Below are 41793 nucleotides of genomic sequence, written 5' to 3' on the forward strand. Positions count from 1 at the left end.
GACCCAATGCAAACCCCCATACCCCCAATTTCCAAAAGGGCTCTGAGACATCGTTGGCATAGAGCATGCATGATACGGTCAATCTCGCTCATCTGCCCCCACGTCTGCCTACGTCATAGGGGCGCGCCCACTCAACTCTTGCTATTCGAGCAACACTAAGACATAAATTAGGTAACTCTCTTTTCAAACAAATAGCAACAAGAGAGGGTCATGTTAGTCTAAACGGCGAACAGGGAACGCAGTCAATGTCGGTACCCAAAAATACCACCTTGACTCTATCGGTAGTTGAGTTAACGGACTCATCTTCTTTCCCGGACGATAATTACGACACGGCTTTCGGCTACGAAGTAGGCGGAAGTGGTGGTGACACCGGGAGCGGAACCAACACACTCACCAGCAGCACTTCCGTTACATTTGGATCAAATGATACTATATCATTCATTGATGCAAACGGAAATTCACATTCATTTACATATAGCAATATACTTACGTCATCATCAAATAATGGCGTCATGATTGTCCATGAATCAGGCACGCAGACTTGGTGGGTACTGGCAACTACATCTAGCAATATATCAAATGGGGATTATTTTACGCACAACGCCGACAATAATTCGGTCGCAAATGACACTACGTCATGGTCATATTCATCTTCAACCGATTTCGATACTTCTTACACATTTGAAACATCCAACGGATCCAACGTATCCCTGTGTTTTCTGTCCGGCAGTCTGATTGCCTTAAATAATGGCCAAAAGCGGGTCGAAGACGTAGTTACGGGTGATGAGATCGTAACCTACGTCGAGGGTGTAGCTACATCCCAACGTGTCACTTGGACTGGTCAGGCACATTGCATGGTCCGCCCGAATTTGCCCGATGACCAGGCTGGGTATCCGGTTCGCGTTCTCAAGGACGCTATTGCGGATGGTGTTCCTTTCAAGGACATGCTGATCACAGCGGAACACTGCCTGTTCTTTGACGGAAAGTTCACCCCGGCCCGTATGCTGGTGAATGGTCGCTCGATCTTCTTCGACAGGTCGATCACGTCTTACGACTACTACCACATCGAAACCGAAGAACACTCGGTCATCATGGCGGACGGCATGCTCACCGAGAGCTATCTCGACACCGGCAACCGACGTGCTTTTCGGACAAACGACGCTGTCATACGAGGTCTGTTCTCCTCGTCCAAAGATTGGAAAACCGACGCGGCAGCTCCGTTGGATACGTCACGAGAGACCGTCGAACCTTTATTTCGCCAGATCGAGGCCCGTTCGGCCCAGGTCGATGGCGCTCGCCAGACCGAAGTTCGTCCCCTGACCGATGACAGCAACCTCCACCTGGTCACGGAGACAGGCGCTGTCATTCGCCCGACGCGCGAGAGCAGCGGGCGTGTGATGTTCAGGCTTCCGCCCGATATCCAGTCCGTCCGGATCGTTTCCAGCGTCAGCCGTCCCTGTGACGTGGTCGGCCCCTTCGTCGATGACCGCCGGACCCTCGGCGTGCTGGTCGGTGAAGTCACCCTGTTCGAAAGCGACACCACGCGCACGCTGACCACCCACCTCCACAGCGACAGCCTCCCGGGCTGGAACACTGTCGAGGGCGGCACCATGCGCTGGACCGCAGGCAATGCCCTGCTCCCGCTCGGCCAGCGCTCCCCAGGCAGCCTCGCCATGATGGCCATCGAGGTCAAAGTCGCAGGGCCCTACCTGTTCAACGACACCCTCCCAGAACAGCAGACCAGACACGCCTGACCCCCTGCCCTGGATATCCAGGGCAGGGACCGTGAGCCTCAAGACCTCTTAATTCATTAAACTGAAAGTGCTGTCGTGGTTCACAGGCTCGCCGATGGAGGGTGGGCCTGTCGGCGATGTGTTTTTGCTGTCTGAGAGCCAGCTGGAACGGATTGAGCCATCTTCCCTCTGACACACCGAATACCACGCATGGATGACCGGCGTGTTCTGAAAGGGGTTGTTTATATGACCCGCAGCGGCTTTCAGTGGGAAGACATTCCGAAAGTGCATGGTCTGCACAAGATTCTGTATAATCGTTCCATCCGGTGAAGCCGCCTGGGTGTCTTTGACCGGATCTTCGTCGCCCTGACGGAATAGGCTAGCCGCAGGTCAGGTCAGTAACTTCAAACGCGCAGACGTATTGCTGGCGCATCTCCCTATACGAGAGAGAGAGGAAGTTATCGGGGATAGAGGCTATGACAGCAACCGGATCGCGCCATCACTTACAGAACGAAGCATTACCGCCTGCGTTCCGCCGAAAAAGAACCGGAAATTGAAGCCGACTTGTAACTGAGGTCTGTATAAAAACCGCAGTCTGATCGGAAACATGTTTGCAATACTGAAGGCTTGCTAACGTGGCGCTACCTGATAAGAGCCTGATCCGAAAGTTTTTCAACAATACCAGCATGTTGTGATTCATCCGTCTTTGCAAAGAGATGGAGTGAATGGTGGCATGGACTGATATTGCCCGACACGAACATAGCCGGGAGGGATTGCGATATCCATCGGATGTGACGGATGCCGAGTGGGCTTTGATTATGCCGTTCGTGCCCCTGGCGAAACGGGGCGGACGGCCTCGCACGGCGGATATGCGCGAGGTTGTAAACGCGATACTCTATATCGCCTCGGGTGGGTGTGCGTGGCGTCTGCGGCCGAAATGCTTTCCACCGGTCTCGACCGTCAGGCGCTACTTTTACGCATGGCGTGATGCCGGAGTGTTCGAAGCGATGAACACGGTACTGGTCATGAACCTGCGGGAGATCGAAGGGCGTGAGGCCTCCCCGAGCGCGGGCGTGATTGATAGCCAGTCGGTGAAAACCACGGAAAGTGGGGGAATTTCCGGTTATGACGCTGGAAAGAGGGTCAAAGGTCGCAAGCGCCATATTCTGACGGATACCTGCGGCTTCCTGATCTTCCTCCCTGTTCATGCCGCTGACATTCAGGATCGTGACGGGGCTGTCGATGTCCTGGCAGCAATACGCAAACACTTTCCATGGCTTCGCCACATCTTCGCCGATGGCGGCTATGCCGGCAATAAACTGCGATCCGCGCTTGCCAGCATGGGAAAATGGACGGTCGAAATCATCAGGCGATCAGACACAGCCGAGGGCTTTGAAATCCTGCCTCGCCGCTGGGTGGTCGAACGAACATTCGCCTGGCTCGGTCGCTGCAGGCGGCTCGCCAAAGACTGGGAAAAGTCCATAGCCTCGTCAACGGAGTGGACTTTGATCGCCTCAATCCGCATGCTGAACCGCAGAACCGCAAGGCATTGCCAGTGCTGAACAACTTTCGAATCAGGCTCTAAGATCGCTGCGCTTATACATTTATGTCCGCAATACAGATTGCAGCAAGCTTGATCTTCCACGTCAAAGAATGAGTCCTGAGCCCACCACCGACACCTTCTACTATTACAAGGGCCACCGTGCCGACCAAAATCGAGGCCCATGCCGCAATCTTCGTCAGGCACGACCGATGCGATGGCAGCTACTGCTGCACCGTGCCTTCCCGTTGCCGAACAGACGTCCTGGCGACGATTGTCTCCTCGAAATGCAGGTGGTGGCCCGGCGGCCGCGTATTGCGCGTCCGGGGTATGAAATAGAACCGGTTCTGGGGAAAATCGAACAGGACGATGCGGTCCGCAAAGAACGGCGTGCCCAGTACGGCCTTGTCGGTATCGCGTTCGATGGTCGCCGTCATGTCGGGCAACTTCGTGCCGCCAATATCGACGTCATGAATGGCGATCTCACGTCCGTCCGATACCAGACCGCTTTTCTCATCGTAATGAATGACGACCAGTTTGCCCCGGGCAACGGCATCCGGCGCGAGTTCCGGAATTTCGGTCCAGGATGACGGGACGGCAAAGACCGCGAGATCCGGATTCAGGCCGACAAGACGCTTCTGTCCGTCGATCGAGACCGGTATGCGCCAGCCGTCATCTTTCCCGGCAAGGGGGACGGACCGTGCATCGTCGCCCAACATACGCCCCGCAACATCCTGGCAATCCGCCGTCTGCCCGATCGTGAACAGCGTGAGCCGTCCATGTGGCATGTCGAGCAGGACGGCAGCATGTCTCATGAGATTGTAGCCCAGCACACCGACGATCGGGCGCCCCTGGACCATCTGCGTGCCAAGCCCGTGCAACTTCACGGCCTCGATATTCGCGAGATCGATCGGGCCCAGCTGAAGGTCGTCGATCGTGATTTCGGTTGCCGAAATCACATGATAGCCGTTGATTTCGACGGGTCGCTCATATCCCTGATAGGCGAAATCGAATGGCGCCTTTGCCGCATCGCGCACGTAGATCTGGTCAAAGGCAGGGCTGACATACATAGCCGCCTCATGGCCCTCGACACGCACGGGAACAATCGGTGCATCCGTCCGGCCGCCGAGCAACGGCAAAGAGATACTGCCGGTGATACAGGCATCAGTATCGGCTGCAAAAGCATCGCAGAGCGGACGGGAAAGCCCGATTACCAGAGCGGCACAGGCCAGACGGATCGTTTGATTCATGCGTGACCTCGACGCCACCTGACTGTTCGACATTCAGCGCGCTTCCGGTCGGAATTACCAGCCCGATGACGGTAGCCGGCCACGTGACGTTGCGGCAGCACAACCAGCATCGTAGGACAGTGCCATTCGCCCCCGTCCCGTATGCCGGAGCTCTGCCCTTCATGCTTTCATCCCTCCGCGCCGGCGGCGAGCTTTCGTTGCGTGGCATCGTGCTTGGCGCGCTGATCACGGTCGTCTTCACGGCATCCAATGTCTATCTCGGCCTCAAAATCGGCCTGACGTTCGCGTCCTCGATCCCGGCGGCCGTGATCTCGATGGCGACGTTGCGTCTGCTCGGTCGCTCCACCGTGCTCGAAAACAACATGGTCCAGACGCAGGCCTCCGCGGCCGGCACCCTGTCCTGCGTGTTCGCGGCCCTGCCGGCGCTCGTCATGGTCGGATACTGGCAGGGCTTCCCGTTCCTCCAGACCGCGCTGATTTCCGCGGCCGGCGGCATGACGGGCGTGCTGTTCACAATTCCGTTGCGACGCGCGCTCGTCTCCGAATCCGCCCTTCCCTATCCGGAAGGTGTCGCCTGCGCGGAAATCCTTAAGGCATCGTCGGCCGACAGCGACTCACGCAGCGTTCGCGCACTTGCGCAGGGCAGTCTGGTTGCCGCCGTATTCTCGTTCCTGAGCGGCGGGCTGCGGCTGGTGTCGGACGGGGTGAGCCTCTCCACCAGTATCGCGGGCGCCGCATTTCGCATTCAGGGCGGCTACTCGCTGGCACTTGTTGCGACCGGATATCTGGTCGGCATCGGCGGCGGCATCGCCATGCTGGTCGGGGCCGCGATCGCATGGGGCATTGCCGTCCCGTGGCTGAGCCTTGCCGGCAACCCGCAGCATCTGGCCGTCGATGCGCTCGCGACCACGATCTGGGTGCACAAGGTGCGCTTCATGGGCGCCGGCACGATCGCGGTTGCAGCCCTCTGGACGCTCGCAACGCTCGCGGGGCCTGTCGCGCGTGGATTGCGGGATGCCCTGTCCGTCCGCCATGCCGCCACGCGCGCAGCAACCGATCGCGATCTGCCGCCCCTGCTCACCATCGGTCTCGGCGCGGCCCTGATCGTGATCCTCTCCATGCTGTTCGCCGCGTTTCTCTGGCCGCAGGCGCCTCATGGCGCGATCCTGGGCGCCGTGCTCTTCGGAGCCCTCATGGTGACGCTGCTGGGATTTCTGGTGGCCAGTGCCTGTGGATACATGGCGGGGATCATCGGGTCGTCATCGTCGCCGATTTCGGGCGTCGGAATCATTGCGATCGTGGTGATCGCGACGCTGATGCTGGGTCTGGAAACGCTGCACATCGTGCCGCCCGTCTTCTCGGCGGCCGATCAGCATCTGGCGATCGCGTTCTGCCTGTTCCTGCTGTCGGCCATCGTGGCGTCCTCGGCGATCTCGAACGACAATCTGCAGGATCTGAAAACGGGCCAGCTCGTGGGCGCGTCGCCATGGCGCCAGCAGATCGCGTTGCTGATCGGGTGTGCCGTCGGCGCGCTCGTGATCCCGCCGGTTCTGAACGTCCTGTATCAGGCCTACGGGTTTGTCGGCACGATGCCGCGCGCGGGCATGGATGCGACCCATGCGCTGGCAGCGCCCCAGCCCGCGCTGATGGCCGCGATTGCGACGGGCATCCTGCTGCACAAGCTCGACTGGGACATGATCGGGATCGGAGCGCTGCTCGGCTGCGCGCTGATCGTCATTGACATGATGTTGCGCCGACGCGGACGGGTGATGCCGCCCCTGGCCGTCGGCATGGGCATCTACCTGCCGCCGGACGTCTCGATCACGATCGGCTTCGGCGCCCTTGTCGGCTGGATGCTGGCGCGTCGCAGGCCCGCCGAGACGCATAGCGAAACCGGCATCGGAACAATGCTGGCTTCCGGCTTCATCGTCGGCGAGAGCCTGATGGGCGTGCTGCTTGCGGCCCTTGCCGGGCTGAGCGGACACAGCGACCTTCTGGCCATTGCATCGGGCGACAGTACCGCCGCCGTGATGGGCGGCGGCCTGCTGCTGATCCTGATCGTGGCCTGGTTCGGAAAATGCGTAATGACGCGCTAAGGTGCGTCAGTTACGGATCCACCATTTGACGGGCTCGGGCTCGTCGTCCGTCGCGAGTACCGGTTCCGCGACACGGGCGCGGCGCGGTTGCGCGGCGCGTGGAGCCCGCTGCGGCGCGGTGTCTTCCACGTCCTGAACGACGGTCTGGTTGGCGACTGCGTCCCGGAGCTGAACGGTCAGTTCGGCAATGCGCTCGTCACGCTGGCGCAACTGGCTGTCGAGTTCCTGCGCGTGAAGATCCGCATGCGCCGCGCGCGTTTCCAGCGCACGGATGGCAGATCGCGCTTCGGCGAGCGCGCGTTCGCCCTCTTCCCAGCGACGCTGTTCGCGGCGAACCGACTGCTTCAGACGCTCGATTTCGTCGTGATCTTCCTGCGCGGCGACACTGGCGCGCGGAGATGCCGACCGCGAATGCTGGTGTTCGACAACGACCTGCCCGTCCTGGACAAAGCGGCGGCGCCGGTTCTCCTGCCTGGCATCGCTGCCCTGGGCATGCACCGGAGCCTGGTTGGCATGACGACGACCGGCCTGCGCCGCGTGGCTGCCCTGGTTGCCATTCTGTGAGCGGGCGGACTTGCCGCCTCCGAGACGTGCGAGTGCCTGTCGTAAGGATTCTTCGCTCACGTCCATGGAATCACTGCCATGGTCCGATTCCTGCGTATATTCTCGATTCACTTCAAAACTTTCTGTTTCGGCAAATTCTGCTTTCAAGCAGCCATTTCCGCCTGCAACGCGTTCTGGCTCTCTGAGAAGCGTGGCGGGACCGCGGCCGACGGCATGGCAGATCGCCACGCGATACTGACCGGCCGGATGTCATCGCAACGACCGGGCTATACGCGAAAACAACTTGACTGTCACGCGATCTGTCATACCGAGCGGCTAACGGTTTGGGATTGCGTTGGTTTCTCACCGGGCGCGGCACCCCGCATGCGCCCGTGGCAACAGCGTTACTCTCAAGCGCAAGAAAGCCGCGCATATTCGCCAAATAAACAGAAAGTAATGTGGGCGTCATGGCATCCATGTTGCAGCCCCATCAGGGCCCGCGCGTTTTGTCTGCGCAAGCGCATGTGACTGGCCTCGTCCGAAGCGACTGAGGCATCTTTGTCGAACTGTGGATCTGGTCCGGTTCCGTGGCCCGCCCTCGCCGGACCTTTTTTGAGTGGAAGTATGAGCTGATGTCGATCAACGCCGCACAGGCCTCTGGCCCGCACGCATCCACCCTCGAGCGTCCGGGGCCCGTGCCAGATGCTGATCCGACCTCCGTGCCGCTGGTGACGCCGTCGCGCAGACTGCGCGAGGGACTGGTGCGGCCCACCATCCTGATTGTCATGGGCGTTTCAGGCTGCGGGAAATCCACGCTGGCCGATGCACTCGCGGCCAGGCTGAAATGCGCCCGTCTCGAAGGCGATGATCTTCATCCGGCCAACAATATCGCGAAAATGAGCGCCGGCATCCCGCTGACTGACGAAGATCGCTGGCCCTGGCTCGAGGATATCGCCCATCGCATCCGGACCTGGAGCGAGGCCAAGCAGAGCGGCGTAATCACCTGTTCCGCGCTCAAGCGCGCCTACCGGGATATTCTGGCCGGCGGCCTTTCGAGCGTATGTTTCGTCTATCTGAAGGGCACGAAGGCACAGATCCTGCCGCGCCTGAGCCATCGCACCGGCCATTTCATGCCGACATCCATGCTCGACAGCCAGTTCGCCGCACTGGAAGAGCCGGCTCAGGACGAGATCGAAATGGATCTCGATGTAACGGCCGAAGTACCCGCCCTGTGCGACGCCGTGATCGCCTGCCTCGAACGGCTGCCCGCGCCGTGAAGGCGTATTGCTGATCCGGAACCCTCGCCAACGGGGCAGAAACGATTGCCCCGTCTCTTCTTCAGGTGGTTCGAGACGGCACCCAAAGAATATCGTCCTGCCCGTCGCGATTGAGATGGCGCGCAAGGACAAAGAGATAATCTGAAAGCCTGTTCAGCAGGCGCAGTTGTGGACCTCCATCCGGCCATCGGCCCGCTGCGACGACCGTACGTTCCGCACGGCGCGCGATGGTCCGCGCCAGATGCGCGTGAGCTGCCGCCGGCGTGCCGCCCGGAAGGACGAAGCTCGTCAATGGCGGTTGAACCGCGCGCAACTGCTCCGCCGCCGCTTCCAGTTGCAGCACCGCCTGATCGGTCAGGCATGCAGGACGATCGCTGTTCGGCTGGCACAGATCAGCGCCGAGATCGAACAGCGCCGATTGCAGGTTCGCTATGACCTGACGTTGCGGATGCGCCGGCTCCAGCGCCGCGGCCACGATGCCGAGTGCCGCGTTCGCTTCGTCCACATCGCCGATTGCAGCGATGAGGGGCGCTGATTTCGCAACGCGCGCACCATCGCCCAGCGAAGTCATGCCCCCGTCGCCGCCCCGCGTGGTGACACGGTCGATGCGAACGACGGGATCGGGCCGAGTCATGCTCTTAGCGATAACAGGGGAGATGACGGGACCGCAGCTCGTCGATTTCCTGGGCAAGTTCGACCTGGGTCTTCTTGGCAAACGTCTTGAGGCCGGGCATCGGCGAACCGGATGCCTCGATGCTTGCCTGATCGAGCAGGGCCCGGTCAGTGACCAGAAGCGCATGGAGGTAGGCCTGATCGGCGGCCGCGCCACGCTGGCGTGCAGTCGCGCGCAGCCAGTTGGTGTCCTGCGTGCTCAGCGTATCCGTCACGGTCACCGATGCATCGCCGGCCGCCTGGACCATGGCGATCCGGTTGGCCTCGTGGGCGCCGACGGAATGGCCGGCGAAGGCCTGCACGCAGGCCGAGCTGCCGAAGCTGCCTTCGTTGCGACCAAGCGACTCGGCAAGGAGATCGCTCTCGTCTGTCAGCTGCATGAACGCAGTGTCGGACTTGTTGGCGGTCTGTGTCGTCGTCACCAGCGCGGGCAGCGGCGCCGGGGACGGCGGCGGCGGCGTGCAGCCGGCCAAGGCCATGAGGGAAACGGCTGCAGCAAACAGGCAAGCCGAACCGTGTGCTCGGGAAGCGAAAACGGGGCGCTGGGCGTGTCGGGGCAAACCAATCCTCATCTGGGTTCTGGGTCTGGAATCAGGCGCGTTATCGGAACGGCCCGATACGGCCTCTGGCCGATATCCGGTCCGCGTCGTGTGACACGGGTCGGCCGCATCCTTGCAACCCTTGGCAGACACGTCCAGCCTTCGCGCCAAAAAGGACGCAGCCCATGACCCTTGCACCTCATTCCCGTTTCGCCCGCGCGATCATCGCAGTTGCAGCGTTCTACGGCCTGAGCGGCACGGCGCTCTCCGCCCTGACGACGCATCTGCCGTCCAGTGCGTTCGTGCCCGGCGGCCGGGAAATGGCTTGGCACGGGGTCTGGATGCAGATGTGGCACGCACCGGTTCTGCTGGCACTGGGGGTCGCGATGATCGCATCGGACCGATTCAGGGGGTACGGGTTTCGTTGGGCCGCAGCCGGGCTGAGCTTCGGGATCGCGCTGTTTTGTGCAGCAGTCTATGCGATTGCCTTTACCGGACGGCATTCCGGCATCGTGGCGCCCACGGGCGGCATGATCGTCATGGCTTCATGGATCATGATCGGGATTGCCGGTCTGCGCGTGCGCGCCTGAACCGCGCGACCGCAAGAAGACCGATCGTCTGAAGGCACAGCGCGATCACGAAGCATGACAGCGCGATCCCAACGAGCAGAAGCTGTTCGCGCTGCAGACCGTTCTGCAGACGCAGGATATCGTAGAGCGACTGCCACGCACGCGTCCCGGCAACCCAGACGATAGCAGCCTTCGCCGGTCCCCACATGCGGCACAGGGCCATGAGGATGACGGTCAGTCCGACCAGGACGACCGTTCGGACAAGGGTTGCGGCAATGCTTCCCTCCGGCGATGCGTCGAGCGCGGAGGGCGCCGGGGATTTGACGCGCGTGCGGGGCGATCTCATATTCGAACCTGACTTTCTGCCTCGTCTGGGCCCAAGCGTTAGTCCCGGCAGGCGCTTCGATCAATGAAGGCGTCCTTAAATGTCTTTTCAGTCTCGCCTGCGTGTTCTGGCTGCGACGGCAGTTCTAGCGGGTTCATCCGCAGCAATCGCCGCGACCCCGGTGCCGCCTCCGCAGATCGGCGATGCCCAGCCGACGCCTGTCGCCGCCCCCTACCCCGATACCTCCCTTGCCGCGAAGCAGGTGCAGGAGGCGTTTCGCACGGCGGCGAAAACCCATCGCAAGGTGCTGATCGACCTGGGCGGAAACTGGTGCCCGGACTGCCGTATCCTGGCCGGCATCTTCGAGGTGCCGCAGGTCAATGCCTGGCTGAATTCGCAGTTCGTCGTTGTTCCGGTCAATGTCGGGCGGATGAACACCAACCTCGACATCGCGCAGAAATACGGTGTGACGGTCAAGGCCGTTCCGACCGTTCTGGTCGTGACGCCCGACGGCAAGCTGCTGGATCCGGACGGAACCGTGGCACTCGGCAATGCGCGCGCGATGTCGCCGCAGGCGGTTCTCGACCTGATCGGCCAGTGGAACCAGCGCGGCTGAGAACGCCCGATCAGGCGACCTGATCGAGAAAGACGACCGTCGAGGCGCCGCCCTCGACGAGATCGGCAATCGCGGCGTTGAACGCGCGGCCATGGGCCGTGCCCATATGGGCCCTGAACGCGTCGTCGTCGCGATATGTCTCCTCGACATGAAACAGCAACGGATCATCCGCGAGCGTGTAGACCACGAAGCGGACACAGCCGGGTTCGGCCCGGACGTCCTGCGCCAGCGCGGTCAGCAGCTCCGCTACATGCGCCTTGTGATCGGGATGGGCGCGCATCGTGGCATACAGCGATTTCGTCATGAGAGCCGCTCCTAAAGCGAAAGTTCCTGTTCGGCTTCCTGGACCACTTCAGCCAGAACGTCCGGTTCGAAGGGCGAGGTCAGGCCGGCATCGGCGATAAGCGCCGTGAACGGCTTGGAGCCGCCCTCGGCGCAAAGGGCCGTATAAATGTCGAGCGTGCCTTCCGGGTCGCCGCGGCTGCTGAGCCAGAGCTGGAGCGCGCAGCACAGCGCAAGCGTGTAGTCGATGTAGTAGAACGGCGAGCGATAGATATGCATCTGCGCCTGCCAGCGGCCGCCCTTGCCGGGGTATTCGAGATCGCCCCAGTCGCGCCACGGCATGTAGTGCTGCTCGAGCTTGCGCCAGAGGATATGGCGCGCGGCCGGCGTCATGCCCGGATCGTCATAGATCTGGTGCTGGAAATGATCGACGCAGGCCCCGTACGGCAGAAATGCCAGACTGTCGAACAGATGCATGCGGCGATAGCGGTCCGCCGTTCCCGGCTCCACGAGCTTGTCGATCTGCGGCCAGGTCAGGAATTCGAGGCCCATCGAATGGATCTCGGCCGCCTCCATCGTCGGCCACAGCTCGTCGATCGACTTCTGGTCCCGGCTTTTCCAGTTCTGGTAGGCATGACCCATCTCGTGCGTGAAAACACCGATGTCATTGTGGGTGCCGTTGAAGTTCGCGAAGATGAACGGCATGCCCACGTCGGGAAATGACGTGCAGAACCCGCCCCCCGCCTTGCCTTCCCGGTTCTTGAGATCGAGGAAGCCGCGCGCATTCATGTCGCGGAAGAACGCACCCAGATCCCCGCCCATGGCATCGAACATGCTCTGCGCGCGCGCCAGCAGCACGTCATGGTCGCCGGCGGGCTTCGGATTGCCTTCCGGATCCACCAGTGCCTCGTCCCAGGACCGCAGGCCGTCCCATCCCATGGCAAGCCTGCGATGCTCCCAGAGCGACTGCACGAGCGGCGTCACATGGGTTGCGATCTTCTGGCGAAATACGGCCACGTCCGCCGGGCCGTAATCGGTACGGCGCATCCGGCGATACCCGAGTTCGACATAGGTATCGAAACCGAGCGTCGTCGCCATTCGATGCCGCAGGTGCACGAGCTTGTCGAAGATCGCATCCAGCGTCTCGCCGTGCTCCGCGAAAAATGCCCAGCGCGCCTGTTCGGCCCTGTGCCGCGTGTCACGATCGAGACTCTGTGCGAATGGGGCGAGGCCTGCGAGATTGACCGTCTGCCCGTCGATCTCGATCTTCGCGGAAGCGAGAAGCGCCGTGTATTCGGCGGAGATATGCGATTCTTCCTCGATATCGGCAGCGATACGCGGATCGAACGTCGTGATGTCGGCTTCCCACAGACGCACGACATGATCGCCCAGCGCACCGATGAGACCGGCGCGATCGGGATCGGCCAACAGGCGCCGTTTGATGGCGACCTCGTGCCCGGTCACGATCGGCCCCAGAGCGTCGGTATAATCGCGTTCAGCCTGGGCTGCGCTGTCGGTCGTATCGCGCGAGAACTGCAGATGCACCAGCGACGCCCAGGATTCGTAATGGCGTCGTGCGATATCGAACGCGCTCAGGGCCTCGCCGCGCGCGCCACGATCGAGTTTGTCCGCGATGTCGCGGTAGGTCTCGCGCAGGCTGTCCTCGGAGGGACGCGCGAACGCGACGTCGGAAAAGACGATGGACGGATCTTCATGTGCCATGCGGGCAAGTTTCGCACTCTCTGCCCGCCTCGTCTATCGCTACCGCAACTTCGCCACAAAGCTTGAGATCCGGTCGAGCGCGGAGGCGAGTTGGTCGTCGGATGCTGCAATCGACAGACGCAGATGCGGGCTCACGCCGAACGCCGTGCCCGGGACGGTCGAGACGTGGGCCTCTTCGAGCAAGGTCTGCGCGAATGTCACGTCGGTGTCGATCACGAGGCCACCGGGCGTCGTCCGGCCGATCAGGGCGGCAATCCCCGGATAGGCGTAAAAGGCGCCATCGGGGTTGGCACAGGTGATACCCGGGATCGCCCGCAAGGCTCCGACCACCTGATCGCGCCTGCGGGCGTAGGTATCGCGCATCGAGGCGATCCGTGACTGGTCACCATTCAGCGCCGCGACCGCACCCGCCTGCGCCAGCGTGCAGACGCCCGATGTCGCATTGCCCTGCACTTTCGCCATGGCGGCGATCAGAGGTGCGGGGCCGCCCGCAAATCCGACCCGCCAGCCGGTCATGGCATAGGCCTTGGCCACTCCGTTCAGTGTCAGGATCCTGTCGGCCAGATCAGGTGCCACCGCCGCAAGCGACGCGTGGACGCGATCGCCGAACGTCAGATGCTCGTAGATCTCGTCCGAAAGCACCAGCACATCCGGATAAGCCCGCAGGATTTCGGCAATGGCGGCGAGATCGTCGGGGCCCATGACCGCGCCGGTCGGGTTGCTCGGGAAATTGAGCACCAGCCACCGCGTGCGGGGCGACAGTACGGCCTTCAACGCGTCCGGACGAAGGCGAAAGCCGTCGGTTTCCTGACAGGCGACCGGGACCGGAACCGCGCCCATCATCTGTGCGATCAGCGGATAGCTGACCCAGTAGGGCGCCGGTACGATGACCTCGTCTCCTGGGTCGAGCGTCGCCATGAACGCGTCGAAAATGATCTGCTTGCCGCCATTGGCGATCAGGATCTGGTTGCGTGCGTAATCGAGCCCGTTGTCACGCCGGAACTTCGCAATCACGGCGTCTTTCAGCGCGATCGTTCCATCGACCGGCGGATAACGCGTATCGCCTGCACGCCCTGCCGCATATGCCGCTTCGACCGCCTCGGGCGGCGACGGAAAATCCGGCTCGCCAAGGGCCAGCGAGATCACGTCCACGCCCTCCGCTTTCAAGGCGCGGGCGCGCTGCGCCATGGCGATAGTGGCAGGCGGCGGCAGGTCGGCCAGACGCTGTGCGACGCGAAAGGTCATGTATGCAGGCCTTCGCAGAATGCGGTGACCCGACGGCAGGCCTCGCGCAGTGTCTCCGTGTCGGTCGCATACGAAATGCGGAAATAACCGGGACAGAGGAAGGCCGTGCCATGGACAGCGGCTACACCGGTTTCGTCCAGCAGAGCGGTCACGAAAACCTCGTCCGACGTGATTTTCGTGCCGCCGGCGCTGGTCAGGCCGAGTGCCTTTTCCATGGACGCAAAGACGTAGAACGCACCCTGCGGCACATGGCAGCTCAGATGCGGGGCGGCATTGATGGCCGCGACCACCAGATCCCGGCGGCCGCGATAGGTCTCGACCATCTCCGCAATGAAGTCCTGCGGGCCGGACGCCGCCTCGCAGGCGGCGGCCTGCGCGATGGAACAGGGATTGCTGGTGCTCTGGCCCTGCAGCTTCGTCATGGCCCTCGTCAGCGCGGCGGGCGCTGCCGTGTAGCCGACACGCCATCCGGTCATGGCATAGGCCTTGGACATGCCGTTCATCGTGACCGTCCGGTCGCGCAGCTTCGGCTCGACCTGCACGACGGTCTGCGCCACGAACCCGTCATAGACGAGCTTGGCATAGATATCGTCGGTGAAGACCCAGACATGCGGGTGGTCGAGCAGGACGTCGCACAGGCTGCGCAGCTCATCGGCGGTATAGGCGCTGCCCGTGGGATTGCACGGCGAGTTCAGCATCAGCCACTTGGTCTGGGGCGTGATCGCATCCGCCAGCTGCCGCGCCGTCATCTTGAACCCCGCGGCGGGATCGGTCGGCACCAGAACCGGGCGACCGTCGGCCAGCGTCACGATGTCCGGGTAGGACACCCAGGCGGGGGTCGGGATGATCACCTCGTCACCCGGATTGAGCGTCGCCACCATTGCATTGAAGATGGACTGCTTGCCCCCGGTCGAGACGACGATTTCATCTGCCGTGTAGTCGGTCCCGAAATCGGCTGCCAGACGGGCCGCGATCGCGCTGCGCAGCGCCTGCGTTCCGGCGACGGCCGTGTACTTGGTCTGGCCCTCGCGAATTGCGCGGATCGCCGCGTCCTTGACGTTCTCCGGCGTATCGAAGTCCGGCTCGCCGGCCGACAGGCTGATGATGTCCCGGCCCTCGGCCTTGAGCACCCGCGCCTTATCGGTGATGGCAATGGTCTGGCTCGGGCTAATACGGTTCAGGCGATCGGAGATGAGGGACATGGTTCGGGTCCGTCCGGATAGGGGGCGTGGCCGAACCCGTAGCGCATTTCAGGTTCCGAAACGAGAGCGGGCTCTACCGTTCGTCGCCATCCCTCGATGCAAACGGCACGGTGTACACGTCGCTCAGCAGATCAGGTCCGAGATCCGGCAGGGACGTCAGGCCCAGCAGCGCCAGGTCACGCGCGATTTCCCTGCTCAGGATCGTCACCGCCCGGTCGATCCCTGCCCCGCCCGCGACCGCGCAGGCCTGCAGGAAAGGACGGCCGATCATCACGGCATCCGCTCCAAGGGCGCGGGCTTTCAGGATGTCCCCGCCGCATCGAAAGCCGCTGTCGACCAGGACCGTCATGTCACCGGCCGCCCGCCTGATTTCGCCGAGAACTTCGAGCGGACTGACGGTCGAGTCCAGCAGCCGGGCGCCATGATCGGAAATGCCGATCCCGTCCACGCCCAGCGTCGCCGCCCTGGCCGCGTCTTCCGCACGCAGGATTCCTTTCAGCACGAGCTTGCCGCGCCAGCGGTCGCGGATACGCTGGACATGATCCCAGGTGAAGCGGGACGAGCCGCCAACCGCGCCGATTTCGCTGGAGAACAGGCCCGGGCCGCCATGCGGCCGAATGTTGACGATCCGCGGGTCGCGATCCCTCAGGATCGTGCGACCCATCGTGCCGAACGTCCAGCCGGGATGCGCGAGGCCACCAAGGATGGCGCGTGTCTTCGGCCGGATCGGCATGGTGTAGCCTGCACGCGTCTCGGCCACGCGCTGGGCCGCGACCGGCACGTCGATCGTCACCATCAGGACGTTGTAGCCGGCGGCGGCGACGCGATCGACCATGCCGTCGATGATGTCGGTGTCGCTCGGCAGATAGGCCGCGAACCATGTGCGCGGGTTGATGCGGATGATGTCCTCGAGCGGCGTCAGGGAATTGGCGCTGAGCGCATAGAACACGCCATGCCGATAGGCGGCCGCAGCCTCGAGCTTGTCCGCGTCGAAACACGTCATGGCGGCGCCGCCGGTGGGCGCCAGACCGAAGGGCTGTGCGTAGCGCTCACCAAACAGGATGACTGACGGATCGACCTGCGAGACATCGCGCAGGCGATAGGGCTTCCAGAGATAGCGATGAAACACGGCACGGTTGCGCCGCAAGCTGACTTCGAAGCCCGCGCCGTTGCGCACATATTCATAGACGGCGCGCGGCAGATAGCGCCGTGACGCGGCCTCGAAATCCGTCAGCTGGTAGATGTCACGCAGACGGCGACGGGTTGTAAGGGACATGAATGACGAGGCTCCGATGCAATTCGAAATCCTCGTCACAACGGCAGGGCTCAGGGCGCGTCCCGCCGCAGGCGTGTCACGCCTGCGTGACGTTGAGCTTGTCCATTTCCCGCAGGACCGCCTGCCCCATCATCTCGGTGCCGACACGCGCCATGCCGTCTGACATGATGTCCGCCGTCCGCAGGCCGGAGGCAAGCACGTTGGACACTGCCTTTTCGATCAGGGCGGCATCGTCTTCCCGATCGAACGAGTAGCGCAGCAGCATCGCGAACGAGAGGATCTGCGCCAGCGGGTTGGCAATGCCCTTGCCGGCGATGTCCGGCGCCGATCCATGGATCGGCTCATACAATGCGGCCCGCCGGCCGTCGTCCTGCACCGCACCCAGTGTCGCTGACGGCAGCATCCCGAGCGAGCCCGTGAGCATGGACGCCAGATCGGACAGCAGATCGCCGAACAGGTTACCCGTCACGATGACGTCGAACTGGCGCGGATCGCGCACCAGCTGCATCGCGCAATTGTCGGCCAGCATGTGGCTGAGCTGCACGTCGGGGTATTCGCGCTTGTGCAGATCGGTCACGACCTCGCGCCACAGCAGGCCGCTTTCCATGACGTTGCACTTCTCGACCGAGCACACACGGTTCGAACGGGCGCGCGCCAGATCGAAGGCGACGCGGGACACGCGCTCGATCTCGGCCGTTGTATAGACTTCCGTGTTGATGCCGCGCCGGCTGCCGTCGGGAAGCGTCTCGATGCCGCGCGGCTCGCCGAAATAGATGCCGCCGACGGTCTCGCGGACGATCATGATGTCGAGTCCGCGCACGATTTCGGGCTTGAGCGTGCTGGCTTCCGCGAGTGCATCGAAGACCTGCGCCGGACGCAGGTTGGCGAACAGGTCGAGCGCCTGACGCAGCTTCAGGATCGCAACTTCCGGCCGCTTGTCGAACCCGACATGGCCCCATGCCGGATCGCCGACCGAGCCGAACAGGACGGCGTCGGCCGCCTTCGCCTTTTCAATGACCGCGTCGCGGATCGGCACGCCGTGGACAGCGAGCGACGCGCCGCCGACCAGATCCTCGTCGATGTCGAGCGCCAGACCGCGATGATGACGGAGCCAGCCCGCGATATGGGCAACCTCCCGCATGACTTCCGGCCCGATACCGTCACCGGGAAGAACGAGGAGCTTGCGCGTGCTGGTCATTGAAATCGGTCCGCCAGAAAGTCAGCAAAAATCAGCCCTGAAGGCACGGCATGCGGCGTTCAGAACGCGAGTGCCGGCATCCAGGGCTTGGTCTCGTCACGGCCATGTTCGAACGTCGTGATCGCATCGCCGTGCTGCAGTGTCTGGCCGATATCGTCGAGACCCTCCAGCAGCAGTTCGCGACGGAAAGGATCGACCTCGAACGCGATTTCCTGTCCGTCCGGCCGGACCACGACCTGCTGGACGAGATCGACGCGCAGCTGGGCGTTGGCTCCGAGGCGCGCATCGTCCATCAGCATCTCGCAGGTTTCGCGCGGCAGCTGGATCGGCAGGATGCCGTTCTTGAAGCAGTTGTTGTGGAAGATGTCGGCAAAGGACGGCGCGATCACGCAGCGGATCCCGAAATCCAGCAGGGCCCAGGGCGCGTGCTCGCGGGACGACCCACAGCCGAGATTGTCCAGCGTGATCAGGATTTCCGCGTGCCGGTATGGCTCCCGATTGAGCACGAAATCGGGCTTCTCGCGTCCGTCCGCGCCATAGCGGAGATTGGCGAACAGATGCTCGCCCAGACCCGTGCGCTTGATGGTCTTCAGGAAACGCGCCGGAATGATCTGGTCGGTGTCAACGTTCTCTTCCGGCATCGGCGCTGCGACGGCGGTCAGTTCGGTGAACTTGTCCATCATGCGATCTCCCGCGTCAGCGCCCGCACGTCCGTCAGCACGCCGGTCACGGCCGCCGCAGCCGCCATCGCCGGCGACAGCAGATGCGTCCGGCCACCGGGGCCCTGGCGTCCCTCAAAATTGCGATTGGAGGTCGAGGCGCAACGCTGTCCGGGCGTCAGCTTGTCCGGGTTCATGCCAAGGCACATGGAACATCCGGCTTCACGCCACTCGAACCCGGCCTCGCGGAATACGCGATCCAGTCCCTCTTCCTCGGCCTGCGCCTTCACAAGCCCCGATCCGGGAACCACGAGCGCGCGCACGCCGGGCGCGACATGCCGCCCGTCGATTACCTGCGCCGCAGAGCGAAGATCCTCGATGCGGCTGTTGGTGCAGGAGCCGATGAACACGACGTCGATAGGCGTGCCCGCGATCTCCGCACCCGGTTCAAGCCCCATATAGGCCAGGGCGCGCTCGAGACGGGCCCGGTGTCCGGGCTCGGAAGCCGTCGCCGGGTCGGGGATCGTGCCGGTGATCGGGATCACGTCTTCCGGGCTGGTGCCCCAGGTGAGATTGGGGGCGATATCTTCCGCACGCAGTTCAACTTCGGTGTCGAAGACGGCATTCGGATCGGACGCCAGTGTCGACCAGTAGGCACAGGCCTCGTCGAACGCTGCACCCTGCGGCGCGAACCGGCGTCCCCGCACGTAGTCGAACGTCGTCTGATCCGGGGCTACCATGCCGGCCCGCGCGCCGGCCTCGATCGACATGTTGCAGATCGTCATGCGGCCGGCCATGTCGAGCCCGCGGATCGCCGATCCCGCGAACTCGATGACATGCCCGGTTCCGCCTGCGGTGCCGATCTTGCCGATAATGGCGAGCATTACGTCCTTGGCGGTCACGCCGGGCGCGAGTTCGCCCTCGACCGTCACGCGCATATTCTTTGCAGGCTTCTGCAGGAGCGTCTGCGTCGCCATGACATGCTCGACCTCGGACGTGCCGATGCCGAACGCGAGCGCACCGAGCGCACCGTGGGTCGAGGTGTGGCTGTCGCCGCAGACAATCGTCATGCCCGGCAGGGAGATGCCCTGCTCGGGGCCGATGACGTGCACGATGCCCTGCGATGCGGAACGCAGCGGAATATACGGCACGCCGAATTCCGCAACGTTGTGCTCGAGCGTCTCGATCTGGGTGCGGCTTTCCGGCTCCTCGATCGGCAGGCTGCGATCGGAGGTGGGCACGTTGTGATCCACCACCGCGATCGTGGCATCCGGACGCCGCAGACGACGCCCGGCCAGCCGCAGGCCCTCGAAGGCCTGCGGGCTCGTCACCTCATGCACAAGGTGACGGTCGATATAGAGGATGCATGTGCCGTCCTGAAGTCGCTCGACGACATGGTCATGCCAGATCTTGTCGAACAGGGTACGTGCAGTCATGCGATCCTCCTCATGCTCCCGATATCGGGTGCTTACGACGCCGGCGCCAGATCACGCGGACGCTCGGCGATACGCGCCGACTTGCCGCGACGACCGCGCAGGTAATACAGCTTCGAACGACGCACCTTGCCGCGACGGACGACCGTGATGTCGGCGATCGTCGGTGCATACAGCGGGAACACACGCTCCACGCCTTCGCCGTTGCTGATCTTGCGGACGGTGAAGTTGCTGTTCAGGCCCTTGTTGGAGCGTGCGATCACGACGCCCTCGTAAGCCTGCACACGCTCGCGCGTGCCTTCGACGACGCGGACGCCGACGCGAACCGTGTCGCCCGGGATGAAGTCCGGCACCGCGCGGGCGGCGGACAGGCGCTCGATCTCACGCGCCTCGTACTGCTCGATGATGTTCATAACCGACAAACTCCTTCAACAAACCTAATGCTTGGCAGAGGCAGCGCCCTGCGCGCTGCTTGCCGCATGTCTCGCATCATATGCCGCCCAGAGATCGGGCCGGCGCGCGCGTGTCGCCGCCTCCGACTGCTCGCGTCGCCATGCCGCGATCGCGGCATGATTTCCCGACAGCAATATGTCCGGCACTTCCCGGCCCTGCCAGACGGCGGGGCGGGTGTAGTGCGGATATTCCAGCAACCCGTCCGAGAAGCTCTCCTCGATGCCGCTCTCGTCCGATCCCATCACGCCCGGCAGCAGCCGGACACAGGCATCGAGCAAGGCAATCGCCGCGATCTCGCCACCGGACAGGACGAAATCGCCGAGGCAGACCTCCTCGATTCCACGCGCGTCGAGCACGCGTTCGTCCACGCCCTCGAACCGACCGCACAGCACGACAACACCACCGGCATCACGGTAGCGCCGGATGTCGTCCTGCCCCAGACGACGCCCGCGCGGCGTCGGATAGAGGACCGGACGCCCGTCGTCGGCCGGGATCGTCTCCAGCGCCGCATCGACGACATCCGCGCGCATGACCATGCCCGCGCCGCCGCCGAACGGCGTGTCGTCCACCGCGCGATGCCGGCCAAGGCCGAAATCACGCAGATCCGTCGTCTCGCAGGACCAGATGCCGCGCTCAAGCGCGCGACCGGCCAGCGAAAGCGCCAGCGGCCCCGGAAACATCTCCGGGAACAGCGTCAGCACATGCGCGCGCCAGGTGTCGCCACCCGTCACGATGCGGCACCGGTCAACTGGAGGTCACCCTCCAGCTCGATCTCGTCAGGCTCGACGACGGTGACGCGCCGCGCCGCGAGATCGACCTTGGGCACGCAGGCCCGGGTGAACGGCACGATGATGGTGCGTGCACCACGCAGTTCGAGACTGACGCCTGCACCATAGTCATGGACTACGGTGACGACGCCAAGATCGGTGCCGTCCGGATCGACCGCCGCCATGCCGATCAGATCGGCATGGTAGAACTCGTCCTCGTCAGGCTCGGGAAGCGCATCGCGCGCCGCAAACAGCTCGACATTGACGAGCTTTGCCGCAACATCGCGATCGGCGACGATCCGACCTTCGCCGTCCGTGATCTCCGCGATTCCGACGCCGCGCCACCGAATGGTGAACGCGTGCCCCTGCGCATCATGCAGCGGCCCGAGCGTTTCCACCGAGGCGGCATCGCTGGTTGCGGCATGCAGGCGCACCAGGCCGCGCACGCCGTGCGGACGACCGATGGTGGCAACCAGGATGCGGGGATCGGACATTCAGGAAGAACCGAACGGCTGTGTTCGAACTCAGGCTGCCGCAGCCGCGGCACGCTCCTGGGCGCGCTTCTTCGGCGCCGACTTCTTCGGCTGCTCGCGGTATTCCGGCTTCGGCGCCAGACCCGCGTTGCCCAGGAAGCGTGCGACGCGATCGGTCGCCAGCGCGCCGTTCGACAGCCAGTGCTTGATGCGCTCGTCGTTCAGACGCACGCGATCAGCGTGGTCGGACGGCAGCATCGGGTTGTAGGCACCGACCTTCTCGATGAAACGGCCGTCGCGCGGGCTGCGGCTGTCGGCAACCACGATGTGGTAATAGGGGCGCTTCTTGGCGCCGGCACGTGCCAGGCGGATCTTCAGGCTCATTCAACTCTCCAAAGACACTATCAAAAACCAGACTTTGCCCGGCGCGAACCTGATCCCGCGTCCGGACGATCTCTCCCGCCGCCCCGTCCGCGTCAGCGGGCCCCGGGGCAGTGAAACTGTTATGTAGGGCTCAGCCGAACGGGGGCTGGCCGCCTCCGGGACCGCCGGGGCCACGCTGCATCTGCTGCATGAGCCCCTGCATGCCACCGCCGCGCATCAGGCCCTTGAGCCCCATCTTGTTGATGCGCTTCATCATCGTGGACATGTCGTCAAACTGCTTGAGCAGCTTGTTGACGTCCTGGACCGTCGTGCCCGAACCGGCGGCGATCCGCTTCTTGCGCGACGCCTTGATGATATCCGGCGTCTTGCGCTCCTTCGACGTCATGGACGAGATGATCGCCTGATGCCGGGTCAGGATCGAGGTATCGAGCTCCTTGCCACCGAGCGCCTGCGTCAGCTTGCCCATGCCGGGCAGCATGTTCAGGATCGACGAAATGGAGCCCATCTTGCCGATCTGACGAATCTGCGAGGCATAGTCGTCGAGATCGAACTTGCCCGCCATCATCTTGCGGGCGACGCGTTCGCTCTCTTCCTGATCCAGCGTGTCCGATGCACGCTCGACAAGACCCGCGATATCGCCGAGGCCAAGGATACGGCCGGCAACACGCTCGGGATGGAATTCCTCCAGCGCATCGAGCTTTTCGCCCGAGCCGGTCAGCTTGATCGGTGCCCCCGTGATCGCCCGCATCGACAGGGCAGCACCACCACGTGCATCGCCGTCCATCCGGCTCATCACCACGCCGGTGATGCCGACGGCCTCGTTGAAGGCCTTCGCGGTATTGACCGCATCCTGACCCGTCATCGCGTCGACGACGAGCAGCGTCTCGGCCGGCTGGGCAACCTTCCGGACCTCGGCCACTTCGGCCATCAGGGCTTCGTCGATCGACAGGCGACCAGCGGTATCGAGGATGACGACGTCATAGCCTTCGCGGCGCCCGACATCGAGCGCACGGCGCGCGATCTCGACCGGGCCCTGTCCGGCCACGATCGGCAGCGAGACAACCAGACCCTGGGCGCGAAGACCGGCCTGATCGGCCAGCTGGGCGAGCTGGAGCTGTGCCGCGGGACGCTGCGTATCGAGGCTGGCCAGCAGAACGCGCTTGCGCTCACGGGTGGCGAGCCTCAGCGCGATCTTGCCGGACGTGGTGGTCTTGCCCGAACCCTGAAGACCGACCATCAGGACAGGAACCGGCGGCACCGCTTCGAGATTAAGCGGTACAGCACCTGCGCCGCCGAGGGCCGCGATCAGGGCATCGTTGACGATCTTGGCGACGGCCTGACCGGGCGAAATGCTGTCCAGCACTTCATGGCCGACAGCACGCTCCCGCACCTGGGAGACGAATTCGCGCACGACAGGCAGCGCCACGTCGGCGTCCAGCATTGCCAGACGGACCTCGCGCATCGCCTCCGTGACGTCGGCTTCCGACAGGGCGCCCCGCTTGGAGAGCCCTTCGAAGACACCGGAGAGCTTGCCTGAAAGCTGCTCGAACAAACCGAAACTTCCCAACTACGCGGACCGAAGACAACCTGCCGTCCGTCCAATAAGAAACGCGCCGCTGCGCGAGCCTTCGCGAAGTGGCGTGTCTGAATGGAGTGGTGCCTAGGCGCTCATGCCGGGTGCGTCAAGAAAATAACGCCCGACAACGAGAAACGGCCACGACAGGAGAACTGCGTGGCCGTCGATCACTCGCTGATCTTTCCGCGAGAGAATTCAGTCGGGAGACGGACCTTCCGGCGGAGGCGGTGCGCCATGGTCGTCAGCGTCGTGCATCAGCGCATGCATCTGTTCACGCAGGCTGTCGAGCTTTGCACGCGTGGCGCGCGCATCGGACAGCTGCTCTGGCGTCAGGATGTCATGCACCTTGATTGCGCTATCGATCCACGCCTGTTCGTGAGCTTCCTCGATCACGTCCTTCTGGTGGATCAGGCCGGCGAGCCTGGCGCGATCGATCTTGCCGCCCTGGAGCAGCAGATCGCCGATCTGGGAATCGATTGCCTTTTCCTGCTTCCAGTCGCCGTGGCCGTTGCCGTGGTCGGCTTCGAAGATCGCGTGCATCTGGGATTTCTGCTGGTCGGTGAGTTTGACGCCGGGCAGCATCGGCATCATGCCGTGATGACCCCCCATCCCGCCACCAGGTCCACCGTGGTGACCCGGGCCCGGCGGCCCACCCTGTGCAAAGGCGGGCGCTGCCGTGAGCGCCAACAGCCCGAGCATCGAAACAGTCTTGGCGAACATCGTCGTCTTTCCTTGTTCATCGCAAAAGGCGCGTCCGGGTCGTTTTCACTTTGCCGCGCCTCTTTGTTCCAACACATAGCTGCGAAATGACGCCCGCAATGCGCGTTCGACGCTACGAAATGTAAATAACGATACAATGCCGTTACGGTAGGCGGGCATATCCCCATGGACGGCGATGCGCCAAGGCGGTATTCAGCATCCGCCTGAGGCACGGAGAGGTGGCCGAGTGGTTTAAGGCAGCGGTCTTGAAAACCGCCGTACGTGCAAGCGTACCGTGGGTTCGAATCCCACCCTCTCCGCCAGGGACGCCAGCCGACCCTGCGGCTGTCGTGCGGCTCCGGGCGCATGCACACGTCGTTGCGGCCCATAACACTCTGTAAAGCGATGACGTGCCGGCAAGGTCATCCGGCGGGTTGTCCATCCATCAGGACGTCATGCATGCGCGCGGGTCCCGCCAGCCGGTCTCGAACGGCAGGCGTTGCGGGCAGCACCATGTAGCCTGCTGTCAGGTCGCCCAGAAGCAGAAGCGATTTCCGCGGCTGCAGGCGCCACTGAAGCGCGATCAGGACGCACAAGGCCGCATCAAGCCTGTCCTGGTCTGCCTTGCCCGGTCTGGCAGTTCGTGCAGCGGCGGCGCACCATTCGGCCAGCGCAATACAGCCCAGATCGACCGCCTGCCTAGCCGCGACATCGCTGACCCTGATCCAGTCCTCCAGGCGGAATGTCTGACGTCGGGCAGGATTGTATCGCGGGGCACACAGGCGACCGAAGAAGGCGGGATCCATGGATGCCAGGGCCAGCGCCGGAAAGACTTCGATGATATGGAGTCCGTCGGCCGCGATTCGCGCGACATCCGGCTGTTCCTCCGCCTGAAGATCCGACAGGAAGCGCCAGATTGGTGCCGAATCGCAGAACATGCCCGTGCGTCCCCGATGGGATGGCTGCACGCCGCCGCCGAGCCAGCCCAGAAGAGACGCCGCGACCCGTTCGACCGGGCGCATGCCCGATCGATTGGGCACGATTGTCGACTGGTCGATGGCGATCAGTGTTGCGCCGTTTCGTGAGCGCACGCTCCGAATGAAAACAGCTGCCTCCCTGAAAGAGGCAAGCCGTGGCGCGTGAAACAGAATCGCCTGACCATTCTCGATACCGACGGCACAGATGGCGCCCCTCGCCTTCGGATTGTCCGTCCAGGCGGAATCGAAGCCGATATAGATGTCCATGCGTGCGGGCCTGCCCTTTCGATCATGGCGTTCAGGGACTGTCAGGTCGGCTGCATCGTCGTGGGCGCCGTGAACGCTCATGTATCGTGAGTGGATGATGCAACGTCCCGGGCGCGCGCGACGGCTTGTCTCAGGCGATGAAGAATCGGCTCAGCCCCATGTCTCGCAGGCCACGGCGGTATGCAATCGAGCTGCGGTCGGCCATGACATGGGCTTCCAGTGTTGGATCGAGCGGCAGACATTCCGGTTTCTGCGCCTCGACGAGCGCCTTGTCTTCCTCAAAGACACGCCGGTTGAAATCATATGTGTCTTCAGGCGGCGCGTCTTTTGCGAAGTTCCGGCAGATCGGCGCGAACATGCGGGTCTTGCGGGCCGACATCGGGCTTGCCGCGTTCATGATGACGAGCCGCCCTTCTTCGGGAAAATGAATCTCCAGCGTGGCCGTAAACGGCAGATGCGTGCGGAAATGCCGCAGCCATATGAAGCCCGGCGGTGCCGTGTCAGGAATGCCGACCGGAAAGTTCGCGACCGTGCTGCGGTACTCGGCCTCGAATCCTTTTGCCGTCAGTTTCGGCATGTATGACGGTACGACAGGATTGTTCGGGTCGGCAAACGTCGCGGTATGGACGAAGGCAAAATGTGCGACGTCCAGGAACCCTTCCATCTGCCTGCCTGCAAACCCGTTGATGTCGATCGACGGACAGGTGACGCCGACATAGTCCGGATCCTCCCAATGCGGCATGTCCGGAATATCGGGCGCATCCGCCGGGCGCAGACATGTCCAGATCAGTCCATAACGCTCGACAGCCGGATATGTGCGCAGGTGCAGCTTGGGTGGGATCGCGTTGTCCGGGTGGGCCGGCACATGCACGCAGCGTCCGCCGACGCCGAAGCGGAAGCCGTGATAGGCGCAGGCGATCGTCTTGCCGTTGCCTGTCCCCATGCTGAGCGGGACACCACGATGCGGACACAGATCGTATGCGATCACGATCTGCTCGCCCGCGCGATAGACGACCAGTGGTTCGTCAAGCAGCGTGGCCGAGACGGGCTTGTCGGTCACGTCGCGCGACAGGGCCACGGGATACCAGCACCGGGCGAGGATCGCCCAGTCGTCAGGTTCGAACGTGCAGTCCCTCGGGAGATCGACGGGGCGTTCGAGTATATCGGGCATGGGACGCGGCGCTCATATCAGGGGAATGGCCAAGAGCATTTCACCCTTCAGGCGTTCGTGTATAGTTCATAAAAATCCCGATTCCGTTCGCAAAAAGAGAGCACATGCGATGGCTGTCTTCTCGCGCTTCCTTCGTTATTTCGTGGCCGTTGCACGATACGGGTCGATCCGGCGCGCATCGGACGAGTTGCGAATTGCGGCCTCTGCAATCGACCGGCAGATCCTGCACGGCGAACAGACGATCGGCACGCCCCTGTTCGAAAGGCTGCCGTCCGGCCTGCGGTTGACGGCCGCAGGCGAGTTGCTGCTGGCCGCGGCGAACCGCTGGTCGCGTGACATGGAAAACCTGACCGTCCAGATCGATGACATGAAAGGCCTGCGCCAGGGCAAGGTCGACCTGCTGATCCCGGAGGCGCTGACGAAGGGGTTTGTCCCATCCCTTCTGGGTCGGCTGCGCACCACCCATCCCGGCATCGTCGTGAACGTATCCGTCCGCGACAACAGGGACATCGCAGACCTTCTGATTGGCGGAGAGGCCGATCTCGCACTCGTTCTCGATCCGCCGCACAGGCGCGAACTGGTCGTGCGCGGACACCGGGCGTTTCCCCTGGGCTTCATTGCCCGCCCCGATCATCCGATCGCGGCTCGTGCCGAAGCACGGTTCAGCCTGTGCGCCGAGTTTCCGATGGTCGTGCCCGCAGCCCCGCTGGCGTTGCGCCGACAGCTCGAGCTTCTGGAAATCGAAACGCAGGTGCGCCTGAGACCCGCAGCTTCGGCGGACAACATCCAGATGATCAAGTCGCTGGTCATGGAAGGCGTCGGCATCGGCATTCTGAGCCGGCTCGATGCGTTCGAGGAAATTGCCCAGGGTCTGCTGGCGTTCGTGCCGATCGCCAACAGCCGCATCTCGCCCCTGACGCTGGCTCTTTGCATCGATCGCGCGCGGCAGCTTTCCGCGGCCGCACAATTGATTCTGCAGGAAATCGAGAAAACGGCGCTCGCGAAGGACGATGCCGTCTGACGTTCGTCCGATCGGTCAGCGTGCCGGATGGGCAGTTCTGTCGGTGCGTGCGATCGGCGTCCAGCCGGCATCGCTGCGCCCGAACATCGGGATATGCCCGAGCGCATGAACAAGCTTCGGTGTGGCCGGATCGACGGCCGAAAGCGCCGCGTGCCAGTCCCACCCTTCGGTCAGGACGGCGGCAATGCCCACGATTTCGGCGCCGGCCTTCTGCAACAGCCTGTAGGCCGCAACGACGGTGTTGCCAGTGTTGAGCACGTCGTCGACCACGACGACGCGACGGCCCTTCACGCGCTCGACCAGAGCCGGATCGAGATAGAGACGCTTGGCCTGGCCGGGACTCGTGATCGAGACCACGGGTTCGGAGAGGGTTTCGTCGTACCAGAACTTCCGGGAGTGCCCGAGCGCCGTGTAGTCGGCAAAACCCAGCGCGTCCGCCACGGGGCGCGCGTAGCTCAAGCCCATTGTGGGCACGCCGACGATCGCATCGGGTTCCGCAGCGCGGGCGATCGCGGTCAAACGCTGGGCCAGCCCGCGCTCGACGGCGAAGCTCGTCTGGTTGGACATCAGCAGCGCGACGGCCATGTCGCCACCCGGCAGCGGCTGCAACGGCAGTTCGAGCCGGCTGCCGTCGTTCAGGATGACGGCATGCCGGTCGGCAGGCGTCGCGGCGGTATCGTTCGAGGTCAGTGTGACATAATAGGAGTTCATGAGGCCGATCGAGCCCCGAACCGTGCGTTTTGTCCATCCCCTTGTGAGACTGAACGCGGCATCCGGGCCTGCGTTGGCCGTGCACGAACAGGCTTTGTCACAAGGAACACAACCGTCATGAACCGGACGCTCTACATCTACGATCACTGCCCGTTCTGCGTGAAGGCTGAGATGATTTTCGGGCTCAAGGATGTTCCCGTCACGTTCGAGATCCTGCTCAACGACGACGAGGAAGGGCCGAAGCGGATGGTCGGAAAGAAGCTGGTGCCGATCCTGGAAGAAGACGGGCGCTTCATGGGCGAGAGCATGGATATCGTGGCCCATATCGATGCGATCGGCAGCCCGGTCCTGACGGCCCCGGAGAACCCTCAGATCGCGGCCTGGCTGGAACGGTGCGGCAAGATATCCAACCGCCTGTTCCTTCCGCGGGCCGCCGCAGCGCCGCTGCCGGAGTTCGCGACCACGCGCGCACGCGCCTACTTCATTCGCAACAAGGAAAAATGGGCCGGCGCGTTTTTCGATTTGTTCGAACAGGGACCGGATCTGATCCGGGAGGTCGATGCCCTGCTGGTGGAACTGGCGCCGATGATCCAGTCGCCCGAGGCCGTGAACGGAACGCTTTCGACCGATGATTTGCATCTGTTCGCGCAGCTCCGCAGCCTGACGATCGTTGCAGGCCTCACGTTCCCGGGCCCGGTCGATGCCTATGTCCGCCGGATGGCGGAGCGGGCGAAGATCGATCTTCTGGACCAGGTGGCCGCCTGAGGTTCGCGCGGCGCCGCATTGTCGCGGCGTCAGTGAAAGTTCCGAGACCGGATCGCGCGTGCGGTCCAGTCCGGATCGGCCTGTGCATCGCGCCGTTCGACACGCCCGCCGTCAAGGTCGCGATTGCCGACATCGGCCAGCAGAGGGGACAGATCCTCCAGCGTGCGTACGACGAGATGGACGACACGGCCTTCGCGCTGGATCCGTCCCCGGGCCGCCATCATGGTGGCCGACAGGATGATGCGGCGGAAGGTCTCGAACAGGTCCGGCCAGACCACGAGATTGGCGGTCCCGGTCTCGTCTTCCAGCGTGATGAAACACACGCCGTCGCCTGAGCCAGGACGCTGACGCACGAGCACGACACCTGCCGTTTGCGCCCAGCGCCCGTCGCGCCCTGCCATGACATCCGCGCAGGACAGAATGTCGCGGCAGGCCAGATCCGGCCGCAGGAAGGCGACCGGATGGCCGCGCAGGCTGAGGCCCACATGATCATAGTCCCGCACGACCTCTGCACCGTCCCGCATGGGCGCCAGATCGACCGCGGGTTCGATGATTTCCCGCGCGGCGTCGGCTGCGGCGAACAGCGGCAGGGGCGCATCACGTTGCGCCCGGATGGCCCAGAGCGCTGCACGACGCACAAGGCCGAAAGCAGACTGGAACGCATCCGCCTCGGCCAGCCGGACCAGAGCCTCGACGGGAACCACCCCGCGCATCTTCAGGTCGTCCATATCCGCGAAAGATCGTGCATCCCGCGAGACGATCAGACGGGCCGCATCCGTCTCCGACAGCCCCTTGACGAGACTCATGCCCAAGCGCACGGCATGGTGGTGGCCCCCGGGTTCGAGCGTGCTGTCCCATCGGGAAGCCACGATGCAGATCGGACGCACCACCACCCCGTGATCACGCGCATCCCGGACGAGCTGGGCAGGCGAATAGAAACCCATGGGCTGGGAGTTCAGCAGGGCCGCCAGAAACACGTCGGGATAATGGCATTTCAGCCAGGATGATATGTAGGCGAGGATGGCGAAACTGGCCGCATGGCTCTCGGGAAATCCATAGCTCCCGAATCCCTCGAGCTGTTTGTAGATCCGCATCGCAAAGTCCGGAGAATAGCCGCGGTCAGCCATTCCCTCGACCAGCTTGTGCCGAAAGCGCTCGATCGTGCCGGTGTTCTTGAACGTGGCCATCGCACGCCGGAGCTGATCGGCCTCGGACGCGCTGAAACCGGCGCAGACCATGGCGACACGCATTGCCTGTTCCTGAAACAGCGGAACGCCGAGCGTCTTCCTCAGGACCTTCCAAAGGTCCTCCGTCGGGTACTCGGGTTTTTCCAGCCCTTCGCGTCGCCGCAGATAGGGATGCACCATGTCACCCTGGATCGGTCCCGGACGAACGATTGCGATCTCGATCGTCAGATCGTAGAGATTTTCTGGCTTCAGCCGTGGCAGCATCGACATCTGTGCACGGCTCTCGATCTGGAACACGCCGACCGTGTCGGCACGCCGGATCATTTCATAAGTCGGCTCATCATCCTGTTCGATCGTGCTCAGCGTGTGCGTGATGCCCTTGTGGACCTGCAGCAGATCGAGGCCGCGCCGCAGACAGGTCAGCATACCGAGGGCCAGGCAATCGACCTTCATGAATTTCAGGACGTCGATATCGTCCTTGTCCCATTCGATGATCTGACGATTGTCCATTGCGGCCGGCTCGACCGGGACAAGCTCGTCCAGACGGTCATGTGTCAGCACGAAGCCGCCCGGATGCTGCGAGAGATGGCGCGGTGCGCCGAGCAACGATTGCGCAAGCTGGAGCGTGAGCCGGATCCGCCGGTCGGACAGATCGACGCCCTCGCCCTCGAACTGGTCCGGGGTCGTGTTCCGCGACCACTGGGAAATTCCGGCCGACAGATGCCGGATCACGTCCTCCGTCAGGCCCAGCGCCTTGCCGACATCGCGCAATGCGCCCCGGGCCCGATAACGGGAGACGACGGCCGTCAGGGCCGCCCGCTCGCGGCCATAGTGACGATAGACCCACTGAATGATTTCCTCGCGGCGCTCATGCTCGAAATCGACGTCGATGTCCGGCGGCTCGCGCCGTTCCTCCGAGACGAACCGCTCGAACAACATGTCATTGTGCGCGGGATCGATCGCGGTGATGCCCAGCACGTAGCAGACAGCGGAGTTTGCTGCCGATCCGCGTCCCTGGCAGAGGATCTGCTGACTTTTCGCATACGCCACGATGCTGTGCACCGTCAGGAAATAGGGCGCGTAGTCCATGCGCCCGATCAGTTGCAGCTCCTCTTCGAGCGTGCTGCGCACCTTGTCGGGAATGCAATCCGGGTAGCGCTCCCCTGCTCCGGCCCAGGTAAGAGCTTCCAGCCGCTGCTGCGGGGTCATGCCGGGTTCGGTCACTTCGTCCGGATACTGATAGGCGAGATCGTCGAGGCTGAAGCGGCATCGGGCGACGATTTCCTGCGTGCGCGAGAGCGCTTCAGGATAGCGCGCAAAGAGACGCGCCATTTCAGCAGGCGGCTTCAGATAGCGATCAGCATGGCGTTCGCGCAGATAACCCGCATGATCGATGACGACGTTATGGCGAATGCAGGTGACGACATCCTGCAGGATCCGACGTTCATGGTCGTGATACAGAACGTCGTTGGTCACGACAGTCGGCACCTGCGCGCGATGCGCGGCGATACCGAGCTCATGCAGACGCAACTGGTCGTTCGGACGGCGGCGCAGCGTCAGCGCCAGATAGGCACGGTCCCGGAAAACATTACTGAACTCATCAATAAATGTTCCAAGCGCATCGTCGGCTGTATCGGGCAGAAGAACGGCTATCAATCCGTCCGACCAGTCCATGACATCCTGCCATCCCAGTCGACATTGCCCCTTCCCGCCCCGCGACTTGCCAAGGGTCAGCAGACGGCACAGCCGGCCATAGGCCGCGCGATCGGTCGGATAAAGCAGAAGGGGCGGAAAATCGACCGGATCGATCCGTGCGCCGATGACGAGCCGCACACCGGTGGCCTTCGCGGCTACATGGGCGCGGACGACCCCGGCCAGCGAATGCCGATCCGCAAGGCCAAGCGCGGAGATGCCAAGTGCCTGCGCCTGCACGAACAGTTCGTCGCAGGACGACGCACCGCGCAGGAACGAAAAATAGCTCGTCACCTGCAATTCGGCATACGGCGCGCTCATCCGAACAGCCCGTGCAGGAACCAGCCCTGCCCGCCGGTTTCGGGATGCTCGCCGTCGCCCTCGCGAAAAACCCAGAAGCGGGCGCCAGATGTATCCTCCACCCGGAAATAATCGCGTGCGGCCGTCTGCTCGTCCGCATCGCGCCACCATTCGCCGAAAACCCGCTCCGGCCCATCCGCACGCGCCACGTGATGGCGCATACCGCGCCAGATGAAGAAAAGGGGCGGATGATCGGGCAGTGCTGCCATGGCCCTTATCGCTTCGGGCCGGGGCAACAGGCGGATCGGGCGTGGCCATGCCTGCAGGGCAGGAAGGTCCGGGCTCTCTTCGGATGCCAGCGGTGCGACCTGCCGGGTCGCACGTTCGGGAATATCGCTTTCAATGGCAGCAACACGATGCAGCGCGCGGGCCCCGAGACGATTGGACAGCACGTCGATCAGGCCGGACAGATCGGGCGTTTCGTCCTCGATCAGGGATGAGACGCGCTGACGCGGATCAATCGGTTCGACACGGATGGCAGTCAGGACCATGCGTTCGATCCCGAAACCGGGTTCTATCGTCTCGATCCTATCACACAGGAGGCGCGTCAGACGCACCCGGTCGCGCGACGGGCGCGCGGTTGCAACCGCAATAGTCTGCGCATGTCGATCCACACGATGGGCGATCAGATCGAGATCGCGCGCGCCCACAGCCGCCCTGTCCAGAGAATCGCAGACCCGCGCAACAAGGATTGCGATCTGACGCGCAATCGTCTCCGCGCTGCCGATCGGTTCGGCAAAAGTGAGAATGGCCGCAATCGGTTCCGGAGGCCGCACCGGAATGATCGGTTCCTCGATCCGGCCATAGAGCTGGTCGAGCCTGCGGGCGACATCGGGACCAAAACGCAAGGTGAGCGGTGCCCGTGGCGTCGCCGCCAGCGGGCCGATCCGATCGAAGCCCAGCATCCGGAGCGACTGCACGGTGCCGGATGCAAGCCGCAGGGCCGCAACCGGCAGATCGGCAACATGGGCGGCCGTCTCATGCGGCGGAACGATGATGCGCCGGGCGTGTCCATAACGGGCCAGTGCATGGGCTGCGCCCAGACTGGGCGCCAAAGCCACGCGCAGGGTCAGTCCGGCATTGGTCAGGCGTTGGGCCAGGGTCTCCAGCATGGCCGTCTCGCCGCCATGAAGATGATCCGCGCCGGTGGTGTCGAGCACGATGCCATCCGGCGGATCGGGGGCCACCATCGGCGCCACACGGGCCTGAAGCCAGCGCGCGAGCTTGTCCAGTCCGGCACGGTCGGCCTCGGGTGCGGCATCGAGGATCATCAATCCGGCATGCAGCGCGCGCGCCTTGGCAACTGGCGTTCCCGGCTCGAGCCCCATGCGCCGCGCGGCCTGATCGACCGCCAGCACACAGCGCCGCTGGCCCAGCGTGCCGGCCAGCGCCAGCGGTTGGTCAGGCGCGGGCGCGCCAGCCGCCCGACGCAACCGGTCTGTCGCCCAGAACGGCAGGTAGAGCGAGGCGACACGGCGCGAGCCGTCCCCGGTCATCGCAGGCCTCCACATAGAAATCGGCGGGCATGCCGCCACGACATCGTAAAAGTTCGAGATGCCAGCGCGCACGACCGACACCCGGCACCGGCAGGGCGACCGACGGCAGGCTGGCGATGCGCCAGCGGGTGACACACGCATTGGGCTGGCCGAACTCTGCGGCCCGCCCCCCGCGCCGGACCGCGATCGCCAGGCTGCCGGTGGCCTCGGCTGCGAGATGCAGGCGGCGCGAGGCCGTCATCGGCAGGCGCTCGGTCTCGGCGATCACGGCCCCCAGCGCCCCATGTCGCAAACCCTCCTCGAAACAGGCCAGAATGTCGCGCTCGGTATGGGCTGCGACATAGACGACGCGCCGGTCGGCAAGCCCCGACTGCCGGAGACCGGGCGCGTAGAGATCACGATCCTTGAGAATCCACAGGACGCTGCCCTTCGTGCGGGCGGCGATACCGGCGGCGAAACGTGTGCAGGCAGCACCATGCACGGCATCGAAGCCGCTGCCTGCGACTTCGTGCAGCGCGCCGAGCGCCAGGCCGCCACCGGGCAGATGGGCATCGATTTCGTCCATACCGAACGGCAGGACTGCACGCGACGGACCCGCGACACCCTCGATACGGGCGATCTGTGCCCGGAGGGCATTTATCGCATCTCGGGAGCGGGTCTGGGTCATGGCGAATCTCGGACGGACATTGTGTTCTCTTTATGTTCTTCTCTCGAAGCGCAAGTCAATGCCTCATGCGCCGCGGTTGACATCGCGCCGCCAAGCGCGGAAGGTCCACGCATCCAGGGGGTGCCTCGACAAGAGGCTGAGAGGCTGCTGGCGGATCCGATCCGCAAGCGCAGCGACCCTTCCGGGGCGGATTGTCCGCCATCGGAGAACCTGATCCGGTTCGTACCGGCGTAGGGATTGGTGTGCCAGGCGACCCGATGCGGGCCTGCTTTCCATGCTTTCCTCGCACGCTTGGGCGATCCGTAGCGCTTGGAGGAAAAGCGATATGGGCGACCAATCGATCAACAACGACCGTCCTGCAAAACGGCAGGTCACGACGGGTGCCGTCGGCAATTCGGTCAAGACATGGTCCTCGCCAGAAGGCCGGGCCGACATCCGCGTGCCGTTTCGCGAAGTGCCGCTGAGCCCGGAAGCCAACGAGCCTCCCGTGCGCATCTACGACACATCCGGCCCCTATACCGATCCGACGGCCACGATCGACGTGGCACAGGGACTGCCGGCATTGCGCGCGCCCTGGCTTGCCCGTCGCGGCCTCGATACGGTCCCGCAGGCCCGTGCCGTTCGCCCGGAAGACAACGGTTTTGTAACGGGCAAATACGGCGTTGCCCCCTGCCCGGCCGAACATGTCGTCTGGCGCGGTTCGGAAGGCAGACCCGTCACGCAGTATGAATTCGCGTGCGCGGGCATCGTGACGGAAGAAATGATCTTCGCGGCCCACCGGGAAAATCTCGGTCGGATCGAAAAAGATCCGGATGCGGCGGCCCGGCGCGCCGACGGCGAGGATTTCGGCGCGGATATTCCCGAATTCGTCACGCCGGAATTCGTCCGCAGCGAAATCGCGAAGGGTCGCGCGATCCTGCCCGCCAACATTAATCACCCCGAACTCGAGCCGATGGTGATCGGGCGAAACTTCCTGGTGAAGATCAACGCCAATATCGGCAATTCCGCCGTGACGTCTTCCGCCGAGGAAGAGATCGACAAGCTGGTCTGGGCCATCCGCTGGGGCGCGGATACGGTCATGGATCTCTCGACCGGCACCAACATCCACAACATCCGCGACTGGATCCTGCGCAATTCCCCGGTCCCGATCGGCACCGTGCCGCTCTATCAGGCGCTGGAGAAAGTCGGCGGCGTTGCGGAAAAGCTGACCTGGGAAATCTTTCGCGACACGCTGATCGAACAGGCCGAACAGGGCGTCGATTACTTCACGATCCATGCGGGCGTCCGACTGGCGCATGTCCCGCTTACCGCCAACCGCACGACCGGGATTGTCTCGCGCGGCGGCTCGATCATGGCGGCCTGGTGTCTCGCCTATCATCGCGAGAGCTTTCTCTACGAGCATTTCGAGGATATCTGCGACATCTGCCGCGCCTACGACATCTCCTTCTCGCTGGGTGATGGCCTGCGCCCCGGCTCGCTCGCGGATGCCAACGACGCGGCCCAGTTCGCGGAACTGGAAACCTTGGGCGAACTGACGAAGATCGCCCACGCCAAGGGCTGTCAGGTCATGATCGAAGGGCCGGGTCACGTGCCGATGCACAAGATCCGCGTCAACATGACCAGGCAGCTCGACGCCTGCGGCGAAGCACCGTTCTACACGCTCGGTCCGCTCACGACCGACATCGCACCAGGCTATGACCACATCACATCAGGCATCGGGGCCGCGATGATCGGCTGGTATGGCTGCGCCATGCTCTGCTACGTCACGCCGAAGGAGCATCTGGGACTGCCGGACCGCGCGGATGTGAAAACCGGCGTCATCACCTACAAGATCGCAGCACACGCCGCCGATCTGGCCAAGGGGCATCCGGCAGCCCGCATCCATGACGATGCGATTTCCCGTGCACGGTTCGATTTCCGCTGGGAAGACCAGTTCAATCTGGCGCTCGATCCCGATACCGCCCGCAGTTTTCACGACGAGACATTGCCGAAAGCCGCGCACAAGACCGCTCATTTCTGCTCCATGTGCGGCCCGAAATTCTGTTCCATGAAGATCAGCCACGACATCCGTCGCGATGCCGAGCGGCAGCAGGGCATGGAGCAGATGCGGGAAAGCTTTCACGAGAAAGGCGGCAAGCTCTATATTTAGTCAAAGTAAGTCGCAGACATGGTTTTTTAAGAATTTACAATACGAATTTGTGAGGTCCGCCCCGATAGGCAACATTGGGGCGGACCTCTATAAGTCCCTGCGCCCGATCCGGCGCGAACAATCCGCCTCCCCGATCGGGAACGGAGCATTCCATCCATGAAACGCCAACTCGTTCTCGAGGCGGCATTGGTTCTCCTGCTGTCAACTGGCTGCGGAGTTACCGCAGCGCGTCCGGCATTTGCCGCATCGCAGGATACGCCGGAATTCCGGCCCCAATACCATTTCACGCCCCCGCAACACTGGATGAACGACCCGAACGGCCTCTTGTATGACAAGGGATCATTCAACCTTTTCTACCAATACAACCCCCTGGGAGACGTGGCCGCGAACCAGTCCTGGGGTCATGCCACGTCACGCGATCTGCTGTCCTGGCAGGACCTGCCACTCGCAATTCCCTATATCAAGCTTCTCGACGGCACGCCGACGGACCTGATCTTCTCCGGCAGCGCCGTGCGCGATGCGGGAGATACCAGCGGCTTCGGACATGGCTGACGCGTGCCGCTGGTTGCGATCTATGCCGATAATTACACGGTCGATCAGGTTCTGCCGAACGGAGTTTCCATCAAGGCCGGGACGCAGGCACAGTCGATTGCCTACAGCCTCGACAACAGGCTGACCTGGACGCAATACACAGGCAACCCCGTGATCGCGGCTCCGCCGCCGCCGTATGCCGACCAGTACACGGCTTTTCGCGATCCAAAGGTGTTCTGGTATGAGCCGCAACACAAATGGATCATGGTTGCGGTATTGTCGAACATCCACAAGGCGGTGTTCTATTCGTCCCCCGACCTGAAGCACTGGACCTATCTCAGCGAATTCGGCCCGGTGAACGCCCAGTTCGGGGCATGGGAATGTCCGGACCTGTTCCCGCTGCGCGTGGACGAGTTCGGCCCCGAGAAATGGGTGCTGATGATCGGCATCAATCCCGGCGGCTATACCGCGGGTTCTGCCGATCAATACGTCGTGGGCAGTTTCGACGGGACGCGCTTTACCGCCGATGCCGCGTCGATCTACGATACGAACGTGCCGCCGGGCAGCACGCCCCTGATCGATCTTGCCCACATCAGCCACTATGCCGATGCCGGCTGGACCGGAACGGGCGCCTTTCAGGGTGCAGGCCCTGCGCAAGGTCCTTATGACGGCTCCCAGGCCACGGGCTTCATCGACACGTATCTCACTGGCGACACCGCCAAGGGCATCCTGACCTCGCCACTCTTCCGCATCTCCCATCCCTTCATCGCCTTCCAGATCGGCGGCGGATACCATCCCTACGATCCCAGGACATGGCATGGTACGGCCGATACCGAGACGGCGATCAACCTCCTCGTGGACGGAAAGGTCGTCGCGTCCACCACGGGCAACGGCCTGGGTTCGCTTGCCTGGCGTTCCTGGAATGTCCGTGCGCTGATCGGCAAGCAGGCACAGATCGAGGTCGTGGATGCCAACGACGGCACCACGGGGTGGGGACACCTGATCGTCGGGCCGATCGTGACATCCGATCAGGAGAAGCGCGACGCGAACTGGGTCGATTACGGCCCGGATTTCTATGCTGCCGTGACATGGAACGGCCTGCCTGACCCGTGGCGCGTCGCAATCGGCTGGATGAACAACTGGAATTACGGGCAGACCATTCCGACCAGCCCGTGGCGCGGCCAGATGAGCGTCCCCCGTCGCTTCCAGCTTCGTACGTTCAACAACGAGGTTCGCCTCGTGCAAAGCCCTGTGCCCACGCTCGCCAATCACTACGGGCACCCGTTCCAGGGTCTTGCCACCGACGCGCCGGTTTCCGGAACATCCCAAGGCGCGCTGGGCAACGTCCATGGCGATTCCTTCGATCTCTGGCTTGATTTCGTGCCGCGCAATGCCGCGCAGTTCGGTGTCATGCTGCGAACGGGCACCAGCGGCGATGCAACCCGCATCGGCTACGACACGCGGACTGCAAGTCTCTTCATTGACCGCGAACAATCCGGACAGGTGGATTTCAATCCAGGGTTCCCGGGCATCTATACCGCGCCCCTCCTGCCTGACCGGGACGGCCATGTCCGTTTCCGCATTCTGGTGGATCGTTCTTCGGTCGAGGCGTTCGGCGGCACGGGTCAGACGGCGCTGAGCGCGCTGATCTTCCCTTCGGCCACTGATCTGGGGGCAGCTGCCTTCAGCGTAGGGGGCACGGCAGTCCTTCACAGTGCCTGGGCCGCGCCGGTCATCGGCAAACCCTGAGCGCCTGAGGACACTGCGTCTGACGGAATCGCGCTTCACCAGCGAGGTTCCGTCTTTCTCCGCCAGCCATCCCCCTGCTTCACGATCGTGTGAAGTGTCGCGCTTTACCGCGCGCCCTGCCGAACAGTGGCGACGGCCTTGACGTTGGCCGAGGCAATCGCATCGATCGGAAGAGGCGCGCGCCATGGCCATGAATGTCAGCGAATTCATCTGGAAACGCCTTCAGGAATGGGGCCTGAAACGAGTCTATGGCTACCCGGGTGACGGTGCTGGCGGTATCGACGTGGCGCTGCAGCACGAAGTCGATGCGAAGCGGATCGAATACGTTCAGGTGCGCCACGAAGAGATGGCAGCCTTCATGGCAACGGCCCATGCCAAGTTCACCGGTCAGGTCGGTTTGTGTTTTGCAACCTCCGGTCCTGGTGCGATTCACCTGCTCAATGGTCTGTATGACGCGAAACTGGATCATGTCGGCGTCGTCGCCATCATGGGACAGCAGGCGCGCTCGGCCATCGGCGCACATTACCAGCAGGAAGTGGATCTTCAGTCCCTCTGCAAGGACGTCGCATCCGAATATATCGTGACAGTTACCGAGCCTGCGCAGATTCGCCATGCCATCGACCGGGCTGTGCGGATCGCCCGAGACCGCCGTGCGCCGACTATCGTGATCGTGCCCAACGACCTGCAGGAACTGCCCTACTCCGAGCCGCCCATGGCGCATGGCTTCACTCATACCGGGATTGGCCTGACCGTCGAGAGTCACGTGCCCGACATGAAGGGCCTGCAGGCCGCAGCTGAAATCCTCAATTCAGGCAAGAAGGTTGCAATCCTTGCCGGTGCCGGCGCACTCGAGGCGACGGACGAGTTGCTGGAAGTGGCGGACCTGCTGGGCGCGGGCATCGCCAAGGCGCTTCTCGGCAAGGCATCAGTGCCGGACGAGCTACCGTTCGTCACCGGCTCGCTCGGGCTGCTCGGCACCAAGCCGTCCTGGGATCTGATGAAGGAATGCGACACCTTCCTGATGGTCGGATCGTCATTTCCCTACAGCGAATTCCTGCCCAAGCCCGGCCAGGCCCGCGGCGTGCAGATCGACATCAATGCGCCCAACCTGTCCCTGCGTTATCCGATGGAGGTCTGCCTTCAGGGGGACAGTGCGGCCACATTGCGTGCCCTCATCCCTCTCCTGACACGCAAGTCCGATCGCTCGTGGCGTACGCGGATCGAGAAAGAAGTCGCAAGCTGGTGGGACGTTCTCAGGGCGCGTGCGATGCAGTCGGCAAAACCGCTTAATCCGCAACGCGTGTTCTGGGAATTGTCACCCCGCCTTCCGGAGAACGCGATCATCACGGCTGATTCCGGCTCGGTTGCGAACTGGTATGCCCGTGACTTGAAGATGCGTCGCGGCATGAAGGCATCGCTCTCGGGCGGACTTGCTTCCCTCGGGGCTGGCACGCCTTATGCCATGGCCGGCAAGATGGCCTACCCGGACCGGACCGTCATTGCCTGCATGGGTGATGGGGCCATGCAGATGAATGGCCTCAACGTCATGATCACGATCTCCAAATACTGGAAGCAGTGGGACAATCCGCACCTGATCGTGCTCGTCCTGAACAACCAGGATCTCAATCAGGTCACGTGGGAAGAGCGCGTCCAGCTCGGCAAGGGCAAGACGGAAGCGACCCAGTCGATCCCGGATTTCCCGTATCACAAATACGCTGAACTCCTGGATCTCAAGGGCATCTATGTCGACGATCCCGAAAAGGTCGGCGCGGCCTGGGACGAGGCATTGAGCGCGGACAGGCCGGTCATTCTCGAAGCCCGGACCGATCCGGATGTCCCACCACTTCCGCCGCACATCACGCTGAAGCAGGCCAAGGCGTTCCTGGCCTCATTGCCTACGGAGCCGGAGCTTGCGGACGTCATCCGCGGCTCGGCCAAGGAAATGCTGGCGTCCATTCTGCCTTCGAAGAAATCATAATGAGATCAGGCAGCAGGCCGCGCGCGGATATACGCGCAGCCCTGGGCGTTACGGCTTCGCTGACCGCATCGGCCATGGTCATGGCCATGCGCCTGCCCAAGGCACGCCCGCACCTGCTGCCGATTGTCAGCGCGCCATCGCCGACGCCACACCTGGCCAATATCGCAGCCCGCAAACTCAACCGCGCTGCCGGAACGCTTGCGGCGAGCGTGCTGTTCGACAGTGCGATCGAACATTATCGGGGCCAGTTCGAGAACAAGGCGATGTTCACGCCCTTGGTAACGGCAGCTCTGGCGCTCGCTGTCTCCGCGCACGGCACGGCGGACAAACGGGACGCATCGCATATCGTGCGTGACACGATCCATGTCGCAACAGGCCTTGTCGGCCTCGCTGGAACGGCTTTTCATTTCTACAATGTGCTGAAAAAACCGGGTCGGATCCGCTGGAACAATCTGTTCTATGGCGCACCGGTCGGCGCGCCAACTGCCATCGGCCTGTCAGAGCCTTTTTGGAAATTCACGGATGGGCGTTTCTGCGTAGCAT

The 41793-nt window shown here is 63.3% G+C and carries 37 protein-coding genes, 1 tRNA gene and 2 pseudogenes; 15 read left to right on the plus strand and 25 right to left on the minus strand.

Annotation, left to right across the window (positions count from 1 at the left end; all coding sequences use genetic code 11):
• The first annotated feature begins 512 nt into the window (after positions 1-512).
• From B8446_RS06975 to B8446_RS06985, 3 genes are all read left to right on the plus strand, one after another.
• Complete coding sequence (locus tag B8446_RS06975) at positions 513-1754, plus strand: Hint domain-containing protein (RefSeq protein WP_241767679.1); 1242 nt, start codon at positions 513-515, stop codon at positions 1752-1754.
• Positions 1755-2154: 400 nt separating this feature from the next.
• Positions 2155-2307 carry a transposase gene (locus B8446_RS16760; protein WP_148505889.1) on the plus strand — a complete coding sequence of 51 codons (153 nt, stop codon included), beginning with the start codon at positions 2155-2157 and terminating at the stop codon, positions 2305-2307.
• A 151-nt stretch (positions 2308-2458) separates the two neighbouring features.
• Positions 2459-3295 (plus strand): IS5 family transposase, encoded by an 837-nt coding sequence (locus B8446_RS06985; RefSeq protein WP_048848641.1) that lies wholly within the window; start codon positions 2459-2461, stop codon positions 3293-3295.
• A 202-nt stretch (positions 3296-3497) separates the two neighbouring features.
• Here the strand turns inward: B8446_RS06985 and B8446_RS06990 are convergent, their stop codons facing one another.
• Positions 3498-4523 carry a hypothetical protein gene (locus B8446_RS06990; RefSeq protein WP_148505890.1) on the minus strand — a complete coding sequence of 342 codons (1026 nt, stop codon included), beginning with the start codon at positions 4521-4523 and terminating at the stop codon, positions 3498-3500.
• Positions 4524-4684: 161 nt separating this feature from the next.
• Between B8446_RS06990 and B8446_RS06995 the strand changes: the two genes are divergently transcribed.
• Positions 4685-6619 carry an OPT family oligopeptide transporter gene (locus B8446_RS06995; RefSeq protein WP_048848643.1) on the plus strand — a complete coding sequence of 645 codons (1935 nt, stop codon included), beginning with the start codon at positions 4685-4687 and terminating at the stop codon, positions 6617-6619.
• Positions 6620-6625: 6 nt separating this feature from the next.
• Here B8446_RS06995 and B8446_RS07000 read toward each other — a convergent pair whose 3' ends face one another.
• Positions 6626-7411 carry a hypothetical protein gene (locus B8446_RS07000; RefSeq protein ID WP_241767678.1) on the minus strand — a complete coding sequence of 262 codons (786 nt, stop codon included), beginning with the start codon at positions 7409-7411 and terminating at the stop codon, positions 6626-6628.
• A gap of 383 nt (positions 7412-7794) precedes the next feature.
• On the opposite strand from B8446_RS07000, the gene B8446_RS07005 reads away from it, so the two are divergent.
• Complete coding sequence (locus B8446_RS07005; protein ID WP_048848645.1) at positions 7795-8439, plus strand: gluconokinase; 645 nt, start codon at positions 7795-7797, stop codon at positions 8437-8439.
• Positions 8440-8500: 61 nt separating this feature from the next.
• Here the strand turns inward: B8446_RS07005 and B8446_RS07010 are convergent, their stop codons facing one another.
• Together B8446_RS07010 and B8446_RS07015 are read right to left on the minus strand one after the other, a co-directional pair.
• Positions 8501-9073, minus strand: a complete 573-nt coding sequence (locus B8446_RS07010) for a cob(I)yrinic acid a,c-diamide adenosyltransferase (RefSeq protein ID WP_048848646.1) — start codon at positions 9071-9073, stop codon at positions 8501-8503.
• Between the two features lie 4 nt (positions 9074-9077).
• Positions 9078-9590, minus strand: coding sequence for a DUF4142 domain-containing protein (locus B8446_RS07015; protein WP_048848647.1), 513 nt, complete (start codon positions 9588-9590; stop codon positions 9078-9080).
• Positions 9591-9835: 245 nt separating this feature from the next.
• Between B8446_RS07015 and B8446_RS07020 the strand changes: the two genes are divergently transcribed.
• Positions 9836-10240 carry a DUF423 domain-containing protein gene (locus tag B8446_RS07020; RefSeq protein WP_048848648.1) on the plus strand — a complete coding sequence of 135 codons (405 nt, stop codon included), beginning with the start codon at positions 9836-9838 and terminating at the stop codon, positions 10238-10240.
• Here the strand turns inward: B8446_RS07020 and B8446_RS07025 are convergent.
• Positions 10203-10565, minus strand: a complete 363-nt coding sequence (locus B8446_RS07025; protein WP_048848649.1) for a hypothetical protein — start codon at positions 10563-10565, stop codon at positions 10203-10205. The genes B8446_RS07020 and B8446_RS07025 overlap by 38 nt on opposite strands.
• A 79-nt stretch (positions 10566-10644) precedes the next feature.
• Between B8446_RS07025 and B8446_RS07030 the strand changes: the two genes are divergently transcribed.
• Positions 10645-11160, plus strand: a complete 516-nt coding sequence (locus B8446_RS07030; protein ID WP_048848650.1) for a thioredoxin family protein — start codon at positions 10645-10647, stop codon at positions 11158-11160.
• Positions 11161-11170: 10 nt separating this feature from the next.
• On the opposite strand, the gene B8446_RS07035 is transcribed toward B8446_RS07030, so the two are convergent.
• From B8446_RS07035 to B8446_RS07100, 14 genes are all read right to left on the minus strand, one after another.
• Positions 11171-11464, minus strand: coding sequence for a putative quinol monooxygenase (locus B8446_RS07035; RefSeq protein ID WP_048848651.1), 294 nt, complete (start codon positions 11462-11464; stop codon positions 11171-11173).
• A gap of 11 nt (positions 11465-11475) precedes the next feature.
• A complete protein-coding gene (locus B8446_RS07040) occupies positions 11476-13164 on the minus strand; it encodes a M3 family oligoendopeptidase (RefSeq protein WP_048848652.1) in 1689 nt (562 codons plus the stop codon).
• 39 nt (positions 13165-13203) lie between these two features.
• Complete coding sequence (locus B8446_RS07045) at positions 13204-14409, minus strand: pyridoxal phosphate-dependent aminotransferase (protein ID WP_048848653.1); 1206 nt, start codon at positions 14407-14409, stop codon at positions 13204-13206.
• On the minus strand, positions 14406-15611 hold the full coding sequence (locus B8446_RS07050) for a pyridoxal phosphate-dependent aminotransferase (protein WP_048848654.1): 1206 nt from the start codon (positions 15609-15611) through the stop codon (positions 14406-14408). The genes B8446_RS07045 and B8446_RS07050 overlap by 4 nt, the downstream gene beginning before the upstream one ends.
• Before the next feature lie 73 nt (positions 15612-15684).
• Positions 15685-16887 (minus strand): alpha-hydroxy acid oxidase, encoded by a 1203-nt coding sequence (locus B8446_RS07055; RefSeq protein WP_053053752.1) that lies wholly within the window; start codon positions 16885-16887, stop codon positions 15685-15687.
• A gap of 76 nt (positions 16888-16963) precedes the next feature.
• Positions 16964-18085, minus strand: coding sequence for a 3-isopropylmalate dehydrogenase (gene leuB, locus B8446_RS07060; RefSeq protein ID WP_048848655.1), 1122 nt, complete (start codon positions 18083-18085; stop codon positions 16964-16966).
• Positions 18086-18144: 59 nt separating this feature from the next.
• The gene (gene leuD, locus B8446_RS07065; RefSeq protein WP_048848656.1) at positions 18145-18765 is read right to left on the minus strand and encodes a 3-isopropylmalate dehydratase small subunit; all 621 of its coding nucleotides are present in this window, start codon (positions 18763-18765) and stop codon (positions 18145-18147) included.
• A complete protein-coding gene (gene leuC / locus B8446_RS07070; RefSeq protein WP_048848657.1) occupies positions 18765-20180 on the minus strand; it encodes a 3-isopropylmalate dehydratase large subunit in 1416 nt (471 codons plus the stop codon). Before leuC ends, leuD begins: the two co-directional genes overlap by 1 nt.
• Positions 20181-20212: 32 nt before the next feature.
• On the minus strand, positions 20213-20590 hold the full coding sequence (gene rplS / locus B8446_RS07075) for a 50S ribosomal protein L19 (RefSeq protein WP_048848658.1): 378 nt from the start codon (positions 20588-20590) through the stop codon (positions 20213-20215).
• A 24-nt stretch (positions 20591-20614) separates the two neighbouring features.
• Entirely contained in the window at positions 20615-21361 is a 747-nt protein-coding gene (gene trmD, locus B8446_RS07080) for a tRNA (guanosine(37)-N1)-methyltransferase TrmD (protein ID WP_264921884.1), read from the minus strand.
• Entirely contained in the window at positions 21358-21891 is a 534-nt protein-coding gene (rimM, locus tag B8446_RS07085; protein ID WP_048848659.1) for a ribosome maturation factor RimM, read from the minus strand. The genes trmD and rimM overlap by 4 nt, the downstream gene beginning before the upstream one ends.
• A gap of 30 nt (positions 21892-21921) precedes the next feature.
• Positions 21922-22254 carry a 30S ribosomal protein S16 gene (rpsP, locus tag B8446_RS07090; protein ID WP_048848660.1) on the minus strand — a complete coding sequence of 111 codons (333 nt, stop codon included), beginning with the start codon at positions 22252-22254 and terminating at the stop codon, positions 21922-21924.
• A 130-nt stretch (positions 22255-22384) separates the two neighbouring features.
• Positions 22385-23806 (minus strand): signal recognition particle protein, encoded by a 1422-nt coding sequence (ffh, locus tag B8446_RS07095; RefSeq protein WP_048848661.1) that lies wholly within the window; start codon positions 23804-23806, stop codon positions 22385-22387.
• A gap of 219 nt (positions 23807-24025) precedes the next feature.
• Complete coding sequence (locus B8446_RS07100; protein ID WP_048848662.1) at positions 24026-24550, minus strand: Spy/CpxP family protein refolding chaperone; 525 nt, start codon at positions 24548-24550, stop codon at positions 24026-24028.
• 212 nt (positions 24551-24762) lie between these two features.
• Here B8446_RS07100 and B8446_RS07105 point away from each other — a divergent pair.
• Positions 24763-24852 (plus strand) — tRNA-Ser (locus B8446_RS07105).
• Between the two features lie 99 nt (positions 24853-24951).
• Here the strand turns inward: B8446_RS07105 and B8446_RS07110 are convergent.
• Together B8446_RS07110 and B8446_RS07115 are read right to left on the minus strand one after the other, a co-directional pair.
• The gene (locus B8446_RS07110; protein ID WP_048848673.1) at positions 24952-25773 is read right to left on the minus strand and encodes a DUF429 domain-containing protein; all 822 of its coding nucleotides are present in this window, start codon (positions 25771-25773) and stop codon (positions 24952-24954) included.
• Between the two features lie 130 nt (positions 25774-25903).
• Complete coding sequence (locus tag B8446_RS07115) at positions 25904-26944, minus strand: aromatic ring-hydroxylating oxygenase subunit alpha (protein WP_048848663.1); 1041 nt, start codon at positions 26942-26944, stop codon at positions 25904-25906.
• 109 nt (positions 26945-27053) lie between these two features.
• On the opposite strand from B8446_RS07115, the gene B8446_RS07120 reads away from it, so the two are divergent.
• Positions 27054-27965 (plus strand): LysR family transcriptional regulator, encoded by a 912-nt coding sequence (locus tag B8446_RS07120; RefSeq protein ID WP_048848664.1) that lies wholly within the window; start codon positions 27054-27056, stop codon positions 27963-27965.
• A 15-nt stretch (positions 27966-27980) separates the two neighbouring features.
• Here B8446_RS07120 and B8446_RS07125 read toward each other — a convergent pair whose 3' ends face one another.
• Positions 27981-28676 (minus strand): phosphoribosyltransferase, encoded by a 696-nt coding sequence (locus B8446_RS07125; protein WP_048848665.1) that lies wholly within the window; start codon positions 28674-28676, stop codon positions 27981-27983.
• A 117-nt stretch (positions 28677-28793) separates the two neighbouring features.
• Here B8446_RS07125 and grxB point away from each other — a divergent pair, with 117 nt between their 5' ends.
• Complete coding sequence (gene grxB / locus B8446_RS07130) at positions 28794-29441, plus strand: glutaredoxin 2 (RefSeq protein ID WP_048848666.1); 648 nt, start codon at positions 28794-28796, stop codon at positions 29439-29441.
• 29 nt (positions 29442-29470) lie between these two features.
• Here the strand turns inward: grxB and B8446_RS07135 are convergent, their stop codons facing one another.
• Genes B8446_RS07135 through B8446_RS07145 form a run of 3 tightly spaced genes read right to left on the minus strand, consistent with a single transcriptional unit; the run spans position 29471 to position 34843 of the window.
• The gene (locus B8446_RS07135; protein WP_199484064.1) at positions 29471-32641 is read right to left on the minus strand and encodes an error-prone DNA polymerase; all 3171 of its coding nucleotides are present in this window, start codon (positions 32639-32641) and stop codon (positions 29471-29473) included.
• Entirely contained in the window at positions 32638-34176 is a 1539-nt protein-coding gene (locus B8446_RS07140; RefSeq protein ID WP_084712157.1) for a DUF6504 family protein, read from the minus strand. The genes B8446_RS07135 and B8446_RS07140 overlap by 4 nt, the downstream gene beginning before the upstream one ends.
• Positions 34082-34843, minus strand: a complete 762-nt coding sequence (locus B8446_RS07145) for an ImuA family protein (protein WP_048848667.1) — start codon at positions 34841-34843, stop codon at positions 34082-34084. The genes B8446_RS07140 and B8446_RS07145 overlap by 95 nt, the downstream gene beginning before the upstream one ends.
• A 325-nt stretch (positions 34844-35168) precedes the next feature.
• On the opposite strand from B8446_RS07145, the gene thiC reads away from it, so the two are divergent.
• The 5 genes and pseudogenes from thiC to B8446_RS07170 form a co-directional block, all read left to right on the plus strand.
• Positions 35169-36992 (plus strand): phosphomethylpyrimidine synthase ThiC, encoded by a 1824-nt coding sequence (gene thiC / locus B8446_RS07150; protein WP_048848668.1) that lies wholly within the window; start codon positions 35169-35171, stop codon positions 36990-36992.
• Positions 36993-37148: 156 nt separating this feature from the next.
• Positions 37149-38762 (plus strand): annotated as a pseudogene (locus B8446_RS16560) (glycoside hydrolase family 32 protein); the annotation flags it as partial.
• A 12-nt stretch (positions 38763-38774) separates the two neighbouring features.
• Complete coding sequence (locus B8446_RS16565; RefSeq protein ID WP_276325076.1) at positions 38775-39272, plus strand: GH32 C-terminal domain-containing protein; 498 nt, start codon at positions 38775-38777, stop codon at positions 39270-39272.
• A 190-nt stretch (positions 39273-39462) separates the two neighbouring features.
• Positions 39463-41250, plus strand: a complete 1788-nt coding sequence (locus tag B8446_RS07165) for a thiamine pyrophosphate-requiring protein (RefSeq protein WP_048848677.1) — start codon at positions 39463-39465, stop codon at positions 41248-41250.
• Positions 41250-41793: pseudogene (locus tag B8446_RS07170) on the plus strand (hypothetical protein); the annotation flags it as partial. The gene B8446_RS07165 and the pseudogene B8446_RS07170, both read left to right, overlap by 1 nt.

Source organism: Tanticharoenia sakaeratensis NBRC 103193 (assembly GCF_000963885.1).
In the GTDB taxonomy this organism is placed as follows: Bacteria; Pseudomonadota; Alphaproteobacteria; order Acetobacterales; family Acetobacteraceae; genus Tanticharoenia; species Tanticharoenia sakaeratensis.

What these genes read in the sequence shown, in the direction of transcription:
- leuC (WP_048848657.1), bottom strand. Translation starts at nt 20,180, where the DNA reads ATGACTGCACGTACCCTGTTCGACAAGATCTGGCATGACCATGTCGTC.
- B8446_RS07025 (WP_048848649.1), bottom strand. Translation starts at nt 10,565, where the DNA reads ATGAGATCGCCCCGCACGCGCGTCAAATCCCCGGCGCCCTCCGCGCTC.
- B8446_RS07020 (WP_048848648.1), top strand. Translation starts at nt 9,836, where the DNA reads ATGACCCTTGCACCTCATTCCCGTTTCGCCCGCGCGATCATCGCAGTT.
- B8446_RS07015 (WP_048848647.1), bottom strand. Translation starts at nt 9,590, where the DNA reads ATGGCCTTGGCCGGCTGCACGCCGCCGCCGCCGTCCCCGGCGCCGCTG.
- B8446_RS07005 (WP_048848645.1), top strand. Translation starts at nt 7,795, where the DNA reads ATGTCGATCAACGCCGCACAGGCCTCTGGCCCGCACGCATCCACCCTC.
- leuD (WP_048848656.1), bottom strand. Translation starts at nt 18,765, where the DNA reads ATGGACAAGTTCACCGAACTGACCGCCGTCGCAGCGCCGATGCCGGAA.
- B8446_RS07145 (WP_048848667.1), bottom strand. Translation starts at nt 34,843, where the DNA reads ATGACCCAGACCCGCTCCCGAGATGCGATAAATGCCCTCCGGGCACAG.
- B8446_RS07120 (WP_048848664.1), top strand. Translation starts at nt 27,054, where the DNA reads ATGGCTGTCTTCTCGCGCTTCCTTCGTTATTTCGTGGCCGTTGCACGA.
- B8446_RS07035 (WP_048848651.1), bottom strand. Translation starts at nt 11,464, where the DNA reads ATGACGAAATCGCTGTATGCCACGATGCGCGCCCATCCCGATCACAAG.
- B8446_RS07140 (WP_084712157.1), bottom strand. Translation starts at nt 34,176, where the DNA reads ATGACCGGGGACGGCTCGCGCCGTGTCGCCTCGCTCTACCTGCCGTTC.
- rpsP (WP_048848660.1), bottom strand. Translation starts at nt 22,254, where the DNA reads ATGAGCCTGAAGATCCGCCTGGCACGTGCCGGCGCCAAGAAGCGCCCC.
- B8446_RS07040 (WP_048848652.1), bottom strand. Translation starts at nt 13,164, where the DNA reads ATGGCACATGAAGATCCGTCCATCGTCTTTTCCGACGTCGCGTTCGCG.
- B8446_RS07045 (WP_048848653.1), bottom strand. Translation starts at nt 14,409, where the DNA reads ATGACCTTTCGCGTCGCACAGCGTCTGGCCGACCTGCCGCCGCCTGCC.
- B8446_RS07055 (WP_053053752.1), bottom strand. Translation starts at nt 16,887, where the DNA reads ATGTCCCTTACAACCCGTCGCCGTCTGCGTGACATCTACCAGCTGACG.
- B8446_RS07165 (WP_048848677.1), top strand. Translation starts at nt 39,463, where the DNA reads ATGAATGTCAGCGAATTCATCTGGAAACGCCTTCAGGAATGGGGCCTG.
- B8446_RS06985 (WP_048848641.1), top strand. Translation starts at nt 2,459, where the DNA reads ATGGTGGCATGGACTGATATTGCCCGACACGAACATAGCCGGGAGGGA.
- B8446_RS07125 (WP_048848665.1), bottom strand. Translation starts at nt 28,676, where the DNA reads ATGAACTCCTATTATGTCACACTGACCTCGAACGATACCGCCGCGACG.
- B8446_RS06995 (WP_048848643.1), top strand. Translation starts at nt 4,685, where the DNA reads ATGCTTTCATCCCTCCGCGCCGGCGGCGAGCTTTCGTTGCGTGGCATC.
- B8446_RS06975 (WP_241767679.1), top strand. Translation starts at nt 513, where the DNA reads ATGATTGTCCATGAATCAGGCACGCAGACTTGGTGGGTACTGGCAACT.
- B8446_RS07135 (WP_199484064.1), bottom strand. Translation starts at nt 32,641, where the DNA reads ATGAGCGCGCCGTATGCCGAATTGCAGGTGACGAGCTATTTTTCGTTC.
- thiC (WP_048848668.1), top strand. Translation starts at nt 35,169, where the DNA reads ATGGGCGACCAATCGATCAACAACGACCGTCCTGCAAAACGGCAGGTC.
- B8446_RS07050 (WP_048848654.1), bottom strand. Translation starts at nt 15,611, where the DNA reads ATGTCCCTCATCTCCGATCGCCTGAACCGTATTAGCCCGAGCCAGACC.
- leuB (WP_048848655.1), bottom strand. Translation starts at nt 18,085, where the DNA reads ATGACCAGCACGCGCAAGCTCCTCGTTCTTCCCGGTGACGGTATCGGG.
- B8446_RS07010 (WP_048848646.1), bottom strand. Translation starts at nt 9,073, where the DNA reads ATGACTCGGCCCGATCCCGTCGTTCGCATCGACCGTGTCACCACGCGG.
- B8446_RS07100 (WP_048848662.1), bottom strand. Translation starts at nt 24,550, where the DNA reads ATGTTCGCCAAGACTGTTTCGATGCTCGGGCTGTTGGCGCTCACGGCA.
- grxB (WP_048848666.1), top strand. Translation starts at nt 28,794, where the DNA reads ATGAACCGGACGCTCTACATCTACGATCACTGCCCGTTCTGCGTGAAG.
- B8446_RS06990 (WP_148505890.1), bottom strand. Translation starts at nt 4,523, where the DNA reads ATGAATCAAACGATCCGTCTGGCCTGTGCCGCTCTGGTAATCGGGCTT.
- B8446_RS07115 (WP_048848663.1), bottom strand. Translation starts at nt 26,944, where the DNA reads ATGCCCGATATACTCGAACGCCCCGTCGATCTCCCGAGGGACTGCACG.
- rimM (WP_048848659.1), bottom strand. Translation starts at nt 21,891, where the DNA reads ATGTCCGATCCCCGCATCCTGGTTGCCACCATCGGTCGTCCGCACGGC.
- rplS (WP_048848658.1), bottom strand. Translation starts at nt 20,590, where the DNA reads ATGAACATCATCGAGCAGTACGAGGCGCGTGAGATCGAGCGCCTGTCC.
- B8446_RS07110 (WP_048848673.1), bottom strand. Translation starts at nt 25,773, where the DNA reads ATGGACATCTATATCGGCTTCGATTCCGCCTGGACGGACAATCCGAAG.
- B8446_RS07030 (WP_048848650.1), top strand. Translation starts at nt 10,645, where the DNA reads ATGTCTTTTCAGTCTCGCCTGCGTGTTCTGGCTGCGACGGCAGTTCTA.